This is a genomic window from Labilibaculum sp. DW002 (genome assembly GCF_029029525.1).
Classification (GTDB): domain Bacteria; phylum Bacteroidota; class Bacteroidia; order Bacteroidales; family Marinifilaceae; genus Paralabilibaculum; species Paralabilibaculum antarcticum.
Window position 1 is genome coordinate 519,044 of the sequence record NZ_JAKJSC010000002.1, and the last position, 57,671, is coordinate 576,714.

The 57,671-nt window shown below is 36.9% G+C and carries 34 protein-coding genes (2 of these 34 running past the window's edge); all 34 read left to right on the forward strand.

Annotated elements, in window-relative coordinates:
• Nucleotides 1-1,599, forward strand: the 3' portion of a protein-coding gene (locus tag L3049_RS13720) for an endo-acting ulvan lysase-like protein (RefSeq protein ID WP_275110385.1). It extends 1,161 nt beyond the left edge of the window; 1,599 of the gene's 2,760 nt are visible here — the last part of the coding sequence; the start codon falls outside the window, past its left edge; it ends in the stop codon at nucleotides 1,597-1,599.
• The gene (locus L3049_RS13725; protein ID WP_275110386.1) at nucleotides 1,596-3,038 is read left to right on the forward strand and encodes an alpha-L-fucosidase; all 1,443 of its coding nucleotides are present in this window, start codon (nucleotides 1,596-1,598) and stop codon (nucleotides 3,036-3,038) included. The genes L3049_RS13720 and L3049_RS13725 overlap by 4 nt, the downstream gene beginning before the upstream one ends.
• A 27-nt stretch (nucleotides 3,039-3,065) precedes the next feature.
• Complete coding sequence (locus L3049_RS13730; protein ID WP_275110387.1) at nucleotides 3,066-5,777, forward strand: glycoside hydrolase family 3 protein; 2,712 nt, start codon at nucleotides 3,066-3,068, stop codon at nucleotides 5,775-5,777.
• Nucleotides 5,778-6,031: 254 nt separating this feature from the next.
• Complete coding sequence (locus L3049_RS13735; protein WP_275110388.1) at nucleotides 6,032-7,480, forward strand: sulfatase family protein; 1,449 nt, start codon at nucleotides 6,032-6,034, stop codon at nucleotides 7,478-7,480.
• A gap of 109 nt (nucleotides 7,481-7,589) precedes the next feature.
• On the forward strand, nucleotides 7,590-10,100 hold the full coding sequence (locus L3049_RS13740) for a glycoside hydrolase family 95 protein (protein ID WP_275110389.1): 2,511 nt from the start codon (nucleotides 7,590-7,592) through the stop codon (nucleotides 10,098-10,100).
• Nucleotides 10,101-10,174: 74 nt separating this feature from the next.
• A complete protein-coding gene (locus L3049_RS13745; protein WP_275110390.1) occupies nucleotides 10,175-13,531 on the forward strand; it encodes an SGNH/GDSL hydrolase family protein in 3,357 nt (1,118 codons plus the stop codon).
• A 38-nt stretch (nucleotides 13,532-13,569) separates the two neighbouring features.
• Nucleotides 13,570-15,234 (forward strand): hypothetical protein, encoded by a 1,665-nt coding sequence (locus tag L3049_RS13750; protein ID WP_275110391.1) that lies wholly within the window; start codon nucleotides 13,570-13,572, stop codon nucleotides 15,232-15,234.
• A 28-nt stretch (nucleotides 15,235-15,262) separates the two neighbouring features.
• Nucleotides 15,263-17,893: a glycoside hydrolase family 31 protein gene (locus L3049_RS13755; RefSeq protein ID WP_275110392.1), complete on the forward strand. Its 2,631-nt coding sequence runs from the start codon at nucleotides 15,263-15,265 to the stop codon at nucleotides 17,891-17,893.
• Nucleotides 17,894-17,937: 44 nt separating this feature from the next.
• The gene (locus tag L3049_RS13760) at nucleotides 17,938-19,347 is read left to right on the forward strand and encodes a glycoside hydrolase family 30 protein (RefSeq protein WP_275110393.1); all 1,410 of its coding nucleotides are present in this window, start codon (nucleotides 17,938-17,940) and stop codon (nucleotides 19,345-19,347) included.
• A gap of 136 nt (nucleotides 19,348-19,483) precedes the next feature.
• Nucleotides 19,484-21,013: a glycosyl hydrolase family 28 protein gene (locus tag L3049_RS13765; protein WP_275110394.1), complete on the forward strand. Its 1,530-nt coding sequence runs from the start codon at nucleotides 19,484-19,486 to the stop codon at nucleotides 21,011-21,013.
• Between the two features lie 108 nt (nucleotides 21,014-21,121).
• A complete protein-coding gene (locus tag L3049_RS13770; RefSeq protein WP_275110395.1) occupies nucleotides 21,122-22,030 on the forward strand; it encodes a family 43 glycosylhydrolase in 909 nt (302 codons plus the stop codon).
• A gap of 226 nt (nucleotides 22,031-22,256) precedes the next feature.
• The gene (locus L3049_RS13775; RefSeq protein WP_275110396.1) at nucleotides 22,257-23,084 is read left to right on the forward strand and encodes a 3-keto-disaccharide hydrolase; all 828 of its coding nucleotides are present in this window, start codon (nucleotides 22,257-22,259) and stop codon (nucleotides 23,082-23,084) included.
• 234 nt (nucleotides 23,085-23,318) lie between these two features.
• Nucleotides 23,319-24,761 carry a sulfatase family protein gene (locus tag L3049_RS13780; protein WP_275110397.1) on the forward strand — a complete coding sequence of 481 codons (1,443 nt, stop codon included), beginning with the start codon at nucleotides 23,319-23,321 and terminating at the stop codon, nucleotides 24,759-24,761.
• A gap of 10 nt (nucleotides 24,762-24,771) precedes the next feature.
• A complete protein-coding gene (locus L3049_RS13785) occupies nucleotides 24,772-26,577 on the forward strand; it encodes an arylsulfatase (protein ID WP_275110398.1) in 1,806 nt (601 codons plus the stop codon).
• A 29-nt stretch (nucleotides 26,578-26,606) separates the two neighbouring features.
• The gene (locus tag L3049_RS13790; protein WP_275110399.1) at nucleotides 26,607-28,565 is read left to right on the forward strand and encodes a right-handed parallel beta-helix repeat-containing protein; all 1,959 of its coding nucleotides are present in this window, start codon (nucleotides 26,607-26,609) and stop codon (nucleotides 28,563-28,565) included.
• Nucleotides 28,566-28,623: 58 nt separating this feature from the next.
• A complete protein-coding gene (locus L3049_RS13795; RefSeq protein WP_275110400.1) occupies nucleotides 28,624-30,381 on the forward strand; it encodes an alpha-L-fucosidase in 1,758 nt (585 codons plus the stop codon).
• Between the two features lie 32 nt (nucleotides 30,382-30,413).
• Nucleotides 30,414-31,769: a right-handed parallel beta-helix repeat-containing protein gene (locus L3049_RS13800; RefSeq protein ID WP_275110401.1), complete on the forward strand. Its 1,356-nt coding sequence runs from the start codon at nucleotides 30,414-30,416 to the stop codon at nucleotides 31,767-31,769.
• A gap of 70 nt (nucleotides 31,770-31,839) precedes the next feature.
• Nucleotides 31,840-32,640, forward strand: a complete 801-nt coding sequence (locus L3049_RS13805; RefSeq protein WP_275110402.1) for an SGNH/GDSL hydrolase family protein — start codon at nucleotides 31,840-31,842, stop codon at nucleotides 32,638-32,640.
• 133 nt (nucleotides 32,641-32,773) lie between these two features.
• Nucleotides 32,774-34,351 carry a sulfatase family protein gene (locus L3049_RS13810; RefSeq protein WP_275110403.1) on the forward strand — a complete coding sequence of 526 codons (1,578 nt, stop codon included), beginning with the start codon at nucleotides 32,774-32,776 and terminating at the stop codon, nucleotides 34,349-34,351.
• Between the two features lie 13 nt (nucleotides 34,352-34,364).
• Nucleotides 34,365-35,513 (forward strand): glycosyl hydrolase family 28-related protein, encoded by a 1,149-nt coding sequence (locus L3049_RS13815; RefSeq protein WP_275110404.1) that lies wholly within the window; start codon nucleotides 34,365-34,367, stop codon nucleotides 35,511-35,513.
• A 13-nt stretch (nucleotides 35,514-35,526) separates the two neighbouring features.
• Nucleotides 35,527-36,405, forward strand: coding sequence for an alpha/beta hydrolase (locus tag L3049_RS13820; protein ID WP_275110405.1), 879 nt, complete (start codon nucleotides 35,527-35,529; stop codon nucleotides 36,403-36,405).
• 3 nt (nucleotides 36,406-36,408) lie between these two features.
• Nucleotides 36,409-38,202, forward strand: coding sequence for an arylsulfatase (locus L3049_RS13825; RefSeq protein WP_275110406.1), 1,794 nt, complete (start codon nucleotides 36,409-36,411; stop codon nucleotides 38,200-38,202).
• A 47-nt stretch (nucleotides 38,203-38,249) separates the two neighbouring features.
• Nucleotides 38,250-39,173, forward strand: coding sequence for an alpha/beta hydrolase (locus L3049_RS13830; RefSeq protein ID WP_275110407.1), 924 nt, complete (start codon nucleotides 38,250-38,252; stop codon nucleotides 39,171-39,173).
• Nucleotides 39,174-39,417: 244 nt separating this feature from the next.
• Nucleotides 39,418-41,355, forward strand: a complete 1,938-nt coding sequence (locus L3049_RS13835; protein WP_275110408.1) for a heparinase II/III family protein — start codon at nucleotides 39,418-39,420, stop codon at nucleotides 41,353-41,355.
• Between the two features lie 11 nt (nucleotides 41,356-41,366).
• Nucleotides 41,367-42,785: a hypothetical protein gene (locus tag L3049_RS13840; protein WP_275110409.1), complete on the forward strand. Its 1,419-nt coding sequence runs from the start codon at nucleotides 41,367-41,369 to the stop codon at nucleotides 42,783-42,785.
• Between the two features lie 8 nt (nucleotides 42,786-42,793).
• Nucleotides 42,794-45,139 (forward strand): right-handed parallel beta-helix repeat-containing protein, encoded by a 2,346-nt coding sequence (locus tag L3049_RS13845; protein ID WP_275110410.1) that lies wholly within the window; start codon nucleotides 42,794-42,796, stop codon nucleotides 45,137-45,139.
• Nucleotides 45,140-45,166: 27 nt separating this feature from the next.
• Entirely contained in the window at nucleotides 45,167-46,822 is a 1,656-nt protein-coding gene (locus tag L3049_RS13850) for a sulfatase family protein (protein WP_275110411.1), read from the forward strand.
• Between the two features lie 73 nt (nucleotides 46,823-46,895).
• Complete coding sequence (locus L3049_RS13855) at nucleotides 46,896-49,319, forward strand: glycoside hydrolase family 3 N-terminal domain-containing protein (RefSeq protein ID WP_275110412.1); 2,424 nt, start codon at nucleotides 46,896-46,898, stop codon at nucleotides 49,317-49,319.
• 75 nt (nucleotides 49,320-49,394) lie between these two features.
• Nucleotides 49,395-50,216: an alpha/beta hydrolase gene (locus L3049_RS13860; protein ID WP_275110413.1), complete on the forward strand. Its 822-nt coding sequence runs from the start codon at nucleotides 49,395-49,397 to the stop codon at nucleotides 50,214-50,216.
• A gap of 132 nt (nucleotides 50,217-50,348) precedes the next feature.
• Entirely contained in the window at nucleotides 50,349-53,024 is a 2,676-nt protein-coding gene (locus tag L3049_RS13865) for an endo-acting ulvan lysase-like protein (protein WP_275110414.1), read from the forward strand.
• A gap of 45 nt (nucleotides 53,025-53,069) precedes the next feature.
• Nucleotides 53,070-54,278 carry a glycoside hydrolase family 88 protein gene (locus L3049_RS13870; RefSeq protein WP_275110415.1) on the forward strand — a complete coding sequence of 403 codons (1,209 nt, stop codon included), beginning with the start codon at nucleotides 53,070-53,072 and terminating at the stop codon, nucleotides 54,276-54,278.
• Nucleotides 54,279-54,297: 19 nt separating this feature from the next.
• On the forward strand, nucleotides 54,298-55,872 hold the full coding sequence (locus L3049_RS13875) for a sodium:solute symporter family transporter (RefSeq protein ID WP_275110416.1): 1,575 nt from the start codon (nucleotides 54,298-54,300) through the stop codon (nucleotides 55,870-55,872).
• A gap of 106 nt (nucleotides 55,873-55,978) precedes the next feature.
• The gene (locus L3049_RS13880) at nucleotides 55,979-56,887 is read left to right on the forward strand and encodes a hypothetical protein (protein ID WP_275110417.1); all 909 of its coding nucleotides are present in this window, start codon (nucleotides 55,979-55,981) and stop codon (nucleotides 56,885-56,887) included.
• 41 nt (nucleotides 56,888-56,928) lie between these two features.
• On the forward strand, nucleotides 56,929-57,671 hold the beginning of the coding sequence (locus L3049_RS13885; protein WP_275110418.1) for a glycosyl hydrolase family 95 catalytic domain-containing protein. 1,561 nt of this gene lie beyond the right edge of the window; 743 of the gene's 2,304 nt are visible here — the first part of the coding sequence; the start codon lies at nucleotides 56,929-56,931; its stop codon lies beyond the right edge, outside the window.

Consider the following 57,671-nt stretch of genomic DNA (forward strand, 5'->3'; position numbering starts at 1 on the left):
ATGGATAAAGCGGTAAAAATGCTACCTCAATACCTGTTTCCAAACGGACAAATTGTTGGATTTGGCGATACTTATTATGATCCCGTATCTACCCAACCAATGAGAGATATGGTACGTATTGCGCAAAAATACAATAATGCACAAGCTGAGGAAGAATTTACGGCGATGTACCGATTGTTTGAGCCAAATGCGAAAATGAAAGCAAAGGAATTTAGACCAAGAGCCGATGTTTCATCTTTCTTCGCCAGTAAACCTTTAGAGTTGAACCCCAATTATAAAAAGGGGAAATTGGAAGATTACATGACTCAAACCTTTTATGCGCCTAATGTTAGTTGGCACGTGCAACGCATGGGGCAAGGCACAAACGGAATGATGCTTTCTTTAAATGGGTCCTTGGGGAACCACATGCATGCCAATGGTATTAATATGGAGTTGTATGGAAAAGGCTTTGTACAAGGAGCAGATCCTGGAAAAGGTGCTGGCTACCTTCAAGCTATTTATTTAGAGTATTATTCGCAGTTTCCTGCTCATAATACAGTAATGGTTGATGGTATTTCTTCTTATACTGAAATGTTAAGTTATCATGCTTTTGATTTAATGGGCCAATATCCTAAATCGGAGCAGAAGGAAGGTTTTTATAAAGAGATTACCTATTCGGATGTTTCCTTTCTTGAGCCAGAGAGTCGCAGTGATCAGAACCGTACGGTGAGCATCGTGAAAACGGGTGAAATCACAGGCTATTATGTAGATGTATTTCGATCCAAAAAACAACGAGAAGGAGATAAATTTCATGATTATTATTACCACAACCTAGGGCAAAGTATGCAAGTTTCAGATGCAGAAGGGAATGCTCTAAAGCTTACTCCAAGTGATGAAATGGGCTTTGCAGGAGGGCATCTTTATGCCTTGGATTACATGTGGGATAAGAAATCGATTCGTACCAATAAAGATTACCAGGCACAATGGAAAATTGACATGCCAGAAGGGAAAGCTGATGTGTTTATGAACTTGTGGATGAAAGGCACGGAAGGGCGTGAGGTTTTTTCAATTAAGTCACCTTCATGCAAATCGTTTAAACACAAAAATGGTATTCCTTATGATGTTGGTCATGAGCCATATCTAACACTGGCAGCTCGTCAACATGGCGAGGCCTGGGAACATCCATTTATTTCGGTTTATGAGCCATTTACTTCTGAAGAAGGTAAAAGCATTAAATCAATCGAAGGATTTGACGATGAAAATGGAAACAAAGATTTTGCCGGCTTGCATATCACCCATAAAACGGGGCGAGAAGATTACATTTTCTCGACCTATGATGGTAAGATAGCTAACTATAACAAGATTTCAACCGATGCTACCTATGCCTTGGTGGGAAATGAAAAGAACGAAGACTTCGTATTGTTTATGGGTAATGGAACTCAGTTGAAAGCGAATGGATTTACCATTACATCTGCACAAAAAGGAAATGTGGTGCTGGAACAGAAACAAGGCGAATTATATCTGCACAACGAAGTGCCTCTAAGCATTACGATTGGCAAGAAGACCAAGAAATTTGAAGCAGGGGATCTAAGGAAAATCCATTTGAAAAAACGAAAATGAAAAATATAAGACATTATTGTACGGCCATATTGTTAATTTGTTTGTGTTCAGTAAAAACGACTTTTGCGCAGGTAAATGCTGACGGAACTATTGATACTGGAGATCAATTTGCCAATGCTAAATTGGAATCGAATGAATCGCCGAAAGAAATTGCTAAACGATTAGAATGGTGGAGTGAGGCACGTTTTGGAATGTTTATTCATTGGGGACTTTATGCTCAGGATGGATGTTTTTGGAAGGGTAAGGACGGACGTTCGGAGCATATGATGCGTAACTTGCAAATTCCAATTGCCGAATATGAGAAAATTGCAGATGAATTTAATCCGTCGGATTTTAATGCTGATCAATGGGTTAAAATAGCTAAGGATGCCGGGATGAAGTACATGGTACTTACCTCTAAGCATCACGATGGTTTTGCCATGTTCAACAGTCCATCGAACAAGTATAATATTGTGGAGCAAACGCCTTGGAAACGTGATCCGGTTCGTGAACTTACCGAAGCATGTGAGAAACAAGGACTCCAATTCGGAGTGTACTACTCTTTAGGAAGAGATTGGCACGATCCAGATTGTAATTCGAGAAAAGGTTGGAGGAGCAATATCTGGGATTTTCCTGAAGAAGAAAAGAAGGACTTTTCAGCCTATTTCGAACGAAAAGTAAAACCACAAATCACAGAACTAATTGCGCAATATCATCCTGCTATTATTTGGTTTGATACGCCCGAATTGATTACCAAAGTACAGAGTCAAGAATTACTGGATCTTATTCATCGTTTAGACTCTTCCTGTATCGTAAACCAGCGCGTTGGTAATAAGCTGGGCGATTATGCCGTTAGGGAACAAAAAATTCCTGCTGGAGGAGAACCACAACCTTGGGAAACTTGTATGACAATGAATGGTGCTTGGGGATATCATAAAAATGATGAAGCTTGGAAATCGGCAGATTCATTGGTGCATAGTTTAGTTGATATTACTAGTAAAGGAGGGAATTTTTTATTGAATGTAGGCCCTACAGGAAAAGGGGTAATTCCTTCTAAGTCGGTTGAGAAATTAGTCCAGGTCGGAGATTGGTTAAAGGTAAATGGTGAATCCATTTATGGTACAACATCCAGCCCATTTGGAAAATTACCTTGGGGACGTTGCACTAAAAAAGTAATGGAAAATGAAATCATACTTTATTTGTCGGTATTCGACTGGCCTAAAAATGGGAAACTTCATTTGGGGCATAAAATTAGCGTAAAACAGGCTTATTTATTGTCTGATCCTTCAAGAGATCTAATCACTAAACATGAAGGTTCTGGTATTGTTATTTCATTACCAAAGCAAGCTCCAAATTCGATTTCCAGTGTTGTGAAAATAATTGCAGAACCATTAGGAGCTGTATTCGATTCTACTATGGGTTTAATTACTAAACCTACGAGTTACCTGCAAGTTCAATAAAACTAACGATTTTAAAAGCGACTATTTATGAAACTTTACCTAATCCCACTAATTACTATATTATCAGTATTCTCGGTTAATGGACAATCTCAATCTGGTCTAACACCTAAATACCTGGATTTGTCTCTTGATTTTGAGACCCGTGCTATAGATATCGTTAAGCATATGACCTTAGATGAGAAAATAGCACAGTTAGGAAATAAAGCTCCAGCAATTCCTCGGCTGGGTATTTTAGAATATGACTGGTGGAACGAAGCGTTGCATGGTGTTGCCCGTGCAGGAAATGCAACCGTTTTTCCGCAAGCCATTGGTATGGCAGCAACATTCGATACCGATATGATGAAGCAGGTAGCTGATATTATAAGCGATGAAGCAAGGGCAAAGCATCATGAAGCTCTTAGAAATAATGACTACCGAAGATACCGCGGTTTGACATTTTGGTCGCCCAACATCAATATTTTCAGAGATCCACGGTGGGGACGCGGACATGAAACCTATGGAGAAGACCCGTACCTTACTGGGCAAATGGGAATGCAATTTGTGAAAGGCTTGCAAGGTGATGATTCGAAATACTTAAAATTAGTTGCTACAGCTAAGCATTATGCGGTACATAATGGTCCTGAACCTGAACGTCATGTTTTTAATGTTGTACCCAATACCCGCGATTTATGGGAGACTTATTTGCCAGCATTTGAAAACCTTATGGTTGATGCCAAGACTTATTCAATAATGGGTGCTTATAATCGTGTTGATGGAGAATCATCGTGCGCCAGTTGGTTACTATTAGAAGATATCCTTCGTAACAAATGGGGTTTTGAAGGTTTTGTAGTTTCCGATTGCGGCGCTATTCGAGATATACATGAATTTCATAAAATAGTTAGCAGTCCTGAAGAAGCAGCAGCTATCGGTGTTCGTAAAGGTTGTGATCTGAATTGTGGTCCCGTGTATCAATCTGCTTTGAAAAAGGCCATTGAAATGGGGTATATCGATGAAGGTGAACTAGACTTATCTGTTTATAGATTAATGTTAGCCAGAATGAAATTGGGAATGTTTGATCCCGAAGAAATGGTTCCTTATGCTCAAATTCCTTTTGAACTTAATGATTGTGAGGCACATGATGAAGTTGCTTTGGGAATGGCTCAAAAAGCAATGACACTTCTGAAGAATGATGGAGTCCTACCTTTGAAAAAAAGTAAAATAAAGCGAATAGCTGTTGTCGGGCCAAATGCCGATAATCTTAGTTCTTTACTAGGAAACTATGCTGGAACACCATCTCATCCAGTGACAGTAATTAATGGAATTAAGAATGCAGTGGGCAAAAATATCGAAGTTACTTACTCCGAAGGTGTGCCGATGGTGATTTATGATGTCAATAAGAAATTTTTCCCCATCGTTGATAGTGAAAATCTATTTGCTTTTAACAAGAATGGAGATAAAGTACAAGGTTTAATTGGGCACTACTTTAACAATAAAGATTTAGAGGGTGAACCAGATTTGATTAGGGTAGACCCTAAAATAGAATTCAAATGGAGTAAAAATGAATCCCCAACAACTACTGATGTGGCACAGGGTATTCTAAGTGCTGATAAAGCAATTGATATTGATTCTTTTTCTGTGCGTTGGAAAGGTAAATTGGTCGCTCCAATGACAGGAACCTTTAAATTAGGAGCATCTTCTGATGATGGTTGCAGACTTTATCTTGATGGTAAAGTAATTGCTAATGGTTGGAAGGATCATGGATTGGAAACATTTGTCGCAGAAGTTGATCTAGTAAAAGGTAAGACGTATGATATTAAGTTAGAATATTACGATAATAGTTCAGGAGCTGAGGTAAATTTGATTTGGGAAACACCTGACATGATAGCGAATGAACAAATTGATCCTACCCAACTTTCGAAAGAAACCTTAGCGAATGTTAAAAATGCTGATGTTGCCATTTTTGTTGGAGGGCTAGATGCCTCTTGGGAAGGCGAAGAGATGGGAGGACGCGATAATATTGACGGTTTTTATCGTGGAGACCGAACTAAAATTGAATTGCCAAAAATCCAAATGGATGCTTTAAAAGCAATGAAAGAAACTGGAACTCCAGTAATATTTGTTCAAATGTCTGGAAGTGCCATGGCTTATGGAGGACTGGAAAATGAACTTAACGCCATATTAGTGGCTTGGTATCCAGGGCAACGTGGTGGTGATGCTGTTGCAGACGTTTTGTTTGGCGATTACAATCCTGCCGGTCGTTTGCCTGTAACCTTTTACTCCTCAACTGATGAGTTGGCTGATTTTAAGGATTATAATATGCATGCGGGCAAAGGTTTTACGTATCGGTATTATACCGGAGATGCACTTTATCCATTTGGGCACGGCTTGAGTTATACCACATTCGAATATTCAAATATAAAGATTGATAAAACTTCAATTAATAGCGATGATGATATTACGGTATCTGTACAAGTTAAGAATACTGGGAAATTAGATGGAGAAGAAGTTGTACAGCTATACATTAAGGATGTGAAATCCGATAAATGGATGGCCATAAAACAGCTTCGTAAATTTGAGCGAATAGCATTAAAAAAAGGAGAATCAAAAACCGTTAAATTTAATTTAAAGGCAAGTGAAGATCTACGTTATTACGATTCGATGTATCGCAGGTATGAAGTTGAAATTGGAGATTTTGAAATTCAGATAGGTGCGTCAAGTGAAGATATTCGATTGAGAGAGAGCATTTCTGTTGAAGAATAAAACGATTACAATAGCCAGTAGTTCATTAGTAGGCTAATAGTTTACGGCCAGCTTCAACTTTATTAAGTGCGAAGTTGGGAATCAACTACTGTTTTTATATTTAATGTTATGGTGTTGTTATTTCATTACCAAAACATGCTCCAAATTCGATTTCCAGTGTTGCAAATATATTTGCAGAAACATTATTGCCAGAACACCAAAGTTAATAAGAATAGGTGCATTTAAGATATACCTAAATAAAACTACTTAAGGATATGAAATTTTTAGTGAAAACATTTTTAATTGCATTAAGTGCTTTACTTTTTGTTGCTTGTCAAAGCGAGAAAAAGCAACCTAACTTTCTATTTGTACTTGTGGATGACCAATCTGCTTTTGATTTAAAAATTTACAATTCAAATTCTATTTTGGAGACACCTACGTTAGATAAACTGGCCGACGGAGGTATGGTTTTTGAAAGCGCTCGTAATATGGGATCGATGAATGGAGCTGTTTGTACACCATCTCGACACATGATCATGAGTGGACGAACCGTGTGGCATTTGCCTCCAAGTGCGGAGTTTCAAAAACAGATTGATCCACATCCTATTGATACGATGACAATCGGAGCTGTATTTAATCGTGCTGGTTATAAAACGATGCGTACTTGTAAGAAAGGAAATTCGTATCCGGGTGCCAACAGACAGTTTTCGGTAGTAAAAGATAAAACCAAACGAGGAGGAACAGAAGAAAGTGGCAGTGCTTGGCATTCTAAGCAAGTACTTGAGTATTTAAATGCTAGAGAAAGTGCACAGGAAAGCGATCCGTTTTTTATCTATTTCGGTTTTTCGCATCCACACGATACAAGGAATGGTACGCCAGAATTGTTAGCTAAGTATGGTGCTGTCAACCATAAAGATATAAACAGCCTTCCTCCTGCAAATCCAAAACAACCGCAGTTGCCGGAGAACTACCTTACTGCTCATCCATTTTTTCATGGACATCCTGAATTGCGAGATGAAGAAAGAGTAAGTGGAGTTTGGAAAAACAGAGACGAACAAACTATTCGTAATGAAATAGGACGAGAATATGCTTGTGATGAAAATATTGATATTCAGATAGACAAAGTATTGAAGAAGCTGGAAGAAATGGGAGAGTTGGATAATACTTACATTATTTATACAGCTGATCATGGAATTGCCATTGGACGTCATGGATTACAAGGGAAACAAAATTTATATGAGCACAGCTGGAAAGTTCCTTTTATTGTAAATGGCCCTGGAATTAAAGGCGGTACACGTGTAGAGGGAAATATTTACTTGCTAGATGTACTACCAACGCTTTGCGATTTAGCTGAAATTGAGATACCTGAAACTGTAGAAGGAAAAAGCTTTAAGTCTGTTTTGGAAGGTAAGGAAAATACCATTCGTGATACGATGTATGGGGTGTATTGTGGTGGAACAAAACCGGGTATGCGAACAGTGAAGCTTGGGGATTGGAAATTGATAAAGTATGATGTTATGGATGGAGCTGTTAGGGAAACACAACTGTTTAACTTGGCCGAAAATCCAAATGAATATTTACCTGAACATGGTAGAACGGGTGAAATGCAGACCGATTTGGCTGAAAATCCTAAATATGCTGATAAGCTAAAGGAAATGGAAGCTGTACTATTGGGTCAGATGAAAAAACATGATGATCCGTATCGTCTTTGGAATCAGAAATAATAACTGAAAAAATCTGATTCCTAGCAGGATAAAATACCGTGAGTAAAAAGTAGATTTTATTACCAAATTTTTAAAAAAAATCTAAGATTTTTAAGTAATACTGTTATAAATGATGAAAGCTATAATTAGTGTTTTTATTTTAATAATAAGTGTAGGTCTAGGAGATTGTTATTCCCAGGAAAATCAGAATTTAGTTTTATGGTACAATGCACCAGCAGCTGATTGGAACGAAGCTTTACCTTTGGGAAATGGCCGTTTGGGTGCTATGGTATTCGGAATTCCGGAGCATGAGAATATTCAATTGAACGAGAATACGCTTTGGGCTGGTGGTCCTCACCAAAATGATAATCCAGAAGCAAAAGAATCTTTAGCTGAGATTAGGAGCTTATTATTCAATGATAAATATGAGGAGGCTCATAATTTAGCCAACGCAAAATTCATTTCACAAACATCTCACGGGATGCCTTATGAAACGGTGGGGAATTTAAGGCTTAATTTTAAAGATCATGATAGCTATTCAAATTACTATCGTGAATTGGATATCGAAAATTCTGTTAATAAGACGACTTACACAATTGATGGAGTTGATTTTCAACGTGAAATATTTACCTCTTTTACCGATCAGGTGATTGTCATTAAGCTGACTGCGAGTGAAAAAGGGAAGATCAATTTTTCAGCAAACATGGATCGTCCGGCTCCTTCGAAGGTGACCATTTCTACCGAAAACAATGATGTTCTTAAAATGGTAGGACTAAGTAGCGATGGGAAAAACAAAAGAATTCCAAAAGAGAATCCTGCTATTAAAGGACGTGTAGAGTTTGAGTCTAGATTAAAAATTGTACCAGAAGGTGGAGAGCTATCTTCAAACGACTCAACACTAATTGTTACTGGTGCGAATAGTGCTACACTTTATGTTTCTATCGCTACCAATTTTGTGAATTATAAGGACCTAAGTGCCGATGCTCACAAAAGAGCAAGTGATTACATCTTGAAAGCCGAAAAGAAAAATTACGAGAACATGCTAAAAGAGCATTCGGCTTACTATCAGAAATTTTTCAACAGAGTCGCGCTAGATCTTGGGCAAACAGATTCTATCAATAATCCAACAGATATTCGCATTAAAGAGTTTAACACAGGAAATGATCCTGCTTTAGCTGCACTCTATTTTCAGTTTGGCCGTTACCTACTCATTTGCTCTTCGCAACCAGGAGGTCAAGCTTCTAATTTGCAAGGGATTTGGAACAACGAACTAACACCACCTTGGAAAAGTGCCTACACGGTTAATATCAATACCGAGATGAATTATTGGCCTGCAGAGGTAACGAATTTGGCAGAAATGCACGAACCGCTCATCGAATTGGTGAAAGATCTTTCTGTAACAGGTGGTAAAACTGCCGCAGACATGTATGGAGCCGAAGGATGGGTGACACATCACAATACGGATATTTGGAGAATTTGTGGTCCAGTTGATGGCGCTACATGGGGAATGTGGCCAAGTGGTGGAATGTGGTTGAGTCAGCATTTGTGGGAGAAATATACCTTTAATGGTGATTTGGATTATTTGCGTGACGTTTATCCTGCTTTGAAGGGATCTGCAGAGTTTTGCCTAAGCTTTTTAACTGCGGAACCTGATAATGGATGGTTGATTATGTCGCCTTCAACTTCGCCTGAAAACAGACCTGCACATCATCAAAATATGGTGAATATTGCTTACGGTACTACCATGGACAACCAGTTGGTTTTCGATGTCTTGACTAAAACGGCTCAGGCAGCTAAACTGCTAAATCTTGATTCGCAGCTAATCATCAAAATAGAAAATACACTTACAAAACTTGCCCCAATGCAAATTGGACAGCACAATCAAATGCAGGAGTGGATTCACGATTGGGACAATCCGGAAGATAAACACCGACATGTTTCACATTTGTATGGTCTGTATCCATCAAATCAAATTTCACCTTACCGGAATGCCGAATTGTTTGAAGCGTCAAAAAATACACTGATCCAAAGAGGTGATCCTTCTACTGGTTGGTCTATGAATTGGAAGATAAACCTATGGGCGCGATTGCTTGACGGAAATCATGCCTATAAAATGATGACGGATCAGATTAAATTGGTCGGTAGACCAGATTCTCCCAAAGGTGGTGGAACTTATACAAATATGTTAGATGCACATCCTCCATTTCAAATTGATGGAAACTTTGGTTTCACTTCAGGCTTAACTGAAATGTTGGTGCAAAGTCACGATGGTGCCATTCAGCTCATACCTGCATTACCTGATGTTTGGAAAGATGGAAGTGTTAGTGGATTGAGAGCAAGAGGAGGTTTTGAGCTTGAAAGCATGGAATGGAAAGACGGGAAATTGACGAAGGCTGTTCTTAAATCTAGTTTAGGCGGCAACTTACGTATTCGTTCTTATTCGGAGTTAAAATTAAAAGGTGATGGTCAGTTAGTAAAGGCTGTTGGTGAAAATAAAAACTTTTTTTATCAGACCCCATTGGTCCAAAAACCTTTAGTTTCGGACAAAGCAAAATTGAAAGGACTTAATTTAAGGGATACTTATTTGTATGATATCCCAACTGAAGCAGGACAGGAGATTGTTCTTATTCAAAAAGATTAAACTTTTACAATTGAATAAAATCTTTTAAACCAATTTATGATGAGGATTAATGTTCTTATAAACAAAAGATTAGCATGATGATAGGGTGCAAGCAAATTATTGTTTTTTTATTTTTAATTTATTCATTTAGTGCCTATTCGCAGGATATAAAATTTCAGGATGCACCTGAAGACTTTCAATTATATGCCCGTGATAAATCTGACAGCGCAATGGTTTCGGTACGTGGAAAGTATAAGAAAGGTCTAAAATATGAAATGGTATCACTTCATGTTTTTAAGGATAATCTACCTTATAACAGTCAAAAATGTGCATTAAAAAAGAATGTTTTCTCGGCGAATACGAAGATTCATTCTGGACTGCATGAGTTTCGTTTTGAGCTTCATTTTAAAGGTGGACTAAAGGATCGTATCGTTGTGGTAGCAGATAGTGTTGTTTGTGGCGATGCCTATATTATTACAGGTCAATCCAATTCACACGCAAGTAGCATGTATTCAAAATATAGCAGTGAATATTGCCGAAGCTTTGGTGTGAAAACAGGCTACGAAGCCTACAACGATCAGGACAAAAAGGTTCGTTGGGGACGTGCTACTGGGAATTGTCCAAGCTTAAAGAAAGAAGGCGGTTGGTTTATAAAAAACAAATTTGGTGTTGGCGCCTGGGGAATGGAGCTAATGCGATTGATTGAAGAAAAGCATAATGTCCCTGTTTGCATCATTAATGGAGGAAGTGGTTCTTCTTCCATTGAAAAAAACATGTTAGAAGGGCCTGAAAAAACATCGCTAGAAACCAGTTTTGGTCGTTTGGCTTATCGGGTTAGTCAAGCTGGATTGAAGGATAAGGTGAAGGCCATATTCTGGCATCAGGGTGAAACGAACTCAAAATTTCAGCAAAACAAGAGTAATTCGGATGAGAATTATAAAATCTATTCTGAGAACTTCAATATTCTTTATAATGATTGGAAGCGTGTTTATACAGGACTAGAAAAGGTGTACTTGTTTCAACTACACCCAGGCTGTGGAGGCGACTACCAATCTGAATTGCGAGAAATACAAAATCAGATTGCCAAGCATTATAAAATGATTGACATCATGTCTACCACAGGAGTTGTTGGGCATGATGGATGCCACTATGCTTTTGCAGGTTATTCTGAGTTTGCAGAACGTATTTTTCCACTTGTTTCTCGTGATTTCTATAAGGAACAGCCACAAGGAATTATTACTCCTCCTCAATTAATTGAAGCCTCTTTTTCAAAACTTGGAGAGATCGTTTTACAGTTCGATCAGCCATTGATTATGGAGGATAGTTTGGAAGTAAAAGGAATTATACATTATATAAAAGACCAATTTTTCTTCGATAATGATAAAAAGGAAAATTTGGTTGAGAAAGCCTTTGTAGATGGTAATAAGGTAGTGCTTTTTATGAAGAATACTACTTTCTATAAGTCTGTTACCTACCTACCAAACAAGTGTTATCTAAATACGAAGGATGTTTATGAAGGGCCATGGATATTTGGGAAAAATAATATTGGTGCTTTAAGTTTTGATAAAAGAACGATAGAGCTTCCTGAATCTGTTGGATTGAGACCTCAATGGAAAGGCTATGATTTACTTGATTCAACTTTGAATGGTGTTAATTTTAAAATTGTTTCTCCAAAAAAAGCGAATAAAAATAGAGATTGGATTTGGCGAGCACGTTTTTGGGGACATGAATCCCAAACCGATATCGCTCTGCTAGAACAAGGATTTCATGTTGCGTATATTGATGTTGCAGGACTTTTTGGTAGTCCAAAAGCCACAAAAATATGGGATAAGTTTTATGCTGTTGCAAGCGATAAATTTCAATTAAATAAAAAAGTAGTGCTCGAAGGCATGAGTAGAGGTGGGTTGATCATCTTCAATTGGGCGAATCAAAATGCCGATAAAGTAGCCTGTATATATGGCGATAATCCAGTATGTGACTTTAAAAGTTGGCCTGCAGGTAAATATAGTGGTAAAGGTTCGGCAAAGGCTTGGGAAAAGTGTTTGTCAGAATATGGATTCAATGCGCAAGAGGCACTTGAGGCCAAAACAAATCCCATTGATCATATGGAAAATGTTGCCAAGGCGCAGATTCCTGTTCTGTGTCTGGTTGGTGATGCTGATAAAGTGGTTCCTTTTGCCGAAAATACTGCTCTTTTGCAAGCCAAGTTAAAGCAATTAGGTTCGGATATGACCATCCTTCATAAACCAGAAGCAGGGCATCATCCTCATTCGTTAATTGATCCTAAACCTATTGTTGATTTCATATTAAAGCATACCGGCAATAAGAAGCAGCAGGTTTCTGAACGCCCAGAATGGAGCATGAATAATGTAACACTTCGAAGTGATTTCAGAAATTGCAAGCTTCAATTTGAACAACACAAAATGGGTCATGTGGCATTTATTGGTGGTTCCATTACCGAAATGGATGGTTATCGTCTAATGATTTGTAATTACTTAGAGAATCAATTTCCATCAACTGAATTCAACTTTACTAATGCCGGAATCGCTTCTACAGGTTCTACAACTGGGGCCTTTAGAATGGACCGTGACGTATTAAGTAAAGGCCCATTGGATCTGGTATTTGTAGAGTTTGCCGTAAATGATGATCAGGATGCGGCAGATTCATATGAAGAAGCCATTTTAGGTATGGAAGCCATCATCCAAAAAGCTAGAAATCACAATCCAAATGTGAATATTGTAATGACTTATTTTGTCAATCCCAATATCTTGACTGATTATCAAAATGGTAAAATACGTACCTCCATTGCTGCACACGAAGCGGTGGCAAAACACTATCATATTTCAACCTGTAATCTGGCCAAAGAAGTTGCTGACCAAATTGCAGTGGGAACATTGGATTGGAAAACTTTTGGAGGAACCCATCCTAATCATTATGGAAATAGCATTTGTGCCAACATGATTACTTCCATGCTCGAGAAAGCCTGGACCACAAAAACGAGTTTTAAGAATCCACGTGAAAAAGTGAGCTCTTTTAATTTCGAAAAGGGACGATTGGTGAATCCTAAGGACTGTGATTTTGATACTAAATGGTCGTATGGAGTTCCTGATTGGAATAAACTGAAAGGTGATAAACGTGAGCGATTTACTGCAATTGAAATGTTGAGCACAAGTAAAAAAGGTGCAGAATTAAGCTTTGAGTTTAACGGAACGGCTGTTGGTGCTTACGTCGTATCTGGTCCTGATGCTGGTATTGTAGAAGTAAGTATTGATAACGGTGATTATCATGAGTTTGATTTGTATCACTATTACAGCAAAAATTTACATTACCCACAAACCATACTATTTTCCTCAAAGCTTAAAAAAGGGAAACATACACTAAAATTACGAATGCTTAAAAAAACATCAAGTAAAGGAAGAGCAATGCGAATTATGAATTTTGTGCTTAATTAAATTTTAGATACAAATAAGAAATATAAATAACCTAAAACATGAATAATCTAAAATTATATACGAAGTTGGTATTTACTTTCTTCGTATTTACAAGTGCTTTTTGTGCACAACTTCTAGCGCAGAACCTTACAAATTCTCCCTTAATTTTGGATATGGTTCATCACAATCCTGGTGAAAAACCTTATGAATCGGCTTATAATAATCCAGAAGTGATTAAGGAAATGGGCTATAATGGCAAGGTCTATTTTCTTTTTGAATCACCAGCTTTGGCCATAAACTGGGAATCGGTTGATCCTGATATTTTACCTAAAGGTTCGAAAGAACGAGAATGGGCAGACAAAAAGGCGAGTCAAATTAAAAATATGCATGCTTCATGTGAAGAGCAAAACATGGCGATTTATGCGATGTCCGATCTTGTTTTGTTTCCAAAGAGGTTGATTGAAAAGTATAAAATTGAAGAAACATTTGGTGACCCCAATAACCAGCTAACAGAAAAGTTTATTCGTGCTCAAATTAATGAGATGTTCGATCAATTCCCAAGTCTTGATGGCTTGGTGGTTCGTATTGGAGAAACTTATTTGCACGATGCACCTTATCATCAAGGGGCGATAGACAACAAGAGCAATCCCGAAAAGACGATCATACCATTAATGCAAATTCTAAGAGAAGAGATCTGTGTGAATCGCAACAAGCAATTGATTTTTCGTACCTGGAATGCTTTTGATAGAAATAAGATAGCTTACATGAAGGTGAGTGATGCTGTGGAACCACATCAAAATCTGATTATTAGTATTAAGCAATGCGAAGGTGATTTTCATCGAGCTCGCCCATTTAGTAAATTGATTGGTCAGGGACGTCATCCTCAAATTATCGAAGTGCAATGTGCACGTGAATACGAAGGGAAAGGAGCTTATCCAAATTACATTGCCAATGGCGTAATTGAAGGCTTTGAAGAGCACAACAGAATGCCTGAAGAGCAGATAAATAGTTTGCATGAGTTTATTGAGAAAAGATCTGATATCTATGCTGGAATCTGGACATGGTCTCGCGGAGGCGGATGGGAAGGCCCGTATATAAAGAATGAAATGTGGTGCGATTTAAATGCTTGGGTGATGGCTCAGTGGGCAAAAGATCCAAGTCAAAATGAAGAACCTGTTTTTAACAGATATGCTTGTGAACGCTTAAATCTTAAAGGATCTGATATTGTTGCATTCAGGAAGCTTTGCTTGCTATCTGCTGAGGCAGTAGTCCGAGGTAGAAATACTACCCATTGTGACATGAACCCATGGTGGACTCGTGATCAAGGGATCGGCTGGCCTGAACCTGCAAAAGATTCGATTGCCCAAAAACGTAATCTAGAGCAAAAAGATGAATCCGTTGCCATGTGGAAAGAAATTGTTAAGCTTTCAAAAACGATTCATTGGTATGATAAGGAGACTCGTGATTATGCAATAGGTTCTGCAGAATATGGATGTCGTTTGTATAAAATATATCAGATACTTGTGTATATGTCTGATTCGGAAGCCAAAGGAGATGTAAAGAGTGTTAAAAAGTGGATTAAAGCATACGATAAAGCATGGATAGCTTATAATAAACTTCCTGAGCTGTATAATTCTGTGTCAACATTGTATACCCAAGAATACAATCGCCATATTACAAATAATGCACATTATAAAGTGAATAAACTTAGAAGTTGTAATTAGATTAATAAGGATAACTAAAATTAATTGGATGAAAACAATAATCATTAGTATTTGTGTGGTAATTTTTGGCTTGGCAGGATGCCAATCTAAATTTATTCACAAAATTGAAAAAGGTGATAACTCGGTAACTATTCATATAGATAGTTTAAACATTCATCTCGAAATTGTTGATGAATCCATTATTCATGTAAAAAAAACCTTAGCTGGTGACACAACTAAAGCACTACCTGATTACGTAACTGTTCTGGAAGTACAAAATGTTGCATGGAGACTAAAACAAAGTAAAGATCAGATTATTGTTAGTACAAACACATTAAATATATTGATTAACAGTGATGGAGCCATCGAATACCAAAGTCTAGATGGTAAGCAACTCTTGAATGAAACTAATGAATTAACGTACCTTAATTTAGGGGTGGAAAATGTTCATCAAGTATCTCAAGCTTTTATTGCTGGCGATGAGGCTTTATACGGTTTGGGGCAATACCAAAGTGGTATAATGAACTGGAAAAATGTCCCTATAAGACTAGAACAGTTTAACCAGGAAATAACCATTCCATTTTTGGTATCAACAAATAAATACGGTATTTATTGGCACAACTATAGTTTGACCGATTTTAATCCGACACAAAATGTGATCAAGTTTCCTGTGGTTAAAGGCGAAGTTAAAAAAAGTGATGATAATGATTTAGGAACTGATGTTGAAAATGTAATTAAGTCTAAAGCAACAGTAAACAAAAAGAAAAACATTCGTGAAACTACTTTTGTCCCTCAAAAAACTGGTCGATATACATTCTTTGTTGAAAGTAATACTGCGGTAAGAATGAGAGGAGAAATTCGAGTTACTATAGATCAAGATACGATTATTGATTATTCCACCATTTGGGTGCCAACCTGTTATTCAGGCATGAAAGAACTTGAGGCAGGTAAAGAGTATAAAGTTGTATTTCAAAATACTGGAGCTCGTATCGATGGAAAATTATCCTATAACGAGCCAGACTATAATAAAACAGTATTTAGCAGTGAAACTGGAAATGCTATTGATTATTATTTTGTTTATGGAGATAATCCAGCTGATGTAATTACTGAATATCAAAAATTAACCGGAAAAGCACCTTTGTTTTCCAAAAAGTCATATGGGTTTTGGCAATGTCGTGAACGTTACCACAATCAGGAAGAACTTTTAGAAAATGCAAAAGAATTAAGGAAAAGACAAATTCCAGTAGATAATATTGTTCAAGATTGGTTTTATTGGCCAGAAGGAACCAAAGGGCCAGAGTGGGATAGGGTAAAATATCCGAACCCGGAAGCAATGACCAATGAATTAAAAGATCTTAACCTTAATTTGATGGTTTCAGTTTGGCCAATGGTAAATAATGATCCTCTACTAGAGAATTATAATTTAAAGCAGTACAAATTAGGAGAGAAAAACCATAATCTAGACTTTTATGATGTAGGTGTAAGGGAGCGATACTATAAGATGTTAAGCGATAGCATGTTTAAAATTGGAGTAAATTCAATTTGGTTAGATGGTACTGAACCTGCGGGAAAACCGCATAAAAATGTTCAAACAGCTGTGGGGCCATTTAAGGATGTTTATAATACATACTCGCTTTTAGTTACCAAGGCAATGTATGAAGGAAGACGAAACGAATTTCCCAATGAACGTGTATTCAATTTAACCCGATCGGCCTATGCTGGACAACAGCGTTATGGTGCGGCTTCATGGTCGGGCGATGTTGCGGCAACCTGGGAGCAGTTTGCCGAGCAAATTCCGGCAGGATTGAATTTTACTATGGCAGGTGTGCCATACTGGACGCATGATATCGGTGGTTTCTTTCGAGATTCAAAGTCAATGAATCCTACTTATGATGATCAATACACTAATCCCGAATTTATTGAATTGATGGCTCGTTGGTTTCAGTTTGGTACGTTTAGCCCTATATTCCGAATACATGGTTATGTTTCGGAGACAGAGATTTGGCGGTACGGACAAGAGTTTGAAGGTATGGCACGTAAGTTTATCGATTTACGCTATCAGTTGATGCCATATATCTATTCGGAGGCTTGGAAAGTGACCAGAGATAGTAGATTGCTAATGAGTCCATTGGTTTATCAGTACCCTAATGATAAAAATGTTTGGGAAATTAAAGATCAGTTTTTCTTTGGTGAGTCAATGATGATTTGCTCAGTAACCAAATACAAACAGCGAAGTAAAGAGGTTTATCTGCCTGAAGGTGGTTGGTTCAATTTCTGGACCAATGAAAAAGTGTCTGGAAGCAAAACAATTATTGCTGATGCACCTTTTGATGGAACGCCAATTTTTGTGAAAGCAGGATCTATTATTCCAACAGGGCCTAAAATTCAGTACGCAACAGAAGAAACCGATGCTCCTTTACTTCTTAAAGTTTATCCTGGGAAAGATGCTGAGTATGTATTGTATTTAGATGATAATGAAACATACGCCTACGAAGAGGGTGCGTATTCTGAACTTGTTATCACTTACTCAGAGTCGAAGAAAGAAATACAGATTAAAAGTCATGCCGATGCGTACATTCATTTTGATGAAAACCCAATTGATCTTATTATTGAAATAGTTGGAGCAACGAATCGAGAAAAAGTGATTTTCAAGGGAGTAGATTTGAAAGTGAAGCTCTAAATATTAAAACACAAGAAGGAAATAAATGATTTAATAAAATAAACATGAGAAATAAATTAGTCTTAAGCATTGCCTTTATAGCTTTGGGTTTCATCTCGAATGCCCAAACAAATCCGAAAGTGTATTATGTCGATTTAAAAGAAGGACAAAATACTGCTGTAGATTTTATAAAAGAATACAAGTATTCAACTAATCTTGAATCCAATAAAGTAACAAAATCAAGCAAAATTAAATTGTATCCTAACATCGAGTTTCAAACACTAGAAGGAATTGGAGGTGCATTTAACGAAATAGGAGGAGAGGCTTTAATGTCATTGCCTACTAAGTTGCAGGATGAGGTGATGAGGAATTTATTTAGTGTCACAGAAGGTGCCGGCTTTGCATTTTGTAGAACAGCTGTTGGAGCAAGTGATTTTGGTATCGATGCCTATAGCTATTCTGAAGTGGATGGTGATTACAACATGGAGCATTTTTCAATAAAACGCGAAGAGAATACGGTTATTCCTTATATCCAAAAAGCTTATAAATTCAATCCGGAACTTCTTATGTTTGCTTCACCTTGGAGCCCTCCAGCGTGGATGAAATATTCGGGTTTTATGGATCGTGGAAGTGAATTTCCTGAAAAGAACCATCTGAAGGATGAAGCAAAAATTTATGAAGCCTATGCGCTATACTTTTCAAAATACATAAGTGCTTACAGTGAAAAAGGGATTAAAATTGATCGATTGATTGTTCAGAACGAAAATGACATTGCCACTAAATATCCATCCTGTGTAATGCCTGTTGAACAAATGGGAAAGTTTGTAAAAAAGTACCTAAGGCCTCTTTTTGAAATCGATAATATCGCGACCGAAATATGGGCAGGAACGTTTCGTACAGCAGGCCAATTGGATGCCATTGAATTTGCTGCCAGCAAAGAATATCGCCAGTCGTTTGATGGTATTGGAATACAATACACGCACCAAGAACAGATCCAGGATATTAGAAACCTTTTGCCTGAAACTTCAATAATGCATACCGAAGGGAAATGTTACAATGGAAAAAATACAGTGGAGCAGGCATCAAAAAGATTAAAAGAAGTGGCTGAATACATTAATTATGGTGTGACAAATTATTGTTATTGGAATATGATTCTGAACGAAACTACCGAAAGTGGTTGGGGATGGAAGCAAAATTCACTAATTAATATTGATAGGGAAAGAAAAACAATAACATATAATCCTGATTATAATGTGATTGCGCTTATTAGTAGGTGCTTGCAACCTGGAGCTATAAGAGTTGCAAATTATTCAAGAGCGTCGATAATTTCAGTAAAGAAAGATGGTAAGATTTTTATCCTGGTTCAGAACGATAAAGACAAGCCAGCTAAATATGTGTTAGAGGTGGAGAATAAGAAATCTAAAGAGCTTATGATACCAGCTAGTTCAGTCTCTGTAATCGAGTATGAACTTTAAGTTTATTACAATTGGGTTAAAAATTATTTGTTGAAAAAGTGAATCAAACTAAAACCTAAGATGAAAAGAAAACTAAACAAATTCTTTCTCATTCGAAATAACCAAAAAGTCCATTACAATTTAAACTTAGAATAATATGAATAATAGTCATAAAGTAGGTTATGTAAAACTGCAAGATCGATGTATTTTTATGCTAATTGTATTAATTTTTACAGGCTGTTCTCTGAATCAATCAAAAGAAACGGAATTTTTTAGAGTATATCCCGCTCCAGAAGGTATAGAACTTTCAAAAGCTTTTGTTGTGGAGGTCGAGAATATGAATGTTCCTGTGTACAAAACTAAAATACCAGCATCTAAACCAATTCCACGTTTAAATCACTCGCGTAAAGAGTTTGGATTAGCATCATTTTCATCATTTGATATGAATTCAAAGGTGGAAGTTAAAGTTACTTATCCTGAAATGGTGAAATCGGTGAAAATTTTACCAACTTCTTTTGGTATAAAACCAACTATAAATGGAAATACTATTTCATTTGCCGTGGATGAGCCAAGAAACTTAACTGTTGAAGTAAATGGGGATTGGTATGAATCCTTGCATATTTTTGCAAACCCGTTTGAGGAGGAAATACCAGATCCGAATGACCCTAATGTATTGTACTTTGGCCCCGGAATTCATAACGTTAAAAATGTAGTGGTTGGAGACAGTACAACGGTTTATATATCAGGAGGAGCTTATTTACAATGTGTTAAAGACTCTGTGGAGGAAAAAGTTGAAATACGTGGAGAATTGAGAAATCCTCCATCTTTTTTTCTTGAAGGGAATCACATCACTATTCGAGGTAGAGGAATTATTGACCAATCTGCAATCTCAAGGGGAAATAGAAGGTATACCATATTTGCACAAAAATCAAAGGATGTAAAAATAGAAGGGATCATTATTCGAGACCCTAGCCATTGGACGATTCCATTGCAAGCATCAGATAGCATTCATGTAGATAATATTAAAATACTGGGATGGCGTGGAAATTCTGATGGCATAGATATTTCAAATAGCCGAGATGTACTGGTAGAAAATTGTTTTATGCGGACCTTGGATGATGCTGTAGTTGTAAAATCATTTACCGGTCGTGGTGAAGTAAGAAATATTCATACTCGTAAATGTGTTGTTTGGAATGAATTGGCACATGCATTAAGTATTGGTGCCGAAATAAGAGAAAATGTTACTAATGTTTTGTTTGAAGATTGTGATGTGATTCATGATGTGGGGCGTGAAACGGCATTACGAGTTTACCATTGTGATGATGCCCTTATAAGTGATGTTACCTTTCAAGACATTAGAATAGAAGAAGCCAGAAGGTTGATATCTGTTTGGATTGGAAAAACACGTTGGACTGAGACAGAAGAGCGAGGCAATGTTAGAAATGTACTATTTAAAGATATCATGGCAATTTCTGCACCTATAGATACTACTATAACAGGATTTCAAGATGGGTCAGATTGGAAACCATATATAATAAGAGATCATGCTAGTATGCTGTTGACAGGGTTTGATAAAGATCATACAGTTGAAAATATAGTTTTTGAAAATGTAATCTTAGATGGCAAAAAAGTTGAAGCAAGTCAGGTAATAGCGAATGAATTTGTTCGGGCTGTTAAGTTTAAATAAATTATAAAAGCATTAAAAAAGGTTCTTATCAAGATTTTAAAAAAAAGATAAAATTATTGTGCACCATAAAAAAGACATATGAAATATTTTAGTTCAATTTTATTAATAATGATAATTGGAAAAATCGGCTTTGCTCAGAATCCATTTATTACGCATATGTATACGGCTGACCCTTCGGCTCGCGTGTATAACGATACGCTATACGTATACCCATCGCACGATCCGGATAATGCTAAATGGTTTGATATGATAGATTGGCATGTGTATTCAACTACAGATATGAAAAACTGGACCGACCATGGTGTAGCCTTAGATATAAAAGATATTAAATGGGCGGAAAAATATGCTTGGGCACCAGACTGTATAAAAGAAAATGGTAAGTATTATTTCTATTATCCAACCGATCAATACCATATTGGAGTTGCCGTAAGTGATAAATCAACCGGCCCATTTGTTGATCCATTGGGTAAACCTCTAATTTCAATGGATACCAAGGGTGTAGTGTGTAATAGAGATTTTATCGATCCAGCTGTATTTATCGACGATGATAAACAAGCATATTTATACATGGGACAGTTGGTTGTAAATGCCATTAAGTTGAATAAAGATATGGTTTCATACGATGGTGAAGTGCATCTATTAGAAGGAACAGATGATTTTTTTGAAGCTTCTTGGATGCATAAGTATAAGGAGAAGTATTATTTATCATATGTTGGAACAAGCGGTGAGATAAAATATTGCATGTCCGATAATCCTTTAGGCCCTTTTGAATATAAAGGAGTGATTTTAGAAAAAATGAACAGTGGCACAAATCATCATTCTATAGTTGATTACAAAGGGCAATGGTACATGTTTTATCACAATTCTGATTTATACTTTAAAAACCATCCAGAAGTAGAGGTTAAATTTGGATGGGGGCATGAAGGAAGCCCACACCCTTTTCGCAGATCGATATGTTTTGATAAATTATTTTACAATGAGGATGGGACCATTCAAAAAGTAATACCCACGAAGTAAGAGAATAAATGAAAATGAATTTAATTACGGTGCACAACATTTTATACAAGTAATGGCCAGGAAAGTGATAATTTTAAAGGCTGGTTGCCTGCTAAAACAAGCTAGCAATATGACAGGAAAGTGCTTGCACACTGCCAATACTCATACAATTTTAAAACTAGGTGAAAAGGAATTTGTCTATGCTGCTATTAGGTAGAACCGAATTACTCAATATAAACTCCATATGATGAAAAGTAAAAGTTTAACAGTTTTAATGATAATTGTCGCAATGGTTTTAAGCTTGCCTTCAATTGCCAATGCCCAGAAAAAAGTATCCTTAAACAAGGGATTTGAAAAGTTGTTTAACGGTGAAAACTTTGATGGTTGGCATCTTAAATTGAAGAATGGTGATGAAGCTATGGCGCAAAAAGTGTATGCCATTGAAGATGGTATGGTTCACGTTTTTAAAAACTTTCCCGACAGTATAAACTTAAATACTGGCGAAAATGCAACTCACGGACTGTTTTATACCAACAAAGCCTATAGTAAATACATCCTCCGGTTTGAATACAAATGGGGTGAGAAAATTGCAAATAATTTCGATCAGTGGCAATACGATGCCGGATGTTATTACCATGTTTATGATGATAAAATTTGGCCGAAAGGTATCGAATATCAGATACGGTATAACCATATTTCTAAAAGAAACCACACTGGTGATTTTTGGGCCGCTGGCACTTCATTTAATTGGTTTGCTGCTGCAGATAGCATTACTTTTCTTTTACCTAAAGATGGAGGCATCGATATGGGGAAGCGTAAGAATGAACTTTATGGATATGCGAAACCTAAATACAATGCATTGAACAACAAATGGAATAAATGTGAAATAATTGTAATGGGAGATAAATATACCATTCATAAATTGAATGGTGTAATTGTTAATATGGGAATCAATCTTTCTCATAGCGAAGGAATGATTGGATTTCAATCAGAAACAGCTGAAATATATTATCGCAATATTAAAATAAAGGAGTTCGATGAGATTGTACCAATCGAAAGGTTTATAAAAAAATAAGACGTTGAAATTGTCACAATATGCCTATTGTGACAATTACATTACCATTGCTTTTAAAATAAAAGACACAGACGATAAATATGCAGCTTGCCTTATTCAAAATATCACAATAGTTCAAGACTAAATATTTAATGATTCATTTTAGATATGTTTAAAATAGATATAAAATAATTAGTACTGAACATTTCTTTCATACTTGAAATTGGTCACTTTTATCTCCATAAAACTTTAAAGATGAAGAAACCTTTTTTAATGATTGCAATATTGGTATTGATCTCATTATTTGCATCTTGCAAGCAAGAAAAAGCACAACCAAATATAGTTGTCATTATGTGCGATGATTTAGGTTATGGCGACTTGTCATGTTATGGTCATCCAATCATTAAAACGCCAAATCTTGATGAAATGGCACGAGAAGGAATTAAGTTAACAAATTGTTATTCTGCTGCACCGGTTTGTTCTCCATCGCGTGCTGGTTTGTTAACAGGAAGAAGTCCGAATAAAGCTGGGATTTATGATTTTATACCTAGTCCTAAAAAGAGTGAGGACTGTCGTGATTTAGTTCACTTGCAAGATTACGAACAAACCATTCCAGCAATGCTTAAAAGTGCTGGTTATTCAACTTGTCTTTCTGGAAAATGGCATTGCAGCTCTCGCTTTAACAGTGATGCTCAGCCTAAACCTGGTCATTTTGGCTTCGACCATTGGTTTGCAACGCATAACAACGCATCTCCAAGTCATGAAAATCCTAAAAACTTTGTTCGTAATGGAGAAGATATTGGAATATTAGAAGGTTTTAGCTGTCAGATTGTGGCAAATGAAGCGATACAATGGCTGAAGGATAAGAAGGATGATAAACCATTTTACCTTCAGGTTTGCTTTCATGAACCGCATGAACCTGTAGCATCTCCGCAAGATTTAGTGAAAAAGTATCTACCTCAATCTGAAAATGAAAATCAGGCCGAGTACTTTGCTAACGTTGAAAATATGGATAAAGCAGCAGGCCAGTTAATTAAATTTTTGGAAGAGTATTATGGCGAGAATACACTTATCTTTTTCACATCTGATAATGGTCCTGAGACATTAAATAGATATTATCGTGCAACTAAATCGTTTGGTTCTCCTGGTGAATTGAAAGGTATGAAGCTATGGACAAATGAAGCTGGCTTTCATGTTCCGGGAATATTGTACTGGATGGGCAAGGAAACTTATAAAGGAAGTTCGGATGCCATTGTTTCTTCTTTGGATCTGCTGCCAACTTATGCTGAGATGTCTGGTGCAAGCTTACCAAACCGAACATTAGATGGAGAATCGATTACTTCTTTAATAAAAACAGGTAAGAAAGAAAGGAGTAAGCCTTTAATTTGGGCTTTTTACGATGCAATAAATGAGCATAGAGTAGCCATGCGAGTTGATGATTGGAAAATTATGTGTCGTTTAAAAAGTGATACTGCTTATATCGGTCATATACACAATCTGTATGAAGGAAATGAAAAGTTGATGAAAGAAGCTGAATTAGTGGATTTTGAATTGTACGATATGAAAAAGGATATGGGTGAAACTGAGAATGTAGCTAAAGATTATCCGCAAGTTTATAATGAAATGATTGAACAGCTAAAAGTCGAATACAAAGAACTGCTAGAAGAAAGTCATATCTGGAAAAGAAAAACGAAATAATAATATCAAAATGAAAATTGCAAAATATTTAACGACACTTGCTGTATTAGCTTTACTATTTGCTAGCTGTAATAAAACTAAAGAGGAATCGAAACCTAATGTTATTCTTGTTATGGTTGATGATATTGGTGTTGGTGATTTGGCTTGCTTAGGGAATCAAATCATTAAAACGCCAAATATCGATAAACTGCATAAAGAAAGTGTTCGCTTAACCGATTATCATGTAAGCCCAACTTGTGCACCTACGCGTGCTGCTGTTATGACCGGTCATCATAATTACAGAACGGGCGTATTTTTTACCATAAAAGGCCGATCGCTAATTATGGAAAAAGAAACTACCATGGCTCAGGTATTTAAAGAGAATGGATATAGCACAGCGATGTTTGGGAAATGGCATTTGGGTGATAATTATCCATTCCGTCCGCAAGATAATGGTTTCGATGAAGTGTTAATGAACAATGGAGGAGGCGTTGGTCAAACCATGGATTATTGGAACAATGATTACTTTGATGATACCTATATGCACAATGGTAAACCGGAGAAATTTGAAGGTTACTGTACAGATGTTTGGTTCGAAAATGCGAAGAAGTTTATGGGAAGCCAAAAAGACAAACCCTTCTTTTGCTATTTGTCTACCAATGCAGCACACTCTCCATATTGGGTGGCCGATAAATATTCGGATCCTTATAAGGATAATGAAGAAGTTTACAATGCTTCCTTTTATGGGATGATTGCCAATATCGACGAAAATATGGGTAAGTTGGTTGAATATCTAAAATCTATTGATTTGATGGATAATACCATCATTATTTTCACTGCTGATAATGGATCTGCTGCAGGTTGTAAAACTGAAGGACATCGTTTAGATGGTTTTATTGCAAAAGGGAATAACGATGGTATGCGTGGTGTTAAAGCCAGTATGTACGAAGGAGGCCACCGAGTTCCATTTTTTATCCATTGGAAAGATGGCGGCATAAACGTAGGTAAAGACATTGATCAGTTAACAGCACACTATGATTTGTTTCCAACCTTGGTTGATTTATGTAATTTAAATCTCGAAAAAGATTTGAAATTTGACGGTTCAAGTTTAGTACCATTAATGGATGGAAACGATGAGGATTTTAAAGATAGAATCGTTTATGTGAACACTCAATTTTCTACCGATCCTATACCATGGAAGCGTACCGCTTTAATGCATCAGAACTGGCGTTTAGTAGAGGGTACAGAATTGTATGATTTAGATAAAGATCCGGAACAACGAACCAATATTGCTGATCAATATCCCGAAAAGATAGCTACTTATAAAGCAGCCTATGACAAATGGTGGAATGAGATCTCTCCAACTTTTGTGGAGAAACCATACTTTATCATTGGGGATGAAGCCGAAAATCCAACCACTTTATTTTGTCATGATTGGCATTCAGAAACTTTTACGCCTTGGCAACAGAATCATATTAGAGAAGGACAAATAAATAATGGTTTCTGGCGTGTTAAAGTTGCTGAAGCAGGAACTTATACTTTAAAACTTCGTCGTTGGCCAGAAGAATCGCATTTGGCAATAGGTGCACCAACTGCAATTCGCCCAGCAGTTGAAGGTACAAGTATAACTGCTAGTAAAAAGGGTAAGGCTTTGGTGATTAAAAATTCTAGAATCAAAATTCAAGACATCGAAATGTCTAAACCTGTTGATTTGGAAGCTGAATATGTAGAGTATACAGTTGAGCTTAAAAAAGGAGAAACTCACCTTCAAACATGGTTTACTTTAGATAATGATGTGGAAATTGGAGCTTACTATGCTAAGATCGAGAAGATTTAATTTATACTGAAATTGAAATCTATAACAAGATGAAAAACCTAAAGTCAATTATACTGATATTAATGCTTGCCTTATCATCAATAGCGCAAGCAAAAGAATACCATGTATCTAAAAGTGGTAACGATTTTAATAATGGAAGTATTGAAGCTCCTTTTAATACCATTTCTAAAGCGGCCAAAATTGCTCAGCCAGGAGATGTGGTAACTGTTCACGAAGGTGTGTATAGGGAATGGGTAAGTCCATTTTATGGAGGAATGAATGACAGAAATAGAATTGTTTATCAGGCTGCTGAAAATGAAGAGGTTTGGATTAAAGGTTCTGAGGAAATTAATACTTGGAAAAGATACAAAGGAACAGTTTGGAAAGTAGAAATAGAGAATGATTTTTTTGGAGATTCTAATCCCTACCAAGAAATCATTTGGGGTGACTGGGTTACTAGTACCTATGGGCGTGATCACCATTTAGGGGAAGTATATGTAAATGGGAAGGCACTATATGAAATTGACAGCCTATCGAAATTATTTTCTGAAACGGCATTAAAGAGAGCAACAGATATAGAAGGATCTAAGTACAAATGGTATTGTGAAAGTAATCAGGAAACAACAACTATTTACGCGAATTTCAATGGCGTAAATCCAAACAAAGAATTGGTTGAAATTAATGTGCGTCCTACCGTGTTTTGGCCTAAAAAAACAGGAATAAATTACATTACTGTTCGCGGGTTTAAAATGTGTCATGCTGCAACGCAATGGGCACCTCCAACTGCAGAACAAATTGGCTTAATTGGACCAAACTGGAGTAAGGGATGGATTATTGAAGACAATTTAATCAGCCATTCAAAATGTTCAGGAATTGTTATTGGAAAAGAAAGAGCTTCAGGACAAAATTTATGGAAGCGAGACCAAAAAAAACGAGGAACTCAACGCGAACGTGAAGCTGTATTCAAAGCTTTACAATTAGGATGGTCTAAAGAAAATATTGGTTCTCATATTATTAGAAACAATACGATTAAAGACTGCGAACAAGGTGGTATTATTGGTCATTTAGGCTGCGTATTTAGTGAAATAAGCAATAATCACATTTATAATATTAATGTAAAAAAGCAGTTTACTGGTTGGGAAATAAGTGGCATAAAACTGCATGCAGCCATTGATGTCCTAATTAAAAACAATTGCATTCATGATAATCATAGAGGAATATGGCTCGATTGGCAGGCGCAAGGAGCACGTGTATCAGGTAATCTTTTATTTAATAATGAAGATCAAGATTTATTTGTTGAGGTAAATCATGGTCCTATGATTATTGATAACAATATCTTGCTTTCTGAAAGAGGAATATTGAATGCTTCACAGGGAACAGCATTTGTAAATAATTTAATTATCGGAAATGTACAATTGCGAGCGGCAAGCAATCGATTTACACATTATCATTTTCCGCATTCTACAAAAGTTCTCGGTATGATGACTGTAATTCTTGGTGATGACCGTTATTACAATAACATTTTTGCTGCGAATAACGGCAGTTTGAATAAAAGTCAGTATTACGGACTAGATGCTTACAATGATTTTCCAACTGCAAGTTACGAATGGAAATCTACTGGCAGTCTTAACAATTATAACAAACAAAAATTCCCTGTATATATTGATGCTAATCTTTATTTAAATAAGGCCTTAGCATCTAATATAGAAACCAATTTTGTTGAGAATAAAACCTTAAATCCAGAAATAAGCCTATCAGAGGAAGATGGTTCTTACTATTTGAACATTACCATTGATGAGAGCTTTGCGAAGGTGAAAACTCAATTGGTAAATACCGCATTGTTAGGAGCTGCATTTCAGTCAGAAACACCTTTTGAAAACCCAGATGGTTCACCAGTTATCATTAACCAAGATTATTTTGGCAAGCCAAGAAATACAGAAACACCAATGGTAGGTCCACTTCAAAACCTTAAAGTTGGAAAGAATAAAATTAAGGTTTGGGGCAATTAGTATAGATGTGAAAAGAAAGAGTAATAAACATATGATTAGAAATAAAAAAAATACCATCATGAAAAATATTATGTTAAGTTTTTGTCTAATTGTAATGATGATGTTTTCTCTGCATGCTCAATCTGATGTTGCATCATTAGATCCTTATGCTGATGAATCCGTTGCTGAGAGAGATGCTCGAATGGAATGGTTTCGTGAAGCAAGATTTGGCATGTTTATTCACTGGGGCGTTTATGCCGTACCGGCAGGAATCTACAAGGATGAAAAGGTAGGCAAGTATGGAGAATGGATTATGTCTGATGGAAGCATACCAATGGCAGACTATCAACGTTTTGCTAAGGAATTTAATCCCGTTAAATACGATCCGGAAGCATGGGTGAAACTAGCCAAGGAAACAGGTATGAAATATATTGTAATAACTTCTAAACATCATGACGGTTTTGCTCTTTTCGATTCAAAAGTTTCAGAATGGGATATCATGGATGCTTCTCCTTACGGAAAAGACCTTATTGCTCCCTTAGCTGAAGCTTGTGAAAAACATGGAATTAAGCTAGGCCTTTATTATTCTCAAGCACAGGATTGGAACCAAGGAGGTTCAGCTCGAGGCAAGGATAAGAAAGGCAAGTGGGATCCTGCTCAGAAGCATGACATGGATGATTACATTAAAAATATTGCGGTACCTCAGGTAAAGGAAATTTTAACACAGTATCAACCTGCAATTTTGTGGTGGGATACGCCACGAGGAATGAATAAAGAGCGTGCGGAACAATTCTTACCCCTATTAAAATTAGCACCAGGAATCATTCATAACAATAGATTGGGTGGAGATTACGAAGGAGACATCAGTACTCCTGAACAATACATACCTGGTACGGGACTTCCCGGCGACTGGGAGTCGTGTATGACCATGAACAAAACTTGGGGATTTAAAAGTTACGATCACAATTGGAAGTCTGCCGAAACACTTTTACAAAACCTGGTTGATATTGCCAGTAAAGGAGGGAACTTTCTACTTAATGTAGGACCAACAGCCGAAGGGATAATTCCCGAACCAAGTGTTGAGCGCCTGAAAAATATTGGAGCTTGGATGGAGAAGAATAGTGAATCAATTTATGGCACAAATGCTAGCCCTTGCCGTACTCCTGAGTGGGGACGTATCACAACACGTACAAAAGGGGAAAATACCACACTTTATCTTAACGTTTTTGATTGGACTGAAAATGGTACGATATTTATTCCTATTACCAATAAGGTTGAGTCTTGTAACTTGCTTACCGATAAGTCCAAAAAATTTGAAACCGAAACCGATGATTTGGGGACCACAATAACACTTGTAGGTGAAGCTCCAGACTCAATCAGTACGGTTATTGTATTAAAATTGAATGGAACACCAATAGTAAGTGATGCTGATAAAATCAAGCCAAATGAAGACGGCATCATTTTATTACCTGCGCAAAAATCTATCATAAATAATGTGATAGGCTCTCATGTGATCTACAATAAAGAGAAAGATTGCATCGATCAATGGTCAAACGAAAGAGCAACGTTAGATTGGGATTTTACTGTTGATAAAGCTGGCACATATACCGTTTTTATGCGCATAGCCTCAGAAGAAGAGTGCGCAATAGAATTAATAGTTGGTGGACAAACAGTGCAAGCCAAACTAGATGCAACTAACGGATTTAAAACCTTCAAGAATGTTAACGTAGGAGAAATAAAGATTGATAAAGCTGGTAATTATAGTATACATCTTAAGCCAAAGCATAAAGAATGGAAGGCTATAATTTTGCAAAGTGTAAAAATATCACCGAAATGAGGAGTCTAAAATTAGAATACTTAAAATTAAAGATGAAAATAATACGAAATTTTTTAACCGTTTTGCTAATTACAATAGTTGGTATTGTTAAGGCGGAAGAAGTTAATATTAGCAGCCTAAGTGAACTTGTAAGGTATGCATCAAAAAGTGGTAATGTAGTTACCATGTCTCCTGGGGTTTATCCGTTAACCGAATATCTACCAGTCGATTCTATGCGTGTTCGTAGTAATCGTAAAGAGTATCAGTACATCACATTTAGTGGGAGCAATAATACATTTAATCTTGATGGTGTAGAACTAGTGATTGATACGAAATTACGTACCGCCTTAAAACCGCCTATTCATAGCGATGAATTCTTAATGACTGGAAGTGATAATGTATTTAAAGGACTTACATTAAGATGTATAGGGAAAGGATATTCTCTTGGAGGAACAGTACTTCAAGTGGCTGGTAGAGGAAACACGCTGAAAGACATTACGCTTCATGTAGCAGGAGCCTTTCCTTATGGTTATGGTGATTTGTTTGGAAAAGGAAAAGCCAAAGAGACCGTAATTAAACATTACAAACATAGTGGATTGTTGGTTACGGGAAGCGATACAAAGCTTTACGATTGCAAAATATATAACCTCTCTTTTGGACACTGTTTCTTTATCCAGAAAAAGGCAGAAAATATATACTTTGAGAATTGCTATGCTGAGGGTGCTATCCGATCGACAGACGATATCTTAGCAGAAACATCAGGTCCTGCTTTTGATGTGAATTTTCGCACGTGGACTCAGAATCGTGAAGGTAAATATGTGGTTACACCAGGTTATATGAAATCATTGTGCGAAGATGGTTTTCGAATCTACGGGCCAATAAAGAATCTTCATTTTAAAAATTGTACAGCAAAAAATACCCGTGCGGGATTTGAGCTAAGATCTAATACCAGAGTAATACTTGAAAATTGTACCACCATTGGCACTGAGCGTGCCTACTGGATAGGCGATGATGCCATTGTGAAAAATTGCAAAGGTGATGCTAATTATGGCCCGCTAATGTTCGTTGAGGGTAGTAATGTTGATGTTGAATTAATTTTAGATCCTGCGGAGTCAGACCGAATTGTACATGCTTTAATTACCATTCAAGGAGAAAACAATAAAGTGGTTTTGAAATCACCAAAAGGAGAAAAAAGGACTAAAGAACTTCCAATATTAATAGGCTATACACACCCAATGCATGGTGAATCTATGTCGCCTTATGATGAAGGAGAAACTGTTGGACTTAAGTTTATGAATAAAACGGGAATGCCTATTAAAATTGGTAGAAAGGCTAGCAATTGCGAAATTATAACCAATGGAGTGGTTATAGAAAACAAGGGCGAGCAAATTAAAATAAAACAAAAATAGTAAAGTGTTTCCTTCTATGATGTTGGAATAATAGGTGTTAGTACTTGCTTTGATTGAATTAAAACGAGAAATGGAACGAAGAAAATTTCTAAAAACAGCAGGTTTAGGTGTTTTAAGTATGGGAATTGTACCTCATACTTTTGCTGGCTTTTGGAACAAAAAAAGCAAACCTGAAACATGTAAACTTGCTTGGGAGAAACTTTGCGGTAATATTGGTAAAACATATGAGACCGATGGTTTTAAATATGTACATCCAGAAAAAAGAACACCCAATGTACTTATATATGGCGACTCAGTTTCAATAAAATATACTTCGGCAGTAAGAAAAAATCTGGAAGGAAAAGCGACTGTAATTCGTTTGTTCAAGAATGGAGGATCAAGCCATAATTTTATTTCCAATATGAATAAAATGAACGTAACAATGTTTCAACCTGGATTAGAAGGAGGTTGGAACTTTGAATGGGATCTAATTCATTTTAATGTTGGGCTGCACGACTTGAAATACCTTAAAGGCAAGAACCTGAATAAGAATGGAAGCCAGGTTTCAACGATCAGTAAGTATCAGCAGAATCTGGAAGAGATTTGTCAGTATTTGAAGAAGAACTACCCAAAGGCTAAGTTGATTTTTGCGACCACAACACCAGTTCCTGAAAATGCTAAAGGTCGATACAAAGGAGATAGCATAAAATTCAATAAGGCAGCAATAGAAGTATTGTCAAAACATCCTGATATTCTTGTAAATGATCTTTATTCATTCACCTTACCTCATCATAAAGAGTGGGAACAAGAGCCCGGTAATGTTCATTATAATCAATTAGGATTTACTGAACAAGGAAAGAAAGTGGCACGAGTAATAAGGGGAAATTTATAAGCTCGATCTCTTAGAATGACAATTTTACATTATAAAATATTTAATATGAAACGATCATATAAAAAATATTATACACAGGATAATGAGTGTGATTTGGGAGTTCCATATGGCAAAAAAATATAATTATAATCATATGAAACTAAAATATTCTACATTTTTCACTCTTCTTATTGGTGGCGTTTTGCTTTGTCTGGCTTCATGCTCTACTAAAGCTAAGAATGAAAACAAACCAAATATTGTAATCATTTATACTGATGATCAGGGCTATGGAGACGTGAGTGCACTAAATCCAGAGGCTAAATTTAAAACGCCTAATATGGATAAATTGGCCAACGAAGGGGTCGTTTTTACTGATGGACATAGTAGTGATGCAGTGTGTACGCCTTCAAGATATACATTGTTAACAGGGCGTTATAGTTGGAGAACATCCTTGAAAAAAGGAGTTTTAAGAGCAGATGGCCCTTGTTTAATAGAAAAAGATCGAATGACTATTGCCAGCATGCTAAAGGAGCAAGGTTACAATACCGCTATGGTTGGAAAATGGCATCTGCAAATGGAGTTTGAAGGGAAGAGGGGCGAAGGTCGCGATTGGTCGAAACCATTTACTGATGGACCTATCGAAAAAGGATTTGATTACTTTTTTGGAGTACCAGCATCTATGAATTTTGGTGTATTAACTTTCTTGGAGAATGATAAAGTTCTCGATCCGCCAATCTTGTATACCAAAAAGAAAATGGATGTCACTCCTCGAACTTACCGAATGACACCTCCATTCAAAAATGAAATAGCAAAAGGGCACGTTGAGGTGGCTCCTTCTTTTAATGATGAAATAGTATTGGAGAAATTTGCAGAAAAAGCGGTGGATTACATTAATAAATCAGCCGAAGCCGCTAAGAATGGCAAACCTTTCTTTTTGTATTTCCCCTTAACCAGCCCGCATTTACCTCATTGTACACATCCCGAATTTCAAGGGCTTAGTGCATGTGGTAATTATGGCGATTTTATGATGGAAACAGATTATAGAGTTGGTCAGGTACTAAAAGCCTTAAAAGAAAATGGTTTAGAGGAAAATACCTTAGTTATTTTTTCATCGGATAATGGTGCTGAAAGCAATTATGCATATCAGCGCGATACTTACGAGCATTATTCTTGCATGAATTTTAAAGGGGGAAAACGAGATATCTATGAAGGCGGACATCGAGTACCTTTTTTAATGCGATGGCCCAAAGTTATTAAAGCAGGTAGTAAGGTGAATGTTCCTGTTTGTCAATCGGATTATTTAGCAACCATAGCTGATATTGTAGGTGTTTCGATTCCCGAAAATGCTGCAGAAGATAGCTACAGTTTGTTGCCACTTATAACGAATGAAAGCTCCGAAGAATATCAATCATACAGAACAGTAATTCACCACTCTTTCGCCGGGCATTTTGCCATTCGTCAAGGGAAATGGAAATTAAATATGTTGAGAGGTTCAGGAGGTTCGTTAAAGCCTAAACTTTTTGAGCCAGCAGAAGGTGAAGCTACTTACGAATTATACGATATCGAAAATGATCCTTCAGAAAGGACCAATTTGTATTTCGAGTATCCGGAAGTCGTTGAGAAACTGAAAAAGGAAATTACTGCCATCATTAAAAATGGACGATCAACACTAGGTGCACCTCAGGAATTTGTAAAGGAAGACTGGGAACAAGTTACTTGGATGGATTTTTAAATTTAAAGAAGATATGACAACTAAAATGCTTAAAAATAGAATTATAGCAAGTATTCTTGCCGTGATGTTGCTTGCATCATGCACTGAAACTAAGTCTGCTTTTACCAAGGTGACAATTGAATCTGAAGTAGATTCAATCATGACTGCCAAATGGGGAAACGATTTTAAACATGCTGATTATCCACAGCAATGGCTTGATAATGTTATTGCAGTTGAACCCAATGAAGCGATTCAAGCTGCTATTGATAAGGCAAGTGAAGCTGGTGGAGGGATTGTCTTTTTAAAAGAAGGTGTACATATTCTAGATAGTACTATTACTTTAAAAAGCAATGTGACAATTCTTGGAGAAGGTAGAGACAAGACAATCATTCAACAAGGAGTCAAGCTTGATGAGGCAGCATTTAATGTAGAGGCAAAACCAACAATTACCGATGTATTAATAAAAGATCTGACTCTAAAAGGAACAAGAAGCGGTAAAGTAAATGGAATACTTATTCGTGGAAGAAATGAAAACAGGCATAAACGATTTATGCTTCAAAATATTGATGTTACCGATTGGTCAGCGCAAGGGGTACATATTAAACGAACCAACCATATTATCATGGATAATTGCAATTTCCAGTTTAATGGTTCTCATGGAGGTTTGTATCACAATTGCTACTTTTTATACAACAAATATATTTTGCAAAGTGATTTAGATATGTCTTTTCCCCTAAAAGGGAAGGGATGTAAATATACGTCTTGCGAGTTTGTATTGGCACAGCGATGTACCATAAAAGATACCAAAACCAATGGGATTCAGGCTGATCATGAAGAAGCAGGCTATGTTTTTTTTCATAAATATCACATTTCGGGCTGTGAGCGTGTGGCTTTGTGGTTTCCATGCGAGGATTATTACGACAAATTCACCTACAAGGAAGATCCAAAATATGCACCACAAAAAATTATTCTGAACCGTTGCGAAGTAGTAAATAATACTTGGGGTGCCATGTGGCGTGCAGTGAATGATTCCTATGTGATAAATAGTCATTTTTCCAATAAGAAAATTGATATGGGCTTGTTGAAGTGTAATGTGCAAATGGAAAAAAGCATCTTCGAAAAAGGAAATAAGAATTATACCGATGTAAAACAATGGCCAGAAGATGTGAAGATCTTGTGGTAAATAAACATACATTATGAGACATTTTGTACTATTAATTATATTTGATTTACTTGTATCTAGCAGCCTGAAAGCACAGGAAACAGATGTTCTTAAGATGGACCATGAGCAAGAACAAGTTTTCGAATTAACCTATAAAGTTATCGATAGTGTAGAATTGAATATGACTCTTAGGTATCCTGCTAATTTTAAAAAATCAAAGAAATACCCCACCATTATCTTCTTTTTTGGTGGCGGATGGAATGGTGGAACAACCAAACAATTTGAGCCTCAGGCAAAATATTTTGCAACAAGAGGAATGGTAACAGTATTGGTTGATTATCGTGTTAAATCGAGACACAAAACCACGCCTTATGAGGCTGTGGCCGATGCCAAGTCGGCAGTTCGTTTTTTGCGTAAACATGCCAAAGAATTGAATATTGATCCTAAAAAGATTGCCGCTTCAGGTGGATCTGCCGGTGGACATTTAGCAGCGGTTTGTGGTAATTGTCCCACATTAGATGAAGATGGCGAGGATTTAACAATCAGTTCTAGAGCCAATGCCTTGGTTTTGTTTAATCCTGTTTTTGACAATGGTCCTGAAGGATTTTGTTATGATCGAATGGGGGATCGGTGGCCGGAGATTTCTCCAGCGCACAACATTAAAAAAGGAGCCCCACCAACCATTGTATTTTTAGGACGGGAAGACCATTTAATTCCTGTTTCAATTGCCGAAAATTACAAAGTGAAAATGGATGAAGTTGACAGTCGCTGTGACTTGCACTTGTACGATGGGGCTGGACATGGCTTTTTTAACAATTATAAATATGATGGTAAGTTTTACAAACTTACGATGAGAGAAACCGACTTGTTTTTACGCTCATTAAAGTATTTAAAAGGAGAACCTAGCATTTAAAATATGAAAACAAATTCTACATTACTATTCGTCCTGATTCTAAGTCTTGTTATTTCACAGAAATTAAAGGCCGAGAACAAGCAGAAGCAGAAGCCAAATATCGTTTTTGTCATTACTGATGATCAGGGAATGGGTGATTTAGCATGTACAGGAAATCCTTACATAAAAACGCCAAATATTGATGAATTTTATTCCGATGCGGTGAGACTTACCAATTACCATGTTTCTACTACATGTGCGCCAACTCGTTCCTCAATTATGTCGGGTCGTCATTGTAATCGTGTAAATGTATACCACACAATCGCAGGGCGCTCATTGCTTTACGATGATGAGGTGATTTTGCCACAGGTGCTAGCACAAAATGGATACACCAATGCCATGTATGGAAAATGGCACTTGGGTGACAATTATCCATATCGTCCTGAAGACCGAGGATTTCATGAAGTTGTTCGTCATGGAGCTGGAGGTATTGGTCAGGGACCAGATTATTGGATGAATGACTATTTTGATGATACGTATTGGCACAACGGCGAAGAGCAAAAATACGAAGGATATTGTACCGATGTATTCTTTTCTGAAGCTATGAATTTTATTGAATCCAATAAGGATAAACCTTTCTTTTGCTACATAGCTACCAACGCGCCTCATGCTCCTTACAATCTTCCAAAGGAATATTACGACATGTATCAGGGGAAGAAGTTTGAGAAACTAGATCCTAGACTTCGCCGCTTTTATGGCATGATTACCAATATGGACGATAATTTTAAAAAGCTAGAGCAAAAGCTCGATGAATTGGACTTAACGGATAACACCATCCTCATTTTCACTACTGATAATGGAACTTCAGCAGGTCGTTCAATTTATAATGCTGGACTAAAAGGTGGAAAAGGAAGCCAATACGATGGTGGTCATCGTGTTCCATTATTTATTCGTTGGCCCAATGGAGAGTTAACGGGAGGAAAAGACATTGACAAACTAGTGGCACACTACGATTTATTGCCCACTTTCGTGGATTTACTAGGACTCGATTTTAATCCAATAAAACCTTTGGATGGAAAGAGTCTGAAACCCCTTTTGAAGGAAGAAAATCCGCAATGGGCAAATCGTATTTTATACATGGATACCCAACGTGAGCAAAACCTGATCAAGTACAAGAAGTACACCGTGATGGACGAAAATTGGCGTTTGGTAGATGGAGATAAATTATACAACATTACTGAAGATAGAGGCCAGGATAACAACATTATTGATTCTCATCCTGAAGTTGCAGCTCGCTTGGTAGAGGGATATGAACGCTGGTGGCAATCGTTTATGGATGATGGAGTTGATGAGCGTTATGCATATATAAAAGTTGGTTCTCCGAAAGAAAATCCAAGCAAGATATGCCCTCATGATTTAATTATTGGTCGTTATCAGCCTGTATGGCATCAAAATGGCGCAATACAAGGAGCACAATCCGGTGGTTGCTGGAAAATTGAGTTTGTTAAAAGTGGTGAATACACAATTACCCTGCGTCGATTTCCTCGTGAAAGTGGTTTAGCAATTAATGCTACTTTTCCTGCTCAACAAAAAAGAATAGAATTGGATAAAACAGCACCAGAAGGAGTGAAGAATGACTTTACGGAAGCTCTTTTATATGTTGCGGGAATTACCAAATCTGAAGAAATAAAAAAAGGACAAGAGGAAGTTACTTTCAAGTGTAAAATTCCTGTTGGGAAATACGACATGGAGGCACAACTAATTGATGAAGGAAATCATGTTCATCCTGCTTACTATGTCTACATCGAAAAACTGTAGTTAAGTTCGTGTTTTATATTATAGATTTTAAACGATTTTTTTAGGTTATGCGCAGAGTATTATACATCGCAATTTTTCTTTTCAGCTCATCTTTTATGTATGGGCAAAATGTTTCAGAACTTGAACTACTAAAGGGTTTTAACCATAAGGAAACGGTGGTTTATAAAATGGTGGATGGCGTTGAATTAAACATGGATATTTTCTATCCTGATGCTGCTAAAATGAAGGAAAAAAATCCTTGGATGATACACGTGCATGGTGGTGGCTGGGCTGGAGGTAGTAAATACAAGATTTTAAAACCACGTTTTCTGTCTACTTTGCATACACTTGTTGATAGTGGTGTTGTGTGTGTGAGCATAGAGTACCGAAAAGCCCAGGGTAGTTCTAATGCCTACGATGCTGCAGTTGATGCTAAAGATGCCACTCGTTTTCTCCTGAAAAATGCAGAAAAATTTAAATTAGATAAGGAGAAATATGGTATTTGGGGTGGTTCAGCTGGAGGACATCTAAGCTTAGTGACTGCTTTAGGATCAGATTCTGATTTTCAGGGAGATTCGCACTTGGCAGATATTTCCACCCGATATAAATGTGTAGTCTCTTATTTTCCTTTTACCTCATGCTTGAATCCTGATTTAAGACCAGGTTCTATTTTTGAAGATGAAACCCGGTTTGTGCGTCTTTTAGGTGCGCCATTAAATGAGAAACCAAAATTGGCCCATTTACTCAGTCCTACTCAACTTTTAAAAGAAACGAGTTCTCCAATACTATTAATTCATGGAGATAAGGATAAAATACTTCCAATTAGCAACTCTCTTTATATGATGGAGGTGGCAAAAAAGAAAAATGCAGATGTTCAATTGTTAACGATTAAAAATGCTGGGCATTGTTTTAAGGGTTCAAACATTTCACCTTCGATGGAGGATCTTAATAATTATTCTGCCAAGTATATTCTTTCCCATTTGAAAGACTAAGTGCATTAGAATGGAATAAAATGCTTTACTCAAATGAAGAATATAACTGTTGTTTTTTGAAATAAATTGAAAGGAATTGATAAATAGTATGAAGCGAGATTGTTAGCTAAAGCTAACAATCTCGCTTTTTGTTGATTTTATAATAAATGCAACATTCGACCTATTTATTGGAATAAATTCTAGGTCTTTTAACGGCTACTTATAGCTATTTTGCGATTGTTAATATGGAAAAATTGTAATTTTTATGAGAACATCTAAAAATAAGTTCACCTGGATATTTATTACACTTGCGAGCATTATTTGCTCATGTACAAACCCAGAAGCGAAGAAAGAGTCTCTGGATATTTCTGCTTATTTGAAAGCAGGAGATAGCAAGCATATTTATCCAACTGATGAGCAAATAGAAATGCTAAAAAAAGTGGTACCTGAGACTACTTTTATTCCTTCTCCACCAGCTTCTAATCGTCAGCACTGGAACAAAATTGCAAATACTGTAAAAGGGATAGACTATTTAGAAGAGGCCGTTTCGCTAATAGAAAAAGCACCTGAAGTACCTATTTCAGATGCAATATACCGCCGTGCCAATAAAGAAGGGAACCGTGGCATATACAAGCCTCGATATTACCGTACAATGGACAGATTGGAGAAATACATTATTGGCGAGAGTATTGAAAATAAAGGACGATTCATTCCTCAAATTGAAGTTTATATCGATTCAATTATGACTATGAAATCATGGATGCATCCTAATCATGATGATAATGAAAATACTGTACTGGAAGGAAAACGAGTATCAATTGATTTGGGAGCTCGAAAATTTGGCTTGGTATTAGCACTTGCTGATGCGCTATTAGAAGACAAATTACCTGATTCATTAAGAAAGGAAATTACTGCTCAGCTTAAGTGGCGCATAACAGATTCCTATTTGAAAAGTTGCAAGGAAATTAAATCCAAGAGTAATCATTGGATACGTAGTACTAGTAATTGGAATTCTGTGTGCACCAGTGGAACTATTTTTACCACCATTGTGGCTTCTGAAAAGTCAGATGAACGAATTGCAGCAATTGGTTGTGCTTTAAATAGCATGGTGCATTATTTGTCTGGTTTTGGTGATGATGGCTATTGCTCTGAAGGAACTGGCTACTGGAATTACGGATTTGGGCATTATTTATACCTCGCAGAGATATTAGATGACTATACGGATGGTAGAATAAACTTGTTTGAATTTAATAAACTAAGTAAGGTGGCTAATTTTCCTGAAACATTTCAAATACATGAAGGAATGTACGCTCCTTTTGCTGATGGAGTAACTAGAATTAAGCCAGGTAGCGATAACTTCGCATATGCAATTGCAGCTAAACATTACGGTTCTAAAAAGCCATCGAAATTCATTCCTGATGAAGGGGTACAAACCTTAGTTGTTTGGAAGGATGGAGATGATTACACATCTACAAAGGATGATAAATCAAAATTGCCTGAGTATACTTATTTTGATGATTTTGGCATTGTAATTTCAAGAGGTCAACAAGAAAATCCATTTTCAATAGCCATAAAAACGGGGCATAATGCTGAAAATCATAACCACAGCGATGTGGGAAGTTATGTAGTCGTTTTAGATCAGGATTATGTGGCAGGTGATATTGGTGCTCCGTCGTATACTGCTGGAGCATTTTCCAAAAACAATCCCGCGCGAAGTTCATGGGGACATCCTGTGCCAAGAATCAACAACACCTTACAGTCAAACGGAAGAGAGTTTCAAGGAAAAGTTCTTGCAGCAAGTTTTAATCGAAGTGTTGATAGTGTGAGAATGGATATTAAGCCAGCTTATGAGCTTGAGATACTAAACAAGCTCGAACGTACCATGGTAAACAATAAATTGGGTGAGGGAGCAATTACGATAACTGACAATTTTGAAGCCTCAGAGCCAGTTCGTTTTGGAACTTCTATAATGGTGAATGTAGCTTACGAAGCTGTTGATAATAATACCCTAATCATCAATTCTGAAAATCAGAAAGTAAAAGTTGAGATTACTTCTGTTGGTGGTAATGTTACTATAAAGGATGAAGTTGTACCAGTTAAACATTTACGCAGCGGTAAAACATCCTACCGTATTGGAGTAGATTTTGAAAAACCATTAAAATCAGGTGCGATAACTGTAGTTTATTCACCATTGAAGAAATAGATATTGAAGATATGAGAGTGAAATCAAGAAATATAACATCGTTTTTAAGAAATATAGCCCTATTGTGCCTTGCTTTAAGCACATTTCAGGTAGCCGCTTTCGAAAGAGTTAATTCATTGGTAGAGCTATTACCATATCTCGATGACGATAACGCAAGTGTTGTTATGGCTCCTGGCACTTATAGTATCACGTCTGATGATATTGCTAAAGGAACATTCGGAACTACCGATTTCGAAGATAGAGCTAAGATATTACTACAATTTTCTGGTAATAATAGTACGTACGATTTTACAGGAGTAACGCTTACTATTGAAACAGGAGTTTTTAATTGCTTTGGAAATTATAGAGTTCACGAGCTGGTTGTTACGGGAAGTAATAATGTGCTTAAAAACCTTACTATGGTTGATCTTGGTTCAGAACATGACAAGCCAAACAAGGGAGCCTTAGGTGTTTGCATGGATGGGAGAGATAACCGAGTTGAAGGTTTCCATTTGACCGTTAAAGGATCTTATCCTTACGGATATGGAGATGCTTTTGGTAAAGGAAAAAGAAATGTAATCAGGCATTATAAACATTCTGCTTTTTTGGTTCGTGGATTACGAAATCATGCTAAAAACTGTAAAATAATCCATAGATCATATGGTCATGCTATATTCATGCAAGCAGCAAGCTATCCAACTATCGAAGCATGTGTAGTAGAGGGTAAAATGCGTAAAACAGATGATATTTTAGCAGAAACGTCAGGACCAGCTTTTGATGTTGGTTTTATGACAATTTGGGGATACAAACTTCCAGCGGGATATATGTTGAGTCTTGGTGAGGCAGGTATCCGTGCTTATGATGGAGGAAAAACCATTATTGATGGAAAAATTTTTCAAAGAGGAACAGATAATCCTACGATACTCAATTGCACTATTAAGCATATGAGAACAGGGGTAACTCTTGCACATGCAACGGGTGAAAAATATGTTAAGGGTTGTGTGGCCATTGGTTGCGAGAATGGTTATTCTCTAGGCTCAGGCGAAGTGGTCGATTGTAAGGCCGATTGCGCTTATGGTCCTGTATACGCAAGCACATACGAAAGAGATAAAAATTATAATGCTGAGATTACCATCATACCTGCAATAGATCCTTATTATAACGGTTCGGGAAGTGTAGCATACATCGGAGGTCGGGGTCATAAAATTACATTGCGAGGCACAGATGAAGTTATCAAACAAAGTTTATCTATAAAAGTTGGTGGTGACAAGGGAAATATTCGCCTTATGCATGGAAATTTTCCAAATCAAAATAATTTTAAGGTGTCAGATTTTGAATTGATTAATGATACAAACTATCCAGTAAAGTTATCTCCCACAAGTTCAAGAGTAACAGTGAGATCTGTAGGAACTGTTAGAGATAATGGTACCGATAATCATGTAATAAAATAAAGTGATTTATGAAACGAATAAATACCAGCATAATGGTTTTGTTTCTGCTGATTCATATCAGTTGTAACAATAGTAAGGTAGAGCTAATTGTAAGTAAGAATGCTGTTGAAGCACAGTATAGTTCAATTCAAGAAGCATTAATTGCCGCTAAAGAAATAAAGCAAAGTGATAATAATGCTCAAATTGTAATTAATATTTTACCAGGCAGTTACCATTTGCAAAAAACAATTGAAATTTCCAGTGCGTTAAATGGACTTGAAATTGTTGGAGCGGGTGCTTCAAAAGTCAGTGTTAAAGGATCAGTACCACTGCAGTTAAACTGGAAAAGTTTGAATGAAGACATATTTGTAGCTAAGGTTCCAGATAATTTGATTTTTGATCAACTAATTACTGATGGAAAAGCTCAGATTTTAGCTCGATATCCAAATTATGATGAAACGGCTCAGTATTGGCAAGGATATGCTGAAGATGCTCTTTCGAAGGAGCGTGTCGCATCTTGGAAGAACCCAGTGGGAACATTTTTTCATGCTCTCCACAAAGGTCGCTGGGGTGGTTTTCATTGGCAGATTGTTGGAATGAATGAAGATGCTTTTCCAATTTTAGAAGGTGGTCATCAAAACAACAGAGGTTCAAAACCACATAAGGAATACCGGATGGTAGAAAATGTGTTCGAAGAGTTGGATAGTCCAGGTGAATGGTATTTAGATCATGAAAATCATCAGCTTTATTTTTGGCCAGAAAAGAATATCGATCTGCAAAAAATGAAATTTGAAGCCTCAGTGCTTAAATCGTTAATTTCAGTAAAGGGAACACTTGAAAATCCTGTACAGAATATTTCTATTAAAGGAATCAGCTTTGAAAATACGCAACGTACTTTTATGGAAGCGTATGAGCCTTTGTTGCGAAGTGACTGGACAATTTATCGTGGTGGAGCTGTATTTTTTGAAGGAAGTGAAAATTGCAAACTCGAGAATTGTGAATTCACAAACTTAGGTGGCAATGTAATTTTTGTTAGCAATTACAATAAAGGATTAAAAATTGCTGGAAATAATATTCATGAATGTGGAGCTTCTGCTATTTCTTTTGTAGGTAATGCTTCTGCAGTTCGATCACCATCTTTTCAGTACGGACAATTTGTTGAATTGGATAAAATGGATACCATCTCAGGACCTAAAAATGAATTGTATCCTAGAGAATGTATTGTTGAAAATAACTTGATTCATAGAATAGGGAGAGTTGAAAAACAAACCGCAGGAGTACAGATTTCTATGGCAATGGACATTACTGTTCGTCACAATAGTATTTACGATGTTCCTCGCTCTGGTATCAATATCGGAGATGGTACATGGGGAGGACATATTTTGGAATTTAACGATGTGTTTAATACCGTTTTGGAAACTAATGATCATGGCTCATTTAATTCATGGGGAAGAGATCGTTTTTGGCATCCTAATCGAAGAATAATGGATAGTATTACTACTGCAAATCCTGACATGTACAAATGGGATGCAGTACATACCACAATTATTAGAAATAACCGATTTCGTTGTGATCATGGTTGGGATATCGATTTGGACGATGGATCTTCAAATTACCACATATACAACAATTTGTGTTTAAGTAGAGGGATTAAATTGAGAGAAGGCTTTAATCGAGTAGTTGAAAATAATATCACCGTGAATAACAGTTTGCATCCTCATGTTTGGTTTGTGAATTGTGAGGATGTTTTTAGAAAGAATATTGTAAGTGATGCTTATCAGGATGTAGGATTGTTGAGCTGGGGTAAGGACTTAGATTATAATCTATTTCCTACCGAGGAAGCCATGATAAAATCACAAATTTACGATCGGGATATGCACAGTGCTTTTGGTGATCCATTGTTTAAAGATCCCAAAAATCTAGATTATTCTGTTGCTGAAAATTCACCAGCCTTAGCATTGGGCTTTGTTAATTTCCTTATGGATCAATTTGGCGTTCAAAAGCCAAGCCTAAAAGCAATTGCCAAGACTCCTGAAGTTCCTGTTGTAGTAGATCCTTTGCAAAGAAAAATAAAGAGTAGTACGCTTGCCTGGTTAAGAAATAAACTAAAAGGGGTAGATTCTAATGAAGAGCAATCTGCTTACGGATTAAATAGCCCAGAAGGAGTAATTGTAATCAGTACATGGAATCATAGTCCGGCAGTAAAGAACAATGGCTTGAGAAAAGGAGATGTGATTCTTGAGGTTGAAGGAGTGAAAACCGATAAAGTACTCGACTTTTTAAAAATCACAAAAGAGTATCAATCGAAAGGTGAAATTCAAGTTCTGGTAATGAGAAATCAGAAGGAATTGGGTTTAAGAATTCAAATCAAATAGGAAATCAATTAAAATTAATAAGGGATTATGAAATTGCAACAAATTGTATTTGTATTGTTTTGTACAGTGCTCTTTTCTTGTCAAACAGCAAAAAAAGATAATACTTCAAAAAAGGAATTACCAAAGCGACCCAATATTATTTTTATGGTATCGGATGATCATGCTTATCAGGCAATTAGTGCCTATTCCAATCATCTAGTCGAAACTCCAAATATTGATCGAATTGCTAATAATGGAATGAAGTTCACCAATGCTTGTGTTACCAATTCTATTTGCGGGCCTTCTAGGGCGACCATGTTAACGGGTAAGCATTGTCATATACATGGTAAAACAGATAATCTTTTCCCATTTGATGAAACACAAACAACATTTCCTCAATTGTTACAAAAAGCGGGTTACCAAACTGCTATGTTTGGAAAATTGCATTTTGGAAATAACCCAAAGGGGATTGATGAGTTTAAAATTCTTCCAGATCAGGGAAGCTATTACAATCCTGATTTTAATACAAATGAAGGGAGAATAACGGTTGAGGGATATGTTACTGATATTATAACCGATATGTCTATTGATTGGTTGGATAATCGTAGAAAAGAGGATGAACCTTTTGTGATGTTTTATATGCACAAAGCACCTCACCGTGAATGGTTACCAGCACCACGCCATTTTAAAGAATATACGAAGAAAACATTTGTAGAACCTGCAACTTTGTTTGACAACTATGAAGGACGAGGTACGGCAGCGAAAACAGCAGAAATGAATTTATTAAAGCACATGAACTGGGCTGGAGATTCAAAGCTTTATCCAGAAATGATGGCTGAATTAGGTCTTAAAGATGAGTCTGGATGGGATTTGGAAGCTTTTGATCGTGAGGTTGGCCGAATGAATGCTCAACAACGAGCAGTTTGGGATTCAACCTATATACCTTTAATGGAAGATTTTAAAGCGAAGTATCCTAATATGAACGACACAGAATTAATGAAATGGCGTTACCAGCGTTATATGCAGGATTATCTAGGTTGTATTGCTTCTGTAGATGAGAATGTTGGTCGATTATTGGATCATTTAGAGGAACTAGATCTTGATGAAAATACGATTATCGTTTACACATCAGATCAAGGATTTTATTTGGGAGAGCATGGTTGGTTCGATAAGCGTTTTGCATATGACGAATCGTTTAAAACACCTTTATTAGTTAGTTGGCCAGGAGTTGTAGAGCCAGGTACAACAAATACCGAAATGGTTCAAAATCTCGATTTTGCGCAAACTTTACTGGAAGCTGCTGGAATTGAAGCACCCGAGGATATGCAAGGAGAAAGTTTAATTCCTTTATTGCAGGGGAATGATGAGGAATGGACTAGAGATGCAGTTTACTACCATTATTATGAATATCCTTCTATTCACATGGTAAAAAGACATTATGCTATTATTACTCAGGAATACAAATTAATTCATTTTTATTACGATGTTGACGAGTGGGAACTTTACGATCGTAAAAACGATGTTCAAGAAATGACTAATGTAATTAATGATCCTGCTTATGCAGATGTTCTCGTAAAGCTTAAAAAGGAATTGGCAGAAATGCGTGAAAAATATGGTGATAGTTCACAATTAGATCAGGAATTGATTGATAAATATATTCATGAGAAAGAGAATCCTGATGTAATTAAGGTTTCACTTCATTAAAAAATAATTGAGCTGGTAAGAGAATCGTTTTCGATTCTTTTACCAGTTTTTTTACACAGATTAAATAGAAAGTATGCAATACCGAATTCAAACACAATTGACTATTGTTTTTTTACTCTGTTTCGTTTTATTCTCAGGAATGAAAAAGGCAGATAAATCGATTTACCACAAAGCTTGGATTGATTTCAATAAAAATGGAGTCAAGGATATTTTTGAAGATCCTACTCAAAATGTTGATAGTAGAGTTAAAAATCTATTGTCTCTGATGAATGTTGAAGAGAAAACCTGCCAAATGGCAACACTTTATGGTTACGCTCGTGTTTTAAAAGATGAGTTGCCAACCAAAGAGTGGAAAAATTGTGTTTGGAAAGATGGGATCGCAAATATCGATGAGCATTTAAATACCATATGGAATCAGCCAAAAACACATACACAGTATTCCTATCCATATAATGTTCACGCCGAGGCGATTAATGCGGTTCAAAAGTGGTTTGTAGAAGAAACCCGAATGGGAATTCCTGTAGATTTTACCAACGAAGGAGTTCATGGTTTGTGTCATAAAAAAGCGACACCGCTTCCAGCTCCAATTGGTATCGGTTCTACATGGAACAAAGACTTGGTATATAAAGCTGGTAAAATGGTTGGAAGTGAAGCAAAGGCTTTAGGCTATACCAATGTTTATGCTCCTATTCTTGATGTGGCCAGAGATCAGCGTTGGGGAAGAGTTCTGGAATGTTATGGCGAAGAACCTTTTCACATTGCTGAAATGGGCAAGCAAATGACTTTAGGAATTCAATCGCAGGGAGTGGCATCTACACTAAAGCATTTTGCAGTATATAGTATTCCTAAAGGAGCTAGAGATGGCGATGCGCGTACCGATCCACATGTGGCTCCTCGCGAAATGCATCAGCTTCATTTGTATCCTTTTCGAAGAGTAATTCAAGAGGCTAAGCCTATGGGCATAATGAGTAGTTACAACGATTATGATGGTGTTCCGGTTACCGCAAGTCATTATTTCCTAACAGAATTATTGCGTGAGCAATTTGGTTTTCAGGGATATGTGGTTTCAGATAGTGAAGCTGTTGAGTATGTTTCAGATAAACATCATGTGGCTGAGGATTATAAGGAGGCTGTAAGACAGGTTGTTGAAGCAGGATTGAACGTTCGAACCACTTTTAGAACAGCAGAATCATACATAGAGCCTTTGCGTGAGTTGATTGCGGAAGGGAAACTTTCGATGAAAACCATTGATGCAAGAGTGGGTGAGGTTTTGGCCGTGAAATTTCGATTGGGTTTATTCGATCAGCCGTATGTCGAAAATCCGAAGGAATCTGACAAGCTGGTTCATACTGATGAAAATGAGGCTCTTTCAAAGCAAATCAATCAAGAATCAATGGTTTTGCTTAAAAATGAAAATAACTTTCTTCCTCTGGAAATCAATAATCTTAAAAAAATTTTGGTGACCGGTCCTTTGGCCGATGAAATCAGTTTTACTTATAGTAGATATGGACCTGCTGATAATCCTTCGGTTTCAGTTTATCAGGGAATCAAAAAATACGCAGCAGGAAAAGCACAGGTTGACTATTCTAAAGGTTGTGATATTGTAGATCCAAACTGGCCGGGAAGTGAAATTATTCCCGAACCACTTTCACTTGAGGAGCAGGCTGGAATTAATGCTGCCGTTGAAAAAGCAAAACAATCGGATGTGATTATTGCCGTTGTGGGAGAAGACGAAAAGCGTGTTGGAGAAACAAAGTCAAGAACAAGTCTTGGCCTTCCTGGAAGACAATTTCAACTCGTACAAGCTTTGTATGTTACCGGAAAACCTGTGGTTTTGGTTCTTATTAACGGACAACCATTGAGCATTAACTGGGAAAATAGATTTTTACCTGCCATTCTCGAAGCTTGGTTTCCTAGTACTGTTGCTGGAGAGGTGATTGCTGAAACTTTATTCGGAGATTATAATCCGGGAGGTAAATTATCAGTAACCTTCCCTAAAACGGTTGGTCAAATCCCATTGAATTTTCCTTTTAAACCAGGTTCTCAGGCAGGGCAGCCTGGCGAAGGCCCAAATGGGTATGGCAACACGCGTGTTTTAGGGCCTTTGTATCCTTTCGGATATGGTTTGAGTTATACTACTTTTGCATACCGTAACTTGAAAGTAAACCCAAAGCAGGCAAACTCACAGGCCGAAATACAGGTTTCATTTGAGCTAAGCAACACAGGAGCTCGAGAGGGAGATGAAGTGGTTCAACTTTATCTGAAAGATGAGGTCAGCAGCGTAACAACTTACGAGTCTCAGCTTCGTGGTTTCGAGCGGGTTCATTTGCTTCCCGGCGAAACAAAAACAGTTCATTTCACACTCTATCCTGATGATTTGGCATTGCTTGATAAGAATATGAATTGGACGGTTGAGCCTGGTAAATTTAAAATAATGATAGGAAGTTCATCGGTTGATATTCGTTTGAAAGGAGTTTTTGAAATACAGAGCAAGTAATTGCTTGATATCGGTTCTGTTGAATTATCGTTTTACAATTGTATCAAATTAATTCTTTAAAATAAATAGTCTGTTATGAAAATCATTATTGTATTGGTCTTGTTGGTCAGTAATGCTTTGTTTGTTACTGCTTCAAGAGTAGATACCTTGTTTGTTACCAGTGAGTCGATGGGGAAAGAACTGCCTAATCTGGTTATTGTTCCAGATGCTTATTCTGCTCAAAATAAAGATTTCCCAGTTTTGTATTTATTGCACGGTGCTACTGGTAATTTTTCCGATTGGTTGCATAAAGTCCCTCAGCTAAAGCAGTTCGTGGATAAGTATGAGTTCATCATCGTTTGCCCTGATGGAGGCTTTACCAGTTGGTATTTCGATAGTCCTATTGACGCTAAAATGCAATATGAAACCTATATCACGAAAGAGTTATTGACTGTGGTGGATAAAAATTACTCTACCATTCCTGATCGATCGGGAAGAGCCATTACTGGATTAAGTATGGGCGGACATGGAGCATTTTACCTAGCATTTAAACATCAGGATATTTGGGGTGCTGCAGGAAGTACAAGTGGAGGATTAGACATTCGTCCTTTTCCGAACAGTTGGGATATTTCAAAACGATTGGGTACCTATGCCGAAAATCAAGACGTATGGGAGAAGAATACAGTAATCAATTTAGTTCATCTTTTGAATGGAAAAGATCTGAAATTAACCTTTGATTGTGGTACAAGTGATTTCTTTTACGGAGCTAATAAACGCATGCATGAAAAGTTACTGGAACGCAATATTCCGCATGATTATACGGAGCGTCCAGGGAAGCATAATACGAAGTATTGGGCCAATTCCATCAAATATCAACTTTTATTCTTCGATCAGTTTTTTCGATCTGAAAAGCAGTAAAACCGCCGAAAATCGCATCGTAATGCATGTTTTTGCAACAAATTTCATATTTATTGAAACGTAAATTCTGCTTTCCCGATGTCTGTTGAGCTATTTTTGAAGAGATACTAATACTTACAAAAGAATTGTAAAATGATCTCTAAAAGAATAGCTCTATTTTGTTTTATAGCCTTGAGTTTATTAATTCAGGCAAAAAGTGTATTTGCTCAAACGCATCCAAATTTATATGTAGCAAATGAGGATAGACAAACTATTTTATCAAAAATACAAAATGAAGAGTGGGCAAAAGTCGCGTGGGAAAATCTTCAAGAAAAGATTGATCCTTTTGTAGAAAGACATCAATCTGATCCGGAATGGATCACATCCCGTTTGGCGATGTATTGGAAAGATGGCAAACATTACACTCAGTGTTACATCAAAAAACAAAATTGGGATTATGGTGAGGGAAATGCACCAGTTCCAACAGTAAGACTTCCAGGAATGCGTACTTGGAACAATTACATTAATGTTCCTTTGAAAGATCGTATCCCATTTAATGAATCAGGTGATATGCTTGGTCTAGATCGATCTAGTAATGATAAAGTACCTGTTTTGGTTCCATACAAGGAATCTGGGCACATGATTACTAAAAACAATAAGGAAATTCTGGACTTGGCAGAAAAAGCTTCATTTGTTTACTGGTTAACACAGGATGAGAAGTATGCTAGATTTTCTTCCGATATATTTTGCACTTGGTTGTTGGGTACTTATTATATGAACCCTCCTTTAGATCCAGAAATGTCAACCAAAGGTGCAGGTGGTTATGCTCCTGGCGGAATTATGGGTTACTACGATTACGAGCAAATACATGACTTTCTTCAAAAGCCTGCAGCAGTTACTTACGATTTTTTATACGATTACCTGCAAGAAAATACTCCTAAGGCTATATCAAAAACAAATAAAAGTGTAAGAGAAGTAGCTGGAGTTGTTTTTAAACGATTTGTTGACTTAGGGTTAATTCGAGGAGGAAAACGTGGCAATTGGAATGTGAATGGATTTAGAAATATTCTTCCTTCAATGCTAGTGTTGGAATCCAATGGTTTTTACGAAGACAAAAAGGGCAAAGAGCATTACATTCCCTACTACACAAAAATTACGACTGACCATCATGAGGCTTTGCCAGATTTCATAAAGAATTTTGATGACGTTACTGGTTTATGGCCAGAATCTCCTGGTTATGCATCGGGTATGATTGGAGCCATATTACAAATGGGAATTCCGTTATACAAATCTGGTGTAAATACAATTGGAGATAATCCTTTATTGCAAAAGGCAGCTATGGCTAATTTAGGTTGGTTAGATGCAAGGGGAAATCTTGTTGTAGTTGGTGATATGCGTGGAGGACCTACTGATTTATCCGTTTTTGAAGATATGCTTACGTACTACACATGGGAAGGCGATCTTGATAAGGCAAAAAAAATGGCTTCAGTTATTCGAAATGGAATTGCATCTGGCCAATACAATAGAAGTGAGATAAGCTGGAAAGGGCTTTGTACCTATGAACCACTTCCAGAATCGAGTAATGAATTACCTTTTAACAGAGCAGCATATTCCGAACATCATCGCCATTTGATCATGAAAAATGGTAATCGTGTTGAAAATGGATTGATGTTTACTTTGTATGGAGGTAACAAAGGTGGTCACCTTTCACCAAATGGATTAGCCATGCAGTTTTATGGTAATGGTTATGTCTTAAATCCTGATGCATCGGCTTATGAATCTTATTGGTCGAAAGATGCATCTTACCATCGTGAAATAACGGGTTCTAATACCATAATGCCAGGATATACCAAAGGAGAAATCACGATCAATGCAATGGATCCTTCTGTGGATGCATCAAACAATTTTTACAATACAACAGAAACCTCTGCTGCTTGTTCTTTTGCAGATTTTAGTGCTGCTGAAAAACGACGTTTGGTTGCAATGGTTCGTACTTCTGAAACTACAGGTTACTATGTAGATATTTTCCGATCAAACCAGTCAGATAATGATTACTTACAGCATATTCTGGGTGATGCGGCAAGCCTTAGAAATAAACGAGGAGAGTTGCTGGATTTCGTGAAAGTTGATAGTATAAGCAATCATCATCATAAAGCATACTCTTTCTTTGCAAACCCTCGAAAGATAGATTTTAGTAATGATTTTACAGCTACTTGGACAATTGATAAAGTAAGTCCAAGTTTGAATATTAATATGTGGATGATGGGACAAGAGAATCGTGAAATCTATTTGGTAGATGCTCCTCCTTCAACCTTACGATCTGATCTAACTCCTGGGATGGTAAATAGAAGTCCGCAAACTACTCCAACAATAATTGTACGTCAGAATGATAATAATGCTGAGGATCATCCTTTTGTTTCGGTTTTTGAGTCTTTTAATGAAGGTGAAAAATCAATAAAAAAGATTTCAAAAATAGCTGCTTCCGATCATTTTGTTGCCTTGTCTATTTCCTCTCAGAATGGTGAAAAACAATTCATTTGCAATGCAATTGATGATGCAGTATATCAACCAAAATCAGATCTTGTTTTTCAAGGGGTTTTTGGAATCGCATCAGAAAATAAGGATGGATTTCAATACCTATACTTGGGGAAAGGTAAATCATTGAGAAAAGGGAATTATTGTATTGAAGCGGTTGATGGAGAGGTTACTGCAGAGCTGAAAGTAGTAGATGGAGAATTTTACTATTCAGCTGACGGAACGGTTCGAATTTCCTTGAAGAATGGTAAGGAAAATGAATATAAGCCGGGATATAATATTCGAGTAAAATAAAGTTTTTGTTGATAAGATATTGAATAAATAGAAGAGGTAAATAATATGAGATTTGTTAAAATATTTGTGTCGGTTATAAGTATCGTATTGGTGTTGAGTAGTTGTGCATCTTTTTCAAAAGATAAAAAGACACTTGATGCTAGTAAGATTCTGATGAATAGTTCTATTAAGATTAAGGAAAGTGCTGAGCGTTTGTCAGATACTGATCATTTTCCTCGATTTATACCACAGGATAGTACCAATTGGGAATGTGTTAGTGTTGGAGATTGGTGCAGTGGATTTTGGCCTGGTGCGCTTTGGTATGCTTACGAATGTTCGGGCGATGAGAACCTAAGGAAACAAGCTGAATTATTTACAGCTCCTATTAAAGAAATTGCCTATACTCCAGCTCAAGATCATGATATTGGTTTTCAGGTGTATTGCAGTTATGGTAATGGCTATCGATTGACTGGAAATCCAGAGTACAAAAAAATCATGTTAGCTGCCGCTGATACTTTGGCTACTCTTTACAATCCAATTGTTGGTAGTATTCACTCTTGGCCTTCAAAAAAACAGTATCCTCACAATACCATTATTGATAACATGATGAATTTGGAATTGTTGTTTTGGGCAGCAAAGAATGGTGGTGGAGAGCGATTGAAAGATATCGCAGTAAGTCATGCTGAAGTCACAATGAATAATATTGTTCGACCTGATTATTCAGCCTTCCATTTAGGATCATTTGATGATAAAACAGGTGCTTTTATTGAGGGAAAAGCACATCAAGGTTATGCCGATAATTCGATGTGGGCAAGAGGACAGGCTTGGGGAATTTATGGATTTGCTTTTACTTATCGCGAATCTGGAAAAAAAGAGTTTCTGGAAACATCAATGAAAATGGCTGACAAATTCTTAGAACGTCTTCCTGAAGATGGCATTCCTTATTGGGATTTTGATGCCCCACTTACATCAGAAACACCTAAAGACGCGTCTGCTGCAGCTGTTGCTGCTTGCGGTATGTTGGAACTTTATAAGATAATTGATGATGAGGTGTTAAGGAATAAGTACAAGCAAGCAGCAATTGCACTACTCGAAATTCTTTCTTCACCTAAATATCTAAGTGGAGATACAAATCAAGCTATTTTGTTACACTCTACAGGGCATAAGCCTAAAAATTCAGAAATTGATGTTCCAATCATTTACGCTGATTATTATTATTTAGAAGCTTTATTAAAGTTAAAGAAGATAGAGGCGGGTGAAGTGTCTGTTAAATAATTAGTTGAAAATAAAAGAAATGAAAAAGCTTAGTCTTCTGTTTGTATTTTTCTGCTTGTCAATTTCATTGTTTGCTTCAGGCAGCGAGAATATTGCTTCAAGTCATTTTAGCGTTTTAAACTGGGTTATTCTGGCTGTTTTTTTAGTTGGAACAACTGTTTTTGGAGAACTGGTAAAAAACAAAGATACCGGTTTAGATGGATTCTTCCGTGGTGGTAAAAGTTTACCCTGGTGGGCTGTTTCCTTGTCATTAGTCGCTACAAAAACGAGTGTGGCAACTTTTATAGCAGTGCCGGCTTTTGTGTTTTCATTAAAAGGAGATCTTACTTATTTGCAAATGACATTTGGATTTGCCTTGGGGAATATTCTAATGATTTTTGTACTCCTAAAAGAATATTACGAAGAAAATATTTATAGTCCTTACGATTTTATACAAAACCGTTTAGGGATTAAGGCTAGTCAACTTTCTCGTACATTTTTTATGGTTGGAGCCACGATGAGTCAGGGTGTTCGTTTGTTAGGAACAGCTTTGGTACTGAGTGTGATAACTGGGCAAAGTACCATATTGTGTATCCTTATTATAGCTGCCTTTGCAGTGGTTTGGTCCTATATTGGAGGAATTACAACAGTAGTTTGGACGGATGCCGTACAATTTGTAATCTTTATTTTTGGTGCCTTATTTGCCCTATTCTATGCCATTAGCGATGTTCCTGGCGGAATTAGCGAGATGATCGCTATTGCCGACGAAAAAGCCAAGCTTACCTTGCTCGATCTTTCTTTAGATCCCCATAAAACCTACACACTTTGGGTTGGTATCTTAGGATGTACTTTTTTTGAATTTGGATCTAATGCCGTCGATCAGGTCGTTACCCAAAGGGCACTGTGCTGTAAAAATCTTAAGGAAGCTCGAAAAGCAGTTGGCTTTTCAGTGATAGGAGTATTAACAACCTGGATTATGGCATTTGTTGGAATTGGTTTAGTGGCTTACTATCATATCAATCCTCTTTCACAAGAAGTAAGTGCATCTATCCTTCAAGAACCAGATCGTATTTTCCCATATTATGTAGTCAACTCATTGCCAGATGGGATTTCAGGTTTGATTATCGCAGCAATGTTTGCAGCGGGAATTTCAACACTCGATTCTGCATTAACAGCACTTTCTCAAACCAGTGTAATGGGAATTGGTAGCATTGTTTATCCGAAATTAAAAACCATGGACGAAAAGAAAGTGGTGAAAATTTCCAAGATGGCGATTATCCTTTGGGGTGGAATTCTGGCTTTATTAGCTTTTGGGTTTAGCTTTTTCCAAGATGGTGGTTTGTTAGCCTTAGGGTTTAAAGTGCCGGGATATGCTTACGGAACATTAATAGGGATTGCCTTTTTGGCTTTAATGCGTCGAGGTTCCTTTACTGGAATTATGACTGGTTCCATATTAGCCATTGGAGCTATTGCCTGGATGCATATTGAGGGAATCAGTTTCTTTTGGTGGTTTCCAATTGGTGCTATAATGGTAATTGCAGTTGCAATAATTCATGAGCAATTATTCAAAAAGGCGAATAAAGAAGAAATAGAGCCAGCTTCGCAACAAGTTTGAATTTATGATGAATACATGTTGAGCGTGGATTGTTTCTTATTAAATAAGAATATTTGGAAGCACTTTTAGTATGGATTATCGAATCATTGAAGAAAATATATAACAGATGAAAAAAGTAACGATATTTTTATTTTGTGTAGCAATTAGTTTATCAGCAGTATCTCAAACGCCTTTATGGCAAGGCAAAGGTCGTATTACGATTAGTTCCGATGGCAATGAGCATGATCATGATGATTGGGCAGCAACACCATTGTCACTTAGCCTTATTGCTGCAAAAGGTTTGCAAAATAAAATGGTCTTGTATACTTATAGCGACCATGTTTGGGGAAGTAATTTGGAGATGCCAACTGGTAAAGGAGGACTAACTGCTTATGAGCAGATGAGGGAAAGTGCACTAACCGGGGCTAAGATGTTTGGATTTAAGAAATCAAACTTTATTTGTGCTGTTGATGATGCGGAAAAAGCATACCATGCAATGGCTAAGGTAATCAATGAATCTTCGGATGATAATCCACTGTTTATTATAGCTGCCGGACCAATGCAGGTTGTTGGGGAAGGGATCAGACGATCGGAGCTTGCTAAGCGCAAGTTTGTTACTGTTATTTCTCATTCTAATTGGAATGATACCCATGCCGCAAATTCTTACGCTTGGGAGCCTGAGCATAAGGGCTGGACATTTAAGATGATGAAAGAAGTTTTTGGTGTAGAAAAAGGAGGAGCGGTTCAATTTGTTAAAATAGCAAATCAAAACGGAGGTAAGGATTATCTGGGACTAAATTGTTCTCGTGAGCATTTTAACTGGATAAAAACATCATCTGCAAGAGAGAATAAAATCTATAAAAAAGGCGCTTGGGACTGGTTGTATTCGAGACAGGAGACTTGCATTAAAAAAGGTGGAAAAAACTTTGATCCTTCTGATGCAGGAATGTTGATATACTTATTTACTGGGATTGAAAAGACAAATCCTGAAATGGCTAAAGAGATCATGGAAAATCCGGTTCCAAAACTTAGATAACAAGTTCCAAACTAGCAAAAGTGATTAAAAATCGACAAGTTATGAAAAAACGACAAGTTATGAAATTTCAATACCTACTCAGTGTAATACTAATTTTCACCTTATTGAGCTCCTGTAAACAGGAGAACGGCAATGCTATCAATTGGGAGAAATTCATGGCTCAGCACGATTTGGTCTGGGAAGAGATTCCAACACAATGGGCTGAAGGAGCTTTTGTTGGGAATGGTCAGTTGGGGATGATGCTTTATGCAAAGATGGATGAAAATCGATTCAACTTTCATGTGGGTCGTCAGGATGTAACAGATCATAGAAAAGCACCAAATAGAAAAACATCGATGGGAGTGAAAGGAGCAGGCTTGCTCGACTTCACAAGATTAGATATTGGGAAAATGGTACTTCATCCTGCTGGAAAAATAGAAAGAGCAAAAATTCGTCAGGATCTATGGAATGCTGAAATTCGAGGAACAATTTATACCGATTTGGGGCAAATTGAATTCAGAGCATTTACACCTCATGATCGAATGGTTCAAATAATTGAAATCAATTCTACTGAGAAAAAGAATGGTGCTGATGCTTCTTATTCAATGGAATGGTCGCCAGGAAATCCTTCTTGTTCTAGAGCTTTGATAAAATATGACAGATACAAAGATGAATATATTCACAATTCTTTTAAACCTGAAATAAAGGTAATGGAAGGTGAAAGTGTTTGTGTGCAAAAGTTAGATGCAGGCGGAGATTATGCTACTGCTTGGAGTGAACAAACAGAGGGGCAAAAATCGACTAT

Coding starts and splice junctions, on each gene's coding strand:
- L3049_RS13725 (WP_275110386.1), top strand. CDS start 1,596: ATGAAAAATATAAGACATTATTGTACGGCCATATTGTTAATTTGTTTG.
- L3049_RS13730 (WP_275110387.1), top strand. CDS start 3,066: ATGAAACTTTACCTAATCCCACTAATTACTATATTATCAGTATTCTCG.
- L3049_RS13735 (WP_275110388.1), top strand. CDS start 6,032: ATGAAATTTTTAGTGAAAACATTTTTAATTGCATTAAGTGCTTTACTT.
- L3049_RS13740 (WP_275110389.1), top strand. CDS start 7,590: ATGATGAAAGCTATAATTAGTGTTTTTATTTTAATAATAAGTGTAGGT.
- L3049_RS13745 (WP_275110390.1), top strand. CDS start 10,175: ATGATGATAGGGTGCAAGCAAATTATTGTTTTTTTATTTTTAATTTAT.
- L3049_RS13750 (WP_275110391.1), top strand. CDS start 13,570: ATGAATAATCTAAAATTATATACGAAGTTGGTATTTACTTTCTTCGTA.
- L3049_RS13755 (WP_275110392.1), top strand. CDS start 15,263: ATGAAAACAATAATCATTAGTATTTGTGTGGTAATTTTTGGCTTGGCA.
- L3049_RS13760 (WP_275110393.1), top strand. CDS start 17,938: ATGAGAAATAAATTAGTCTTAAGCATTGCCTTTATAGCTTTGGGTTTC.
- L3049_RS13765 (WP_275110394.1), top strand. CDS start 19,484: ATGAATAATAGTCATAAAGTAGGTTATGTAAAACTGCAAGATCGATGT.
- L3049_RS13770 (WP_275110395.1), top strand. CDS start 21,122: ATGATAATTGGAAAAATCGGCTTTGCTCAGAATCCATTTATTACGCAT.
- L3049_RS13775 (WP_275110396.1), top strand. CDS start 22,257: ATGAAAAGTAAAAGTTTAACAGTTTTAATGATAATTGTCGCAATGGTT.
- L3049_RS13780 (WP_275110397.1), top strand. CDS start 23,319: ATGAAGAAACCTTTTTTAATGATTGCAATATTGGTATTGATCTCATTA.
- L3049_RS13785 (WP_275110398.1), top strand. CDS start 24,772: ATGAAAATTGCAAAATATTTAACGACACTTGCTGTATTAGCTTTACTA.
- L3049_RS13790 (WP_275110399.1), top strand. CDS start 26,607: ATGAAAAACCTAAAGTCAATTATACTGATATTAATGCTTGCCTTATCA.
- L3049_RS13795 (WP_275110400.1), top strand. CDS start 28,624: ATGAAAAATATTATGTTAAGTTTTTGTCTAATTGTAATGATGATGTTT.
- L3049_RS13800 (WP_275110401.1), top strand. CDS start 30,414: ATGAAAATAATACGAAATTTTTTAACCGTTTTGCTAATTACAATAGTT.
- L3049_RS13805 (WP_275110402.1), top strand. CDS start 31,840: ATGGAACGAAGAAAATTTCTAAAAACAGCAGGTTTAGGTGTTTTAAGT.
- L3049_RS13810 (WP_275110403.1), top strand. CDS start 32,774: ATGAAACTAAAATATTCTACATTTTTCACTCTTCTTATTGGTGGCGTT.
- L3049_RS13815 (WP_275110404.1), top strand. CDS start 34,365: ATGACAACTAAAATGCTTAAAAATAGAATTATAGCAAGTATTCTTGCC.
- L3049_RS13820 (WP_275110405.1), top strand. CDS start 35,527: ATGAGACATTTTGTACTATTAATTATATTTGATTTACTTGTATCTAGC.
- L3049_RS13825 (WP_275110406.1), top strand. CDS start 36,409: ATGAAAACAAATTCTACATTACTATTCGTCCTGATTCTAAGTCTTGTT.
- L3049_RS13830 (WP_275110407.1), top strand. CDS start 38,250: ATGCGCAGAGTATTATACATCGCAATTTTTCTTTTCAGCTCATCTTTT.
- L3049_RS13835 (WP_275110408.1), top strand. CDS start 39,418: ATGAGAACATCTAAAAATAAGTTCACCTGGATATTTATTACACTTGCG.
- L3049_RS13840 (WP_275110409.1), top strand. CDS start 41,367: ATGAGAGTGAAATCAAGAAATATAACATCGTTTTTAAGAAATATAGCC.
- L3049_RS13845 (WP_275110410.1), top strand. CDS start 42,794: ATGAAACGAATAAATACCAGCATAATGGTTTTGTTTCTGCTGATTCAT.
- L3049_RS13850 (WP_275110411.1), top strand. CDS start 45,167: ATGAAATTGCAACAAATTGTATTTGTATTGTTTTGTACAGTGCTCTTT.
- L3049_RS13855 (WP_275110412.1), top strand. CDS start 46,896: ATGCAATACCGAATTCAAACACAATTGACTATTGTTTTTTTACTCTGT.
- L3049_RS13860 (WP_275110413.1), top strand. CDS start 49,395: ATGAAAATCATTATTGTATTGGTCTTGTTGGTCAGTAATGCTTTGTTT.
- L3049_RS13865 (WP_275110414.1), top strand. CDS start 50,349: ATGATCTCTAAAAGAATAGCTCTATTTTGTTTTATAGCCTTGAGTTTA.
- L3049_RS13870 (WP_275110415.1), top strand. CDS start 53,070: ATGAGATTTGTTAAAATATTTGTGTCGGTTATAAGTATCGTATTGGTG.
- L3049_RS13875 (WP_275110416.1), top strand. CDS start 54,298: ATGAAAAAGCTTAGTCTTCTGTTTGTATTTTTCTGCTTGTCAATTTCA.
- L3049_RS13880 (WP_275110417.1), top strand. CDS start 55,979: ATGAAAAAAGTAACGATATTTTTATTTTGTGTAGCAATTAGTTTATCA.